The 57671-nt window shown below is 61.4% G+C and carries 40 protein-coding genes and 2 tRNA genes (2 of these 42 cut by a window edge); 7 read left to right on the forward strand and 35 right to left on the reverse strand.

The window, feature by feature from the left end; translation table 11 throughout:
• Together ABD653_RS10910 and ABD653_RS10915 are read right to left on the reverse strand one after the other, a co-directional pair.
• Positions 1-375: the 5' portion of an LON peptidase substrate-binding domain-containing protein gene (locus ABD653_RS10910; RefSeq protein ID WP_160778706.1), read on the reverse strand. It extends 231 nt beyond the left edge of the window; the window shows 375 of its 606 coding nt (coding positions 1-375); the start codon lies at positions 373-375; its stop codon lies off the left edge, out of view.
• A gap of 14 nt (positions 376-389) precedes the next feature.
• Positions 390-1298, reverse strand: coding sequence for a tetratricopeptide repeat protein (locus tag ABD653_RS10915; protein WP_160780351.1), 909 nt, complete (start codon positions 1296-1298; stop codon positions 390-392).
• 185 nt (positions 1299-1483) lie between these two features.
• Between ABD653_RS10915 and ABD653_RS10920 the strand changes: the two genes are divergently transcribed.
• The 3 genes from ABD653_RS10920 to ABD653_RS10930 all read left to right on the forward strand — a co-directional run bounded on the left by ABD653_RS10920 (position 1484) and on the right by ABD653_RS10930 (position 4613).
• Positions 1484-1558: transfer RNA gene (locus ABD653_RS10920), tRNA-Gly, on the forward strand.
• A 181-nt stretch (positions 1559-1739) separates the two neighbouring features.
• Positions 1740-3911 carry a TonB-dependent receptor gene (locus tag ABD653_RS10925; protein ID WP_160778707.1) on the forward strand — a complete coding sequence of 724 codons (2172 nt, stop codon included), beginning with the start codon at positions 1740-1742 and terminating at the stop codon, positions 3909-3911.
• Between the two features lie 138 nt (positions 3912-4049).
• Positions 4050-4613: a hypothetical protein gene (locus ABD653_RS10930; protein ID WP_160778708.1), complete on the forward strand. Its 564-nt coding sequence runs from the start codon at positions 4050-4052 to the stop codon at positions 4611-4613.
• Here the strand turns inward: ABD653_RS10930 and ABD653_RS10935 are convergent, their stop codons facing one another.
• The 6 genes from ABD653_RS10935 to putA all read right to left on the reverse strand — a co-directional run bounded on the left by ABD653_RS10935 (position 4614) and on the right by putA (position 12237).
• On the reverse strand, positions 4614-5795 hold the full coding sequence (locus ABD653_RS10935; protein ID WP_160778709.1) for a saccharopine dehydrogenase family protein: 1182 nt from the start codon (positions 5793-5795) through the stop codon (positions 4614-4616). It lies immediately after the preceding gene.
• A 77-nt stretch (positions 5796-5872) separates the two neighbouring features.
• The gene (locus tag ABD653_RS10940) at positions 5873-7057 is read right to left on the reverse strand and encodes an acyl-CoA dehydrogenase family protein (protein WP_160778710.1); all 1185 of its coding nucleotides are present in this window, start codon (positions 7055-7057) and stop codon (positions 5873-5875) included.
• Between the two features lies 1 nt (position 7058).
• Positions 7059-7847, reverse strand: a complete 789-nt coding sequence (locus tag ABD653_RS10945) for an acyl-CoA thioesterase (protein WP_160778711.1) — start codon at positions 7845-7847, stop codon at positions 7059-7061.
• A gap of 10 nt (positions 7848-7857) precedes the next feature.
• Positions 7858-8412 carry a dCTP deaminase gene (gene dcd / locus ABD653_RS10950; RefSeq protein WP_160778712.1) on the reverse strand — a complete coding sequence of 185 codons (555 nt, stop codon included), beginning with the start codon at positions 8410-8412 and terminating at the stop codon, positions 7858-7860.
• Positions 8413-8493: 81 nt separating this feature from the next.
• Positions 8494-9021, reverse strand: a complete 528-nt coding sequence (locus ABD653_RS10955; protein ID WP_160778713.1) for a hypothetical protein — start codon at positions 9019-9021, stop codon at positions 8494-8496.
• Positions 9022-9078: 57 nt separating this feature from the next.
• Positions 9079-12237, reverse strand: coding sequence for a bifunctional proline dehydrogenase/L-glutamate gamma-semialdehyde dehydrogenase PutA (gene putA / locus ABD653_RS10960; protein WP_199801094.1), 3159 nt, complete (start codon positions 12235-12237; stop codon positions 9079-9081).
• A gap of 199 nt (positions 12238-12436) precedes the next feature.
• Between putA and ABD653_RS10965 the strand changes: the two genes are divergently transcribed.
• Positions 12437-13339, forward strand: a complete 903-nt coding sequence (locus ABD653_RS10965) for an SDR family oxidoreductase (protein WP_160778715.1) — start codon at positions 12437-12439, stop codon at positions 13337-13339.
• Positions 13340-13344: 5 nt separating this feature from the next.
• Here ABD653_RS10965 and ABD653_RS10970 read toward each other — a convergent pair whose 3' ends face one another.
• The 24 genes from ABD653_RS10970 to ABD653_RS11085 form a co-directional block, all read right to left on the reverse strand.
• Positions 13345-22209 carry a hypothetical protein gene (locus tag ABD653_RS10970; RefSeq protein ID WP_160778716.1) on the reverse strand — a complete coding sequence of 2955 codons (8865 nt, stop codon included), beginning with the start codon at positions 22207-22209 and terminating at the stop codon, positions 13345-13347.
• Between the two features lie 173 nt (positions 22210-22382).
• Positions 22383-24260 (reverse strand): ATP-binding protein, encoded by a 1878-nt coding sequence (locus ABD653_RS10975; protein WP_160778717.1) that lies wholly within the window; start codon positions 24258-24260, stop codon positions 22383-22385.
• Complete coding sequence (locus ABD653_RS10980) at positions 24257-25756, reverse strand: hypothetical protein (RefSeq protein ID WP_344705415.1); 1500 nt, start codon at positions 25754-25756, stop codon at positions 24257-24259. The genes ABD653_RS10975 and ABD653_RS10980 overlap by 4 nt, the downstream gene beginning before the upstream one ends.
• 62 nt (positions 25757-25818) lie before the next feature.
• Positions 25819-30315 carry a hypothetical protein gene (locus ABD653_RS10985; RefSeq protein ID WP_160778719.1) on the reverse strand — a complete coding sequence of 1499 codons (4497 nt, stop codon included), beginning with the start codon at positions 30313-30315 and terminating at the stop codon, positions 25819-25821.
• Positions 30312-32690 carry a hypothetical protein gene (locus tag ABD653_RS10990; RefSeq protein WP_199801095.1) on the reverse strand — a complete coding sequence of 793 codons (2379 nt, stop codon included), beginning with the start codon at positions 32688-32690 and terminating at the stop codon, positions 30312-30314. Before ABD653_RS10990 ends, ABD653_RS10985 begins: the two co-directional genes overlap by 4 nt.
• Before the next feature lie 13 nt (positions 32691-32703).
• Positions 32704-33564: a hypothetical protein gene (locus ABD653_RS10995; RefSeq protein ID WP_160778720.1), complete on the reverse strand. Its 861-nt coding sequence runs from the start codon at positions 33562-33564 to the stop codon at positions 32704-32706.
• A 21-nt stretch (positions 33565-33585) separates the two neighbouring features.
• Complete coding sequence (locus tag ABD653_RS11000; RefSeq protein ID WP_160778721.1) at positions 33586-33858, reverse strand: hypothetical protein; 273 nt, start codon at positions 33856-33858, stop codon at positions 33586-33588.
• Between the two features lie 6 nt (positions 33859-33864).
• The gene (locus tag ABD653_RS11005; RefSeq protein ID WP_160778722.1) at positions 33865-34200 is read right to left on the reverse strand and encodes a hypothetical protein; all 336 of its coding nucleotides are present in this window, start codon (positions 34198-34200) and stop codon (positions 33865-33867) included.
• 11 nt (positions 34201-34211) lie between these two features.
• Positions 34212-36926 carry a phage tail protein gene (locus ABD653_RS11010; RefSeq protein ID WP_160778723.1) on the reverse strand — a complete coding sequence of 905 codons (2715 nt, stop codon included), beginning with the start codon at positions 36924-36926 and terminating at the stop codon, positions 34212-34214.
• A 40-nt stretch (positions 36927-36966) separates the two neighbouring features.
• Complete coding sequence (locus tag ABD653_RS11015) at positions 36967-39174, reverse strand: baseplate J/gp47 family protein (RefSeq protein ID WP_160778724.1); 2208 nt, start codon at positions 39172-39174, stop codon at positions 36967-36969.
• A complete protein-coding gene (locus tag ABD653_RS11020) occupies positions 39174-39593 on the reverse strand; it encodes a GPW/gp25 family protein (RefSeq protein WP_160778725.1) in 420 nt (139 codons plus the stop codon). The genes ABD653_RS11015 and ABD653_RS11020 overlap by 1 nt, the downstream gene beginning before the upstream one ends.
• The gene (locus tag ABD653_RS11025) at positions 39590-41188 is read right to left on the reverse strand and encodes a hypothetical protein (RefSeq protein ID WP_160778726.1); all 1599 of its coding nucleotides are present in this window, start codon (positions 41186-41188) and stop codon (positions 39590-39592) included. The genes ABD653_RS11020 and ABD653_RS11025 overlap by 4 nt, the downstream gene beginning before the upstream one ends.
• Entirely contained in the window at positions 41185-41889 is a 705-nt protein-coding gene (locus ABD653_RS11030; RefSeq protein ID WP_160778727.1) for a phage baseplate assembly protein V, read from the reverse strand. Before ABD653_RS11030 ends, ABD653_RS11025 begins: the two co-directional genes overlap by 4 nt.
• A complete protein-coding gene (locus tag ABD653_RS11035; protein ID WP_160778728.1) occupies positions 41886-42977 on the reverse strand; it encodes a phage late control D family protein in 1092 nt (363 codons plus the stop codon). The genes ABD653_RS11030 and ABD653_RS11035 overlap by 4 nt, the downstream gene beginning before the upstream one ends.
• Positions 42978-43005: 28 nt before the next feature.
• Positions 43006-43179: a hypothetical protein gene (locus ABD653_RS11040; protein ID WP_160778729.1), complete on the reverse strand. Its 174-nt coding sequence runs from the start codon at positions 43177-43179 to the stop codon at positions 43006-43008.
• 33 nt (positions 43180-43212) lie between these two features.
• Positions 43213-44670, reverse strand: a complete 1458-nt coding sequence (locus ABD653_RS11045) for a CIS tube protein (RefSeq protein ID WP_160778730.1) — start codon at positions 44668-44670, stop codon at positions 43213-43215.
• Positions 44667-45284, reverse strand: a complete 618-nt coding sequence (locus ABD653_RS11050) for a phage tail protein (RefSeq protein WP_160778731.1) — start codon at positions 45282-45284, stop codon at positions 44667-44669. Before ABD653_RS11050 ends, ABD653_RS11045 begins: the two co-directional genes overlap by 4 nt.
• Positions 45281-46927 (reverse strand): hypothetical protein, encoded by a 1647-nt coding sequence (locus ABD653_RS11055; RefSeq protein WP_160778732.1) that lies wholly within the window; start codon positions 46925-46927, stop codon positions 45281-45283. The genes ABD653_RS11050 and ABD653_RS11055 overlap by 4 nt, the downstream gene beginning before the upstream one ends.
• 68 nt (positions 46928-46995) lie before the next feature.
• A complete protein-coding gene (locus ABD653_RS11060; protein WP_160778733.1) occupies positions 46996-47451 on the reverse strand; it encodes a phage tail protein in 456 nt (151 codons plus the stop codon).
• A gap of 12 nt (positions 47452-47463) precedes the next feature.
• Entirely contained in the window at positions 47464-49206 is a 1743-nt protein-coding gene (locus ABD653_RS11065; protein WP_160778734.1) for a phage tail sheath subtilisin-like domain-containing protein, read from the reverse strand.
• A gap of 51 nt (positions 49207-49257) precedes the next feature.
• Positions 49258-50037, reverse strand: a complete 780-nt coding sequence (locus tag ABD653_RS11070) for a hypothetical protein (RefSeq protein ID WP_160778735.1) — start codon at positions 50035-50037, stop codon at positions 49258-49260.
• Positions 50037-50651: a Pvc16 family protein gene (locus tag ABD653_RS11075; protein ID WP_160778736.1), complete on the reverse strand. Its 615-nt coding sequence runs from the start codon at positions 50649-50651 to the stop codon at positions 50037-50039. The genes ABD653_RS11070 and ABD653_RS11075 overlap by 1 nt, the downstream gene beginning before the upstream one ends.
• A 3-nt stretch (positions 50652-50654) precedes the next feature.
• Entirely contained in the window at positions 50655-50939 is a 285-nt protein-coding gene (locus ABD653_RS11080) for a DUF3467 domain-containing protein (protein ID WP_160778737.1), read from the reverse strand.
• A gap of 215 nt (positions 50940-51154) precedes the next feature.
• Positions 51155-52510, reverse strand: a complete 1356-nt coding sequence (locus ABD653_RS11085) for a sigma-54 dependent transcriptional regulator (protein ID WP_160778738.1) — start codon at positions 52508-52510, stop codon at positions 51155-51157.
• 460 nt (positions 52511-52970) lie between these two features.
• On the opposite strand from ABD653_RS11085, the gene acs reads away from it, so the two are divergent.
• Both acs and ABD653_RS11095 read left to right on the forward strand, forming a co-directional pair.
• Positions 52971-54851, forward strand: a complete 1881-nt coding sequence (acs, locus tag ABD653_RS11090) for an acetate--CoA ligase (RefSeq protein WP_234032140.1) — start codon at positions 52971-52973, stop codon at positions 54849-54851.
• Positions 54851-55681: a hotdog family protein gene (locus tag ABD653_RS11095; RefSeq protein ID WP_160778740.1), complete on the forward strand. Its 831-nt coding sequence runs from the start codon at positions 54851-54853 to the stop codon at positions 55679-55681. Before acs ends, ABD653_RS11095 begins: the two co-directional genes overlap by 1 nt.
• 19 nt (positions 55682-55700) lie before the next feature.
• Here the strand turns inward: ABD653_RS11095 and ABD653_RS11100 are convergent, their stop codons facing one another.
• Together ABD653_RS11100 and ABD653_RS11105 are read right to left on the reverse strand one after the other, a co-directional pair.
• Entirely contained in the window at positions 55701-56576 is an 876-nt protein-coding gene (locus tag ABD653_RS11100) for a DUF1295 domain-containing protein (protein WP_160778741.1), read from the reverse strand.
• A 109-nt stretch (positions 56577-56685) separates the two neighbouring features.
• Positions 56686-56772, reverse strand: a tRNA-Leu gene (locus ABD653_RS11105).
• A 209-nt stretch (positions 56773-56981) separates the two neighbouring features.
• Here ABD653_RS11105 and ABD653_RS11110 point away from each other — a divergent pair.
• On the forward strand, positions 56982-57209 hold the full coding sequence (locus tag ABD653_RS11110; RefSeq protein ID WP_344705426.1) for a hypothetical protein: 228 nt from the start codon (positions 56982-56984) through the stop codon (positions 57207-57209).
• Here ABD653_RS11110 and ABD653_RS11115 read toward each other — a convergent pair.
• A protein-coding gene (locus ABD653_RS11115; protein ID WP_160778743.1) for an MJ0042-type zinc finger domain-containing protein crosses the window boundary here: on the reverse strand, positions 57202-57671 show its 3' portion. The gene runs 400 nt beyond the window's last position; the window shows 470 of its 870 coding nt (coding positions 401-870); the start codon falls outside the window, past its right edge; it ends in the stop codon at positions 57202-57204. The two genes, ABD653_RS11110 and ABD653_RS11115, sit on opposite strands and share 8 nt — an antisense overlap.

A 57671-nucleotide genomic window follows, 5' to 3' on the forward strand; every position in this document is an offset into this window, starting at 1 on the left:
CTCGCGTTCGAAACCGGCTCGCTCGACATTGCTCAACACCTGATCCCCGTCCTCCGGGATCAGCTCCGCGTCGACCTGCCGGAAGGCCGTCGGCACTTCCAGCTCTTCGGTTACCCTGAAGCGGCTCACGCCTTCGAGGATCAGGTTGTAACGGCCATCATCCAGAGCCTCGACTTCGCCGATCTTGCCCAGGCATCCGACTTTGTAGAGGGGGCCACCTTCGCGCGCTTCGAGCGGCTGGATCATCGCAATCTTCCGGTCGCGGGCCAGTGCATCGCCCACCAGCGCGCGATAGCGTGGCTCGAAAATATGCAGGGGCAGCTGCAATTCCGGGAACAGGATCGCTCCGGAGAGGGGAAAGATTGAAAGCCGCATCGTGCTCGCGCCGGTCAGCCGAACAGGATCTTGGACAGGCGACGACGCGTCGACACAACCCACTCGTCCTCGAGGCCGACCGCTTCAAAGATCTGGAGCAGCTTGGTGCGGGCAGCGCCCTCGTTCCATTCCTTGTCAGTCTCTACCATGGCGAGCAACTCGTTTGCCGCGTCGTCTCGCTGGCCGGCGGAGAATGCCGCCTCGGCATAGGCGAACCGGGCCTCCATATCGCCCGGATTGCTGGCAGCACTCGCTTTGAGGCCTGCAAGCTCGCTATCGTCGACTTGGTTGGATGCCAATTCCAATGCGGCCCTGGCCCGCTCGATCGCAGGGTCCTTGGCAATGTCTTCGGGCATCTGCGCCAGCATCGCCGTGGCCTCATCAGTGTGGCCGGCCTCGATCAGCGAGCGCAAATAGCCTGAAGCTGCCACTGCGCTGGTTGGGTCCATATCCAGAACCTGCTTGAATATTCCGGCCGCACGATCGGCATCGCCATCGCTCAGTACCTGCTCACCCATGGCGACAAACTGGGCGACCTCTTCGGCGGACGGCCCCGATGGCTCGCCCCCTTCCAGCGGCAGTTTTTCCAGCAGCTGGTCAAGGACCTCCTTGATCTGCGATTCGGTGCGCGCGCTGGAAAGGTCGGCAACAGGCTGGCCCTGGAACATGGCATAGATGGTCGGGATCGATTTGACCTGGAATTGCGACGCGATGAATTGTTCTTCATCGACATTGACCTTTTCCAGGATCACGCCCTTCTCGGCATATTCAGCCGCAACCTTTTCCAGAGTCGGGGTCAATGCTTTGCATGGTCCGCACCATTCAGCCCAGAAGTCCAGGATCACCAGCTTGCTCATGGACGGTTCGACCACTTTCGAGCGGAACCGGTCGACTGCCTTTTGTTCGTCGAGATTGAGACCCATGCTGGCCAATTGTATTCCCCTGAATTGCGTGGATAGTTGCGACTCGTAAGAGGCCCAATGTGGGCTTTTTCGTGCGTTTGTGAAGGGTGTGGCACAAATCGCATTTTCCGCTTGCGAGGGCTACGATGCGCTGCTAATCGCCCGCCTCCCCACCGACATGACCTTATGTCGGGGAGCGTCAGTGAGCGGGCGTAGCTCAGGGGTAGAGCACAACCTTGCCAAGGTTGGGGTCGGGCGTTCGAATCGCCTCGCCCGCTCCATTTTCCTTCATCGACATTTGTCCGGTTCAAACATCCGCTGGTCGGATTTCCGCTTGCGTTGCGAGTCTGACCGTGCTTTTGGGCGCCCAAGTTATGTTACTACGTATCATTTAGCGTCGAGGGCGATCCGCGCCCGCTTGCTGCGCCCGATGATCATGTCTCGAAATGGAGCTTCTGCCTGATGTCGCCTATTCGTTACCGGCCCTTGCTGTCCGTATCCGCGCTTGCCGTCGCCCTCGCAAGCCAGCCTGCCATTGCCCAGGATGCTCCACCGGCTGAAACCGCTAGTGAAAGGCCGGACGACGATCTTCACAATCGGCGCAATGATGAATCGAAAGAGATCGTCGTAACCGCCGCCGGCCTGACCCAGCTCGATGTGCTCGCCGGTACGTCTGTGCTGGAGGGCTTTGAACTCCAGCGCTCGCTGGAGGGCAATATCGGTGAAACGCTGGTCAAACTCCCGGGCGTGAGCGCCAGCGGGTTTGCCCCGGGCTCTTCGCGCCCCGTTTTGCGCGGGTTCCAGGGGGAGCGTGTGCGCGTCTTGATCGACGGGCTCGGCGCGATCGACGTTTCCAACACCTCCGTGGATCATGCGGTGACGATTGATCCGCTCACCGCAGAGCGGATTGATGTCCTGCGCGGCCCTGCTGTGCTGCTCTATGGCAGTTCTGCTATCGGCGGTGCGATCAATGTCATCGACAAACGCATTCCGCGCCGGATGCCTGACGAAGCGATCCATATTGACGGGATTATCCGCGGCGACACCGCAATGGATACACGCGAAGGCGGTCTCTCGATTGACCTGCCCGCCGGTCCGAATTTCGCCTTCCACGTCGATGGCTCCTACCGCAAGACCAACGATCTCGAGATCGCCGGCTTCGCGATTGGCCCTGAACTACGCGCCGACCTGCTCGGCGACGCAGCCGAAGAGGAAGCCGAGGGCGAACTGGAAGAAGCCGAAGAGCTGCGCGAGGCTGCCAACCAGACTGGCATTCTGCCCAACTCCGCCACCGAGACCTGGACGGCCAATGCCGGCGTGACGTTCTTTTCGGGTGACAGCAATCTGGGCCTCGCGGTTGGCTGGTACGACACGAATTATGGCGTTCCCGGTAATCCGGAGGGCGGCCATCACCATGGTGATGATGAAGAAGGCGAAGAGGAAGAGGGCGGCGAGGAAGGCGAAGAAATTGTCACCATCGATCTGCGCCAGTTCCGTGCCGACCTGCGCGGCGAGCTCGACCTCGGCGACGGCTTCTTTGACACACTCGTAACCCGTGCCGGGTTCAGCGATTATACCCATACGGAATTCGAAGGCGATGAAGTCGGCACCGTGTTCGAAGTGCAAGGCTTCGAAGCGCGTGCCGAGCTGGTCCAGAACCGCAAGAACGGCTGGGGCGGCGGCAGCGGCATCCAGTACTACTTCCGCGATTTCGACGCCTTCGGTGCAGAGGCCTACGTGCCCAAGAACCGGACCGAGCAAATCGCCTTGTTCACTCTACAGGAATTCGATTTCAGCGGCCTGCACCTGGAGTTCGCTGCGCGGTATGAGAACACCGATATCGATTCGACGGTTGTCGATTTCGAGCGCAGCTTTGACACGTTCTCCGGCGCGGTAAGCCTGGCGAAAGAAACCGAGAGCGGCTTCCGCTTCGGGATCAACGCCAACCGCGCAGAACGTGCGCCAAGCGCGGAAGAGCTCCTTTCCAACGGTCCGCATATCGCGACCCAGGCATTCGAAATCGGGGACCCCAACCTTTCGACCGAGAGCGCATGGGGCGTAGAGCTGTTTGCCCGGGGCAAGATCGGCGGCGCGACTGTGAGCGTGGCGGCATTCCACAACTGGTTCGACGACTACATCTATCTCCAGGAAACCGGCCTGGAAGAAGATGAATTGCCAGTGTTCGTGTATCTTCAGGATGACGCGACCTATTGGGGCTTCGAAGGCGAAATCCAGATCCCTATCATCGATAGTGGGCCATTCCGCCTGCTGACGGATCTGCGCGCCGAGTATATCAAGGCAGAGCTCGACGATAATACCCCGCTGCCACGCATCCCGCCACTCAGCCTGCTGGGCGCATTGGAAGCGGATTTCGAGCAGTTCAACGTGCGCGGCGAAGTGCAGTGGTTTGACGACCAGACCAGCGTATCGCCGTTCGAATCCCAGACGGACAGCTTCACGCTGGTCAATGCATCGGTCGCCTGGCGTCCGATCTCGGGCGACAAGTCGGTCACGGTGCTGCTGAAGGCGGAGAATATCTTCGATGTCACCGGACGCCGGCATGCCAGTTTTACCAAGGACTTCGTTCCGCTTGCCGGTCGCAATATCCAGGCCAGCGTGCGTTTCAGCTTTTAGCAGGAAGGGCCTTGGCAGAGGCTGATCGGGCCTCTGTCGGTCTTGGCTGGCCAAAGATGCGATGCCGGTCCAACCCGAGCGTGGGAGGACTGAAAGTTGAAATGTGCTCGCACTTGGGGAGCGGTCGCGGCCGCTTCTATGGCCTTATTCGCGGTTCCGGCACTGGCTGCTGAAGAAGGGGGCAAGGTGCAGGTCGCTCCGCCCGGCTGCTCCTACGGGTCGCCGCATCCCGATGCTCCGCCGGAGCTGGCCCAGTTCGATTTCCTGATTGGGGACTTCACCATTGCTGCGCATGCGCGGCGCAACGGCGTGTGGTCTCCACCGCGCCCGGGACCGACCGCGCGCTGGAACGGGCGCTACATACTCGGCGGGATGGCGATCATGGATGAATGGTACGATCCCGATCCCGGGTTTGATCCATCCTCCCCGCGCGGCGTCAATGTCCGCAGGTGGAACGATGGGTCTGCCGAGTGGGACATGATGTGGGTCCACACGGCCGGGTTTCAGGTGCAGGATCTGCGTGCCAGGATCCTCGATGGGAAGCTGACGATGTGGCAGGTCTATCCCGAGCGGCCCAATTTCCGGGCTTATTTCGAAAGGCTGGGCCCTGACAGCTGGCAGCGGATCGCGCTTGCACCTGACGAGGCGGGTAAGTGGCAACCAACTTTCAAGCTGGTCGCCACTCGTATACCTTGCAATTGATCAGTCTTCGACGGCGAAGCTGATTTCAGCATTCGCCTCGAGACGTTTGACGAGGTCTTCGCCCAGGAAGGAGCCTGGCGTACCCACGCCACCCTCGGCATCGCACTCAAGCAGAGCCATGCCGGTTTCGGCCAGCATACGGCTGGTGGAGCCATAGCCGGGATCGTATTTGCCGATCACACCGTAGCGGATTTCTTCGCCGGCGTCGGTCTTGCCGATGAACAGCACATCATAATGGCCGTTCTCGCGCTCTTCCTTGCTCGGCCCTTCACCGGGCTTCGGCGGCTTGGCACCGAACGGGTTCTTGAGCATTTCAGCGACAGCATTGGCCGCAGCCTTGCCCGCATCACCCGGGCTGGTGAGCATCATCTCGTCATACTTGAAGTCCTCACCATAGGGATGTCCGCGCAGAAAATTGGTCCGGTGGACATTCTTGGTGTTGATCGTCGCCATGATGAATGGCGCGGCCCATTTGCCCGTGTCTTCATCATATTCAGGCAGCAGGCCCGATGGTTGGTTTGGCCCCTCAAAACCGGGAGTGAGGCCGAACGGGCTTTGCAGGATCGGGATTAGACTTGGTTTCTTGGCAACGGATTTCATGGTTGCGGTGAGGCTCGCGGCAGTCCCACCCGAAAACGTCCCAGCCATCGCGCGGACGCGACCTTTGACCTGACTGGCAGGAGCGCCGAAACGCTTCTTTGCTTCCTGCTGGAGCATGAAGACGCCCAAATCGAACGGAATGGAGTCGAACCCGCTGGAAAAGCAGATGCGCGCTCCGCTGGTTTTTGCGCTTTCGTGATGGGCGTCGATCTGCTCGCGCATCCAGCCCGGCTCTCCGCACAAATCGGCATAGTCGGTGCCAGTGGCGACGCAGGTGGCGACCAGTTCATCGCCATAGAGCTGGTAGGGGCCGACCGTTGTCAGAACGACGCTGGTACGCTCGCACATTGCCTTCAGGCTGTCGGGATCGCTTGCATCGGCGACAATCAGCGGCGTGTCGGCGGGGGCGCCGATTTCGTCGCGCACGGCCTCCAGCTTGTCTTGGCTGCGACCGGCCATAGCCCATTTCGGGGCATTCGACTGACCACCATAGTGGCGCACGAAATGTTCGGCGACGAGGCGGCCTGTGTAACCGGTTGCGCCGTAGACAACGATATCGAATTCGCGATTTTCCTTGGGCATCACTTCTCTCCTTTGACGCCTGCATGGGCGCGCCATTCAAGAGAGTCAAAGCCGCTACGGCAAAGCTGTTCCCGCGATCAGAATCCGAATTGGCGACTGGCGAGATCATACATGATCTCCTCCGAGCCGCCGCCTATCGCCATCACACGTACCTCGCGATAGATTCGCTCGACCCGGGCGCCGCGCACGAAACTGGCACCGCCCATGATCTGGCATGCTTCGCGCGCGCAATATTCCATGGTTTGGGTGGCTTGGACTTTCAGCAGAGCAAAGTCGCCCGGGAAGGCACAGCCATCTTGCACGGTCCAGGCGGCATGATCGATCAAGGCCTGTGTCGCATTGATCATCTGCAGCATCCGCGCGAGTTTGTGGCGCACGGCCTGACGGGTCACCAGCGGTTTGCCAAAGGTTTCTCGCTCCCGCGCCCAGTCGAGCGCATCCTCGTAACAGAGCCGCGAATAGGCTGCGGCCTGCTGTGCCATACCCAGCCGCTCGCCGTTGAAATTGCGCATGATCCCGCCAAAGCCCTGGTTTTCGGGCCCGATCAGGTTTTCTGCCGGCACTTCAACATCGTCGAAATGGATTGTGGCGGTATCGGAGGAATGCCAACCCATTTTGTCGAGCTTGGTCCGGCTGACACCGGGGCGATCAGTTTCTACCAGCAGCAATGATACTCCGCCCATTCCATCGCCGCCAGTGCGAACGGCGAGTGTTATGTAATCGGCCCGCATCCCCGAAGTGATCAGCGTTTTGGCGCCATTGACGATATAGCTTGCGCCTTTGCGCTCCGCTCTGGTCTTGAGATTAGCAACATCCGATCCGCCGCCGGGCTCGGTAATGCCGAGGCAGATAATCTTCTCGCCGCTGAGCACTTCAGGGGCAATGCGCTGCTGCAAATCGTCACTGCCCATTGCCACGATCGGCGGCAGGCCAATCCCGTGTGTGAGCAGTGAAGCAGGGATGCCACCGGCACCCGGGCGGCACATCTCTTCAGACTGGACCAGTGAATGGAACGGGTCCCACCCTTTTTCCTCCATCGTACCGCTGCCGCCCAGATGTTCAGGATAGCCGACGCCGATAATTCCCGCCTCGGCGGCCTTGCGATGCAATGCGCGCGGCAGCTCGCCGGCTGTCTCCCACTCATCGACATGAGGCATGATCTCGCGGCTGACGAAGGTCCGCACGCTGTCAGACACGGCCTCGTGCGTTTCGTCATAATGCGGCGAGCGAGCCCGCCATTGGTCGAAGAGCGGGGCTGTCATCTCAACCCTTCAGCATCGGGATGCGCGGGAGTACCCCTGTTTGACTGGAAATCGCCAGCAGCGCGCCATCCTGCGAGAAATGCCGAGCCTGGCCGCTGACGGTGCCGCGATCAAACGCGGCAAGCTCAGTGACGCTTAGAACCCAACCTGGCTCTGCGGGTTGGATGAAGCGGTACATATCATCAAGGCTCGATCCGCCGCGAGTTTCGGGGTGTGCCCCAAGGAAGAAATCGCTGACGATGGCAAGCCAGCCTGCATCCAATGCAAAGCCGTTCAGCGACCGGGACCATACCGCCTCATATCCCTTGTTCGGCTCACGGATGGCGACCCGGCGTTCGAACTGATCCTTCAATCCCCCAGGGGCACTCCAGTCCGGCCCGTCATCAGGGGGGGATTGGTCCGGTGCAGGTACGTCGGGCATGGTGGCAAAGACGCGTTGTTCGGATGGCTCGCGGGCGCCAAGGGCGGCAGATATACGGTGCGTTGGCCGCCCGTTGACCGAGATATTGGCGCGAAACTGCGCCACTGATTGGCCACCCCCGCATTGCTCGCATGTGATCGTCAGCTCTTCTGCGTGCTGGGTCGGGCTGAGGAACTGCGCCTGGGCCCACAGTAGCGGCAATTGGCTTTCCAATTGCATGGCGTCGACGGCGGCTGCAATGGCGACGCCGCCCATCACATGCGGTGCGCCGTCAGGGCCGACAGTCGCAGGTGGCATGACCGGCAGAATATATTGACCGGAGCGTTCGCCCGGCACCACGCGCCAGAACGGATAGCTCGCAATTGTCATGGCCGCTTTCTCATAGTTTGGGCAACGTGACGCCTCGCTGCCCCATATATTTCCCGGCGCGATCCTTGTAGCTTGTCTCGCACCGTTCGTTGCCCTTGAGGAACAGGAACTGGCACGCGCCTTCATTGGCGTAAATCTTGGCAGGCAATGGCGTGGTGTTGGAAAATTCCAGTGTTACATGGCCTTCCCAACCCGGCTCCAGCGGGGTCACATTCACAATGATCCCGCACCGGGCATAGGTGCTCTTGCCGAGGCAGATAACCAGGACATCTTCGGGGATCCGGAAATATTCCACCGTGCGCGCCAGCGCGAAGGAATTGGGCGGGATGATGCAAACATCGGTTTCACGATCGACGAAATTCTTGGGATCGAATTCCTTGGGATCGACCACACTGGAATCGACATTCGTGAAAATCTTGAATTCCGGGGCTACGCGGGCGTCGTAGCCGTAAGAGCTCAGGCCGTAGGAAATGCAGCCATCACGCCGTTGCGCCTCCTCGAACGGTTCGATCATACCGTTCGATTGCGCTGCTTCCCGAATCCATTTGTCGCTGAGAATCGCCATTTGCCTGTGATTCCCGAGTCCCGGGCGCGCGGCAAGCTGGCTGGCAATATTATCCCTACCTCATCAGCCGCACCCGCAGGCTTAGCGGATCGGCGAGGCGCCGAGCGAGGGGTTAAGGCCGGTGATATGATTGAGCCATTTCTTCGGCCGCCGCAGCATCTTCTGGGGGTACTCAACCCGCAGGCCTGCGAGCTCGGCCATTCGACCGACGAAGTGAATGCAATTGCGTGTTTCGAGGCTGTAATAGTCGCCTGGTGCATCACGCCAGCGGATCATTTCGGCCTTGATCCGGCGATATTGGGCGTCGCTGATGGTCAGAGTGAAATGACGGTTGGTCTTGCGGATCATCTTGGGCGTTTCGGTGATGATTGCCTGTTTGACCGGGCCATTGAGGATCGCCGGTGTGGTCTTCTTGGCGGAGAAGCCGAAGTTCTCGTTCACGGCTCTGCCATTGGAAAGCGTGCCTTCCAGCACCACGAAGGCATGCGGGTAGCGCCCGAACAGCACCGAGCCATTGAAGGAATGGAAATGCATCCGGACTTCGGCGAAGGCGGCATGCGACCAAGCCAGCGCGAACACGGCGATGAACAATTTAACAAAACGCGTCATGGCAGGCTTTCTAACGCTCCGATCCCGCAATGATAAGCCCTTCGCGACCGGGAACCGCTATCCCGCCAGCAGCGTGGCATTTCCGCCAGCCGCAGTCGTATCGATGCAGACAACGCGTTCAGTCGCGAAACGCGCGACATAATGCGGCCCGCCGGCTTTCGGGCCGGTACCAGACAAGCCTTCGCCTCCGAAGGGCTGGCTTTCGACGACCGCCCCGATCTGGTTCCGATTGACGTAGAAATTGCCCACGGTGGCGCGTGCTTCGACAAAGCGCCGTGTTGCTTCGAGCCTGCTATGAAGCCCCAGCGTGAGACCAAAGCCGGTTGAATTGATATCGGCAATCACCTTGCCCAGCTCGTCTGCCTTGAATCGGGCGACATGCAGGATTGGACCGAAGTTCTCGCGCCTCAGGTCGAGGATGGAGTCGAGTTCGATGATCGAGGGTGCGACAAAGCAACCCTTGGCCGTGCCGCGCGGCAATTTGCGACGCCACACGATGCGTCCAGCCTTCTTGCGGCGCGCGACATGACGTTCCAGCGCGGCTTTGGCATCGGGGTCGATCACAGGGCCGACATCTGTCGCGAGGTCAGCCGGATCGCCGATCGTCAATGCCTCGAATGCACCGCGGATCATTGCCAGCATTTCGTCGTAAACATCATCCTGGATGTAGAGCATACGCTGGGCCGAGCAGCGTTGGCCGGCGCTCTGGAAGGCGCTGGCGATCACATCGCGGGTCACTTGTTCGGGCAGGGCGGAACTGTCGACGATCATGGCGTTCTGGCCACCCGTTTCTGCGATGAAGGTCGCGATCGGGCCTTCGCGCGCTGCCAGGGTGCGATTGATCGCCTGCGCGGTATCGGTCGATCCGGTAAAGGCGACACCGGCAATGCGCGGATCAGATGTGATCATCTGGCCGACATCGCCGGCCCCCGGCACGAGCTGGAACACCTCTTCGGGAATACCGGCCGCATGACACAATCGGACGGCCAGCGCCGCGATAAGCGGGGTCTGTTCGGCGGGCTTGGCAATGACGGTATTGCCCGCCGCAAGCGCAGCGGCAGCCGGGCCGATAAAGATGGCGAGCGGGAAATTCCACGGGCTGATCGTCGCGAAAACGCCGCGTCCGGCGAGGCCAAGGCGGTTCTCCTCGCCGGTTGGGCCGGGCAACAGGACTGGTGCCGTGAATTGGCGCCGAGCCTCGCCAGCGTAGAAGCGAAGGAAGTCCACCGCCTCGCGCAATTCGAGCACCGCATCGAGCAGCGATTTCCCTGCCTCACGCTGGCACAGCGAGAGAATTTCGTCGGTATGCTCTTCAAAGGTGTCGGCCGCAGCTTCCAGCAGCAGCGCGCGCTTTTCACCGCCCAACGCGTTCCAGCCGGGTTGGATGGCCAGGGCACGGGTGATGGCAGTCTCTACCTCTTCCTGGGTCGAGTCGCGCCGCGTCCCCACTTCATGGGTCAGGTCTTGCGGGGCGTTGATGGGGGCTTCCTCGCCCGCATCGTCAGCCGGGAAGGTCGGACCAGCATACCAACGCTTCGTGGCCAGCGCGCCAAGACGGTCTTCCAGCGGATCGAGCACCAGCGGGTCCGACAGATCAATGCCCGCGCTATTTACCCGGCCCGGGAAAATCGCGACAGGCAGCGGTATCGCTGGATTGCGCTTTGGCTCTAGCGCGGCAAGCTCTGCCACCGGATCATTTGCCAGTGCAGAAGCCGGCACATCGGCATCGGCCATGCGATTGACGAAGGAGCTGTTGGCGCCATTTTCAAGCAAGCGTCGTACGAGATAGGCGAGCAGATCCTTGTGGCTGCCGACAGGCGCATAGATGCGTACAGGGGTCTTGCGGTTGCCTTCCTGCGTGCCAAGTGCCTCGAACAGCTCCTCGCCCATTCCATGCAGCCGCTGGAATTCAAATGCTGCGCTATCTGTTGGGGCGTTGTTGCCCGATGCGGAGGCCGCCTCGGCCAGTGCCTTGATGGCGCCGACAGTGTAGGCGTTATGGGTCGCAAAAGCGGGGTAGATCGCTTCGGGTGCCGCCAGCAACTTTGCTGCGCAAGCGAGGTAGGAGACATCGGTCGCAACCTTGCGGGTGAAGACCGGGAAATCGCTGTATCCGCCGACCTGGCTCAGCTTAATTTCGGTATCCCAATAGGCGCCTTTGACCAGGCGCACCATCAGCCGGCGGTCGTGCCGTCGGGCCAGTTTGATCACCCAGTCGCACAGCGGGGCGGCCCGTTTCTGATAGGCCTGGATGGCCAAGCCGAAGCCTTCCCAATGGCCCGCAAACAGCGCGTCATCCGCGACCAGGCTTTCAATGATATCCATCGAAAGTTCCAGCCGCTCGGCTTCCTCGGCATCGATGGTGAAGTGGATATTGGCATCGCGCGCTTGCACGGCAAGCTCGCGTACAATCGGCACCAGGGCCGCTTTTGCAGCCTGGCCGTGAAAGTGATCGTATTTGGGGTAGAGCGCCGAAAGTTTGACCGAGATGCCCGGGCTGCTTTGCACGGACCCGTCCGCCTCATGTGCCAGTCGCTCGATAGCCCGGGCATAGGCTTCGCGATAGCGTTCCGCGTCGGAAAAGGTCATGGCGGCTTCGCCCAGCATGTCGAAACTGTGGGTCAGTCCCTTGGCCCTCTCGGGTGCGGCGCGTTTGAGAGCTTCCCCGATGGTCCGCCCGAAGACGAACTGCCCGCCCAAGATCTTCATCGCCTGCAAGGTAGCCTTGCGGATCACCGGCTCACCGACCCGGCCAATCGTCCGCTTGAGCGTTGCGCCCATCCCGCGCTGATGCTCTTCGGGCCGTTCCAGCACTTCGCCCGTCATCATCAGCGAGAATGTTGCCGCATTGACGAAGGTGGAGGAGCTTTCCCCGAGATGGTCGGACCAGTCGATATCGCCCAGCTTGTCACGGATCAGCGCATCTGCTGTCTCGCTGTCGGGAACGCGCAGCAAGGCTTCGGCGAGGCACATCAGGGCGATGCCTTCTTCTGTCGCCAGGCCGTAGGTATGGAGAAACGCATCGATCCCGCTCGCCTTGCGGGCGCGGGCCTCTTCGATCAGCTTGCAGGCCAAACCTGCCGACTGGTCGTGTAGCCGCGTAGCAGCGCTCGCCTGGGCCAGCCTTTCCGTTACGCACGGGCCCTCTTCCTGGCGATAGGCGAGACGCAAATTGGTGCGATCGAGCGGTGCGAGCGCAGACACGGATTTGGTCATTGTCTCGGACTGGTTCTTGGACATGGGCGTTCAATCAATTCGTTAGTCGATTCGGATGGCGCGTGGCCCTAATTCGCCCCTGAACCCGGTTTCACCTGTAATCAAGTGAAGTCGCATCCTGCTTTGGTCCACCCCCGTGGACATCGGCCCTTTGGTTGGGCAGTGCAGGCATAAGACTGGCATGAATGGAGAGAGTGCGATGGACGTTTCGAAGCTGATGTATCGCGATGGCTTGATGGATGGCGAACGCATTCTTGTGACCGGCGGCGGCACCGGGCTGGGCCGTGAAATGACCGAGGCTTTCCTCAAACTCGGAGCCACTGTTTACATTTGTGGTCGACGGCAGGGCAAGGCGCAGGACACTGCGGATGAGCTGATGGCGCAGCATGGCGGCAAGGTGGTCGCGCATGGCTGTGACATTCGTGATGCCGATGCGATCAAGGCGATGGTCGATGCGATCTGGGAAGAGGGCGGCGCGCTGACCGGGCTGGTCAACAACGCTGCAGGTAACTTCATCAGCCGGACCGAGGATCTTTCGATCAACGGTTTCAACGCGATTTCCGACATCGTGTTTCGCGGCACTTTCTACATCACCCATGAAGTTGGCACGCGGCTGATCAAGGAAGGCAAGAGCGCCAGTTTCCTGTCGATCCTGACCACATGGGTCTGGAATGGTGGCCCTTTCACTGTGCCCTCTGCGATGAGCAAGTCCGCCATCAACAATATGACCCAGAGCCTGGCGGCGGAGTGGGGCCGTTATGGCCTGCGCTTTAACGCAATCGCGCCCGGTCTTTTCCCGACAGACGGGATGAGCGCACGGCTTTCGCCCGATGGGCGGGGAAACAACTCAAACGATCGCGCCAATCCGATGGGGCGGCATGGCGAAATGCATGAACTGGCGAACCTTGCGGTGTTTCTTATGGGCCCCGGCGCCGAATGGGTGAACGGGCAGACCATCGCGATCGACGGAGCCGGTTATCAAGCGACAGGTGGCAATTTCTACCACACACTGGCACCGCTGGGTGACGAAGAATGGGCCAAGATGCGCGACATGATCAAAGGCACGAACGCCAAGGACAAGGCTGACCGGACGGTGGGCTAGGCCCTTTATCGGAAAGCGATGGAGCCGAACTTGTCGTGGCCCACTGCGTGCACGACAAGGGTCGGGATTCCGAATATGCGTCGGACGGATTCAAGATGTTTCCTGCACGCGCCACAAGCAATCCGGTCAACATATAGCTCCACGACGTCAGGCATGTCGCCGCCATTGGCGCGCCACATAGCCAGGATGGCATGAAATTCGGCGTGGTCCTTGAATTCGGTCGCGCCGGCATATTCGAGGTCGGCCAGTCGATTGCTTGAGATGAAACTCGCTCCGGCGCTCTCATCAAGAACCGTCAGGCTCGGCGCGAACTGATTGTTCACACCCAGATACATCTGATCCTGGTCCAGCGCTGGCTTGGTCCCGTCGGTTGCCAATGCGATCGTTCCATAGCTATCCGCTTCGCCATAGTCGGAATAGCCGAACAGATTACGCAGTTCGTTGATGTCGTCTTGGCGTGCCTGCTTTATGGCTGCGGCGACGAAGGGAAGCAGCGGGTTCGAATCTTGACCAAGCAGACTCCACGCGGCGGATACCGGGACCCTGATGGTTTGCAAATCACCATCGACAGTCACCTCGACGTCGACGGCGCCTCTTACAACTTTCTTGACCAGGCCTTGCAGGTTCTCGGACGCATCAGTCGCGTCGAGGAAATCCCGTCCGATCGTGACATGCGTGTCGGTGTCATCCGAAATACCAAGCAGGTGCCGAATAAGCTCCGGTGCCAAGTCCTGTGCCACCAGTTTGGTATGATCGATGTCCTCGGAACTGATCAATTGCCGGATCAGACTTGGCGTCTGCTCGCTGCCCACACCTCCATCGGCAGTGTCGGCAGTTGGAGTATCTGTAGATTGTGAATCGGGGCCGATAATCAGCTTGAGGGCTGCTGCCTGACTCTGCGGAAGGCCGGAGAGCGGATCGATGTCGCTATTCTGTCCGATGGATGGGAAATCTGATCCTGCCTCGAATGCCTGGGCAACAATGGCCGCTTCCAGGCTCTTCTTATAACGGGCAGGCCACATATGCTCGCCGGTGCTTTTGACGCCAAATATCTCGTCGCTCTGTCCTTCGGCGAACTTGAATTTCCGGGCGCTCGCGGAACGACGCAAGAACTCTCGCAACTCGGGCAGTATATTGGCCAACGTATCGGCGTCTGCGTCAATCTCTCCAGCTTTGACCTTTTTGGCGAAATTTCGAAGCGCATCGCGGAAACTAGCATCAGCGTCGATATCGGTGGATGTTGCGCTTCCGCCCTCCTGTTCGGCGGTTGCTTCTGCGTCCTTGCCTGCAAAAGCTGTCCGGATGGCTTCGAGTTCATCAGCCTCGACAACCCGTGTTACGAAGCTGTCGACAAACCCCTCATCTGTCGTGTTGGGCAGTCGCGTTGAGTCTGTCTCAATGTCGGGCGTACCGCTGCTTACCTCGATGTCGGCTTGCATAACGCGGCGGTACCGCTTCTCGAAGACCGCAAGGGCCAGGGCAAGCCTTGCATCGGTCAATTCGAAGCCGAACCGGGAAGAAAGCCGCTCTTTCAGAGCAGTCCAATGCGGTGTCGTCTTGCCCGAAAGACCCTGCAAGAAGTCTGTCATTGCCGTATCCGAGCCACTTTGCGACGTCAGTAGCAGAGTGCGAAAATCATCAGCAGATTCGCCGAGCCAGCGCCCGATGCGACGGTCGAAGGCTTCGAAAAGCGCGCGCTCCTTGGGCGTCAGTTTGGCCGTGACTGCCGCTTTCTGATCATCCCACGAACGCTTCGGCGCGCTTGCATCACTCCCTTCCTCGCTGGCGAAACCTCGCGACCGGACATGCTGCTGGTTCAGCACCTCGGCGAGCCTGGTCGATTTTACCGCTGCCTGGTCGGTTGCCCCTCCGGCGAACTGGCGCCCGCTGGTGAGGGTGCCTCCAAGGTCTCCGAACACGATGTCTGGCCGCGCTTGCGGCCCCCCAAGACTGTCGAGAAAGGCCTGAAACAGAATTCCGCGAGCTTCGCCATCGAATGTGCCAAAGGGCAGATCCGCGCCCGGCGGCTGGGCCATGATCCGCTCGAGTTCACTTGGCTTGATCCGCATTTTTCCAAGAAGCTGGCTGTTCTCCTGTACGAACCGCTCGAACGCCGCGCGATGTGCACCGCCAGGTGAAACATCGACGACCTCCCCTAGATCGCGTCCCCGGACAATGTACGGAACCACTGCGCCCGTTGCTTCGCGATCGCTGGGGCCCTTGGGCTTGGTGTAGACAAATGCGCTCTCGAGATGCTGCGTCACATACAGGCCATCGGCGAAGTCATCAGTCGCGCCGCCAGGGCGCCTGCTCATGTCGATTCCGCCTTCGATAATGCTCCTGGCACGGGTGTCCGTCGCGCCGTGGAAAAGCATGAGCAGTGGTTCGCCGGGGCTCAGTTCACCCCGCTCAACCAAGTCCCGACGGGTCGCTCCGAGCACCTGATCTGACAAGAGACGGCGGGTATCGATATCGATGGTCTCATCATTGATCACTGCGTGGAGGCGGATCATGCTGTCGGCATCGCCGACCAGGCCTAACGCTTTGAGCGTGTCATCAAAATCACGCATGCTGGCGCCGGAGTCGGCGGCGCGGCGCATGGCGGTGGCGAGCGCGAGGACTTCGTCCCTGTCGGCCGACCCTAATTGACGCTGGTGGACGGGATCTTCGCCTCCGATCAGGCTGCGAGAGATGTGGCGACCGTCCGGATGGCCTTCGCCCAAGAAGCTCGTCGTCTGAATCCGCTCCCGATGCCGGCCCAAGAAGCGTTGGTTGCCAGTTTCTTGAGCTGCAAATTGCGCGTATTCGCGGGCACTCGAGAATTCCTTCTTGACGACCTGCCGCGCCCGGGGATCGTAGAAGGTAAGTTCCATGTGATGGCGACCATCCTCGCGCGGAGTAACGCGAAAGACTGTTTCCAGGTCCTGGTTTCCGATGCGGACATCAATAGTAGTGGCGAATTCGCCTGCCGCTCCCATGCGACTGGCGGAAAGACTCAAAATCGCATCGGACACGAAGTTGGTAACATCAGCCCCAATCCCGCTGGGCAGGATATTGGTCAATTGACCGATCGGATCGCCGGATTCGATTGTTGGGTGGGCATGACGTTTCATGACCCAATTCGCGGCAGGCTGCGGGTGGTGTACCGAGAATGCTGCCCCTTGGACTACGGCGTATTGTCCGGTTTTGACATTGAACGCGAGCCCGACCTCAAGCTTGGGATTGTGTGCGCGTAACGCGTGATAGTTCCTCAACGCCACTGAGTGGTCTGTTGGTGGTGCGCCGATAATTTCAGTCCGCGCGGGGAACGTGGTTCCCGCTAATACAGCCGGGTCGGTTAGGTCGGCGACGATTCTGGCGGCAATGTCCTTGCCATTCCGTGTGTGAGCAGGACGGAGGGTCTGCACCAATTGCGGCTCGGTGGCACCATCGCCCAGATCGAGTTGGGTAGTCGACCCTTCCAGAATCCCTCTGTCGTGACCCAATGGCTGGCCAGCCAGATCAAGGCTGCCGGTGCTATCATCCGGCCCGGCAAATCGGGGAATGGCTGGCAGGCCATCTGTGCCAATATATTCGACATTGTCATCGCCCATCGCTGGTGGCTGGAGGTCACGCAGCGCTTTGGGCAGGGATGAGTCCCCGTCCTCACTGGCAAACCCTGCGTCCCGAAACGCATGCGGGTCGTCCGGTGCAGCATTATCGTTCGCCGCCTCAGCCTCCATGGCGCGTCTTTGTTCGGCCCAGCCTTGGTCTTCGTTCCAGCGATGCTCGGCTGCGTCGCCTTTGACGAACCGGCGTCTCGCTCCTTCGGCAACGCCTTCGGCGCTGCTCTGGAATGCATTTTGCAAGCCAGCCCAGAACATTTCTTCGGCAAATGTCGCAGCCGTGATGCGCTTGTTGAGCAGGAAGCGGTCGTAGCCCAGTTCGAGGCCTTTGCTGAGCGAGCCGCTCAAGCCGCCGGACAGACTACGGTTGAGGATGTCCATGTAGCCGCGGCTGGAAAACGCTTCGGCGTTGCGAAAGATGAACTCTGCCATCTCGTCATCCGAGATGTTCATTTGCCGGGCCAGGCGCTGGGCCCGGTCGCGTCCCAGTCGATTGAGGATCTGCCCTCCGCCACGCATCGCAGCTTCGGTGATGCCGGCTCCCGCTGCCCCGCTCAGGAATCCGCGACCGAAACCATGTGCGACATTTGACCAGTAATCCTCGCTGTTCTTGAAACGCGGGTCCATTGCAGCTGCGGTTGCACCGGAGGCGCCGCCAGAAAGGCCGCCAACGACCATATTTTGCCACATCTTGGGTTGCGCCAGTTGGCCACCGGCTCTTGCGATATCGTCCGCAGCGCCGGCCGCTCCGCCAACGAGGCGCGCTGCATCATCCACTTTGTCGGCACCGCGCACAGCCAGCGAGAGCGCTTCCTCCGACATCCGCCAGCTCTTGGACAGTGCGCCCAGGGCTGCCCTGCCGCCAGCTTGCCCGGCGGTAGCCGCGCCGCGCAAATAGACAGTCGCTGCGCCGCCCAGGCCGGCAGTCGCTGCCGAGACGATATTGGTGGCGAGATCGGTCAGCATCTGGTCCTTGCTGTACCGGTTGCCCTTGATCATCATGGTCGTACCCATGGCCAGCACGCCGGCGCCCATGGTGACCAGCATCGGAATCCAGATCGAGGCTGCCGCTCCGCCGGTAAGGAAGGTGGTCACGATCGCAGCGGTCATGACGATCGCAGTAGCGATGTAATTGGCCACCCGATCGACGGCCTGGGTGTAGTTGTCCGAATAGAACCGGGCGAGACCCATCGCCGCGTTGAAGTCTCCTGCTGTCGTGCCCTCCGGTGGATCGAAGCTGCCATCCGGATTGAAATTGCCGGCAATGACGGGCTGACCGGTGGTCGGGTCGGTCGCTGTGATGCGGCCCATCGAGTCGAGCTCGATATCGTCCGTCCCCATCATAATCCGCAAGCGGTTGGCGTTTTCGACCAGGTCAGAATACTCGCGATAGGCGAGGGCCTGACCTGCAAATGTCGACTGCTCGATTTGCATGTCCATCGTGCGCTGCGCGATGTGACCAGCCTCGTACTCGTTCTGAGGTACGCCGTTCATCAGCAGCTCGAGCTCGTTAGCCTCGTCGCCGCTAAAGGCTGCACTCCAGTTGTAATTGGCACCGCGTGCCGCGTTCAGCGCGATACCGGTCGGGCCCAGAAGAACGGGCAAGAGATAATCTGTGGCACTGAAGCGGTGCTCGCCCAGACCCATCGCTTCTTCAAAACTGGGGCCGCCCGGATGGGCAGTGTTCCAATCGCGCATGAGAGCGTCGATCTCGGTCCGGTCCATCCGCGAGAGTTGGGTCCGCGCAACATCAAAGTTCTCGTTGGCGATGGCGTATTCCATCGTCGCGACGGGGTCGCCCCGCGCGTTGTTGACCCACCCGTTCATCATGTCGCGGGCATTGGCGTCGTCTTCGAAAGCACTGTTGATATGGCCCGAAATCTCGGCCTGGACGTCCTCGGTCGAGGGCGCATCCTGCAAGCTCATGCCCTGACTGTCGGCGCTATATTCGGCGTAGAGCGCAAAGATGCGTCGCCGCTTTTCTTCTGCAGTTTCCAGGCCGCTCTCGCGGGCCTGCGCGTTGTACCCGCCCATGCGCACCGCGTCGGCACCGGAGGGCTGGAGGACGCGTTGCATCACCTCGGGCCGGGGATCTCCGCGGCTGCGATGGGTTTCCGCGTAAAGCTCGGCAGCCAGCGCTTCTTCGCTGTCAAAGCCATGCGTCATACCCATTTCGATTACGCGGGCATATTCGGGGTCGAATTCCTGGGTATACTGCTCCCAAGTGTAGTGCCCCAGGCGTTCGTCATAGACGCGGCGGAATCTGTCGCGGCTCGCCGTGGCATAGTTCATCAGGGTGGAGCCGGGATCCTCGCTCGTTGTGGCGGCCCCCCGGCGCGCTTGCTGCGACACACCCCGCAGTCCGGCAAATGCGGTTTCGGTTTCGCGGAAACTGCGCTGGCTACGCTGTTGCTGGACCTCGCCATGCTCGAGTTCGAAAAGATCGCGCCTTTGCCTCCCAGCGTCAGCTTCTGCCGCCCAGCTGCCAGCGCTCTGTTCGGCAGTGCGGATCGCCTCCATTACTTTCTGGCCGCCTTTTTCGCCGATCCCTTCTTCCCAGCGCAGACGGTCGACTTCGCGGCGTAACTCGGTGGCCCGCACCGCTTCCGCCCCACCGCTCATCATCAAGTTGAAACGTTCCAGCTCCTCGCGGTTCATGCCCGAACGCAGTTCCTTGAGCTGACTTGGTGGGGCGGCGCGCAAGGCCTCCAATTGGCTCGGCGTGAGATTGTTCATCACCGATTCCATGGTGGCGCTGTCGTTCCAGCCGACCATCGCTGCAGTAAGCCGATTGATTGCAGCGCCGGTAACATCGCCGTCGAGTGAGTCGTTGAATGTCTTGATCTTGGCATCCATGGTGGACGGCCAGGAAAGCTCGTTCATCACCCAGTGTCGGAATGTCCTGCGCAGACCCCAACCGCGGCTATTGGTGCCAAAAAAGCGTTCGAAGAACTGACCATGGGTCGCTGTTATTCCTTCGACCTTGCCCAGTATGGCGTCGATATCTGCATTCAGATAGACGTCGAGCAACGTGTTGATTTGCGAGCCGCGTGTCGTCAGCCCTCCTGGCACTTTTTCCTTGGCGTCAGTCACCAGTTTTTCCATCACGTCATGCGTCATGGGGCTCTGCGAGATATCGCGCATTCGATCGGCGTAGCCGGTGGGCGATAGGGGATCAGCAGGCATGCTCATGCCGGGATCGACCGACATTGAGCCGTCGGACGTACCGGTGTTTGGTTCACTGGACGAGGTGGCATCGCTCGACTGGCTGCTCGTGGCGCCCTCATCCTCGGGTATGGATTGGTTGGTTTCCTCTCCGCCACATCCGTCGCAGGTTTCCGGGGGAGGAGGCTGTGGTGCGGGTGTACGCTCCGCTTGCGAATCGCCTCCTTCTGCTCCTGGCCCCGCAGTGGAACGCTCCGTGCTTTGATATTGCGCGGTGGAGGAGTCACCTCCTTCCTCGCCACCTCCGCCCGGGGAGCGGTTGGAGGTCCCTGTCATCGCAACATCGACGGCATATCCCGCCTGGTCGATCGCGGCATGCATGCGCTGCACGGCCTGAGTGTATCCCTCATCGACATCAGGCAGGAAATTCTCGGCGGTTTCGGCGAAGCTCTTCGTGATCGGCCGCAGATCGGACATGGCCTTGCGGACCTGTTTCGAGACACCTTCCCCGGCCTGGGCAATGGCTTCGCGGCGTTTGGATCGGGCTTCGTCAAGCTGGTCTGACCGGAGGCGGCCCGCTTCCACTGCCCGTTCGATCAGGGCTTCCTGGACTGTTAGGATCGAAGCTTGCGCAAGATCCGGCTCGCTCTCCAGAATGCCGGCTACCTGGGATAGTAAGCTATCGGCGGATTCCATCGCTTGTTGTGCGAACTGGATTGGCGTCAGACCTTGCGCTTCGGCGGTCTCGATCAGCCTTTGCCGGATGCCGTCGGCCGATGCCGGCAATGCGTCACGGTTTGCCTCCAGACGGTCAATTATGGCCTGAACCTGAGCCGAAGCTTGAGCGGCCTCAGCGTCTTCTTCCGCCTCAGCTGTTTGCTGCAGAATATCGCGCATACCATCATGGCCAGCGACCAGATTTTCGTCAGCGCTCTCCCCAGCTTCGAGCGCGCTCTCGCGCAGGCTCGCGACCGTTTCGTTCAGGCTTGAAAGACTGCTGGCCAGCAGCTCGTCGACTTGGCGAGGGCCTAACTCGGCCACTTGATAGACGAAGCCGGCGATACCCGCGATCCCGGAATCGATCTTGCACGGGATGCAGCGGAAGCTGGCGATCAGCGTATTGGCGATCTGCTCGTAATTATCGGCGATTTTCTGCTTCACGAGATCGGCCCTGCCTGGCACGAATTCTATGATCGCTTCTTTCGTGGCAGTCGTCAGCAGGGCCCCGTAACCAGACGGCCCCTCGTTGAGGTGATCAAGCGCGCTCCAACCGGTATCGATGCCGCGAACGACAACATCTTCTAGGTTGGCCGATTGCGGATTCTGCCTCAGATTCTCCATCGCATCGCTGGCGGCGCGACTGTTGTCATACAGCAGTTGCTCACCTTCGATAATGCGCGAAATCAGGCTGGCCCGCTCCTGTATTACCGGATCAAGATCTCGGTCATATGCATCCTTGCGCTCACGCAGCGAACGCTTGGCAGCGGAGGCCGCGCTTTCGAAGTCGCTCGCCATGCGGGCACCCGACATGTCGAGATGGAACAACCAGCCGTCCACCGAGCTCGACAGGTCCCGCCGGGCCAACACCAGATCGGTCGACAGAGTCCTCAGGTTCAGGTCCAGCGATTGCTGGCGCTCCTGGTGCTGTGACCTCAGGAAACTGGCCGTCTCGCGCTCGACGCTGCGCGTCTCTCGATCCAGCGATGTCATTGCCGCACGGACCGAGGCAACTGCATTCGAGAAGGCACCGCGAAAGTCGGGCAGGTTGCCGACTTCGTCATCGCTGTTCTGCGTCAACTTGGCAGGGTCCACACCCAGGCTGGATGCAGGCGGTGCCAGAGCGGAGGAAAGTTTGAGCGACGCCACCTTGCTCAGGACAAGAAGGGGCCCCTGTTCAGGACGGCTATCTTGCTGAAACGCATTGAAGATGATCTGGTTCGGACCGTCGCCTTGCGCGATGACCCCTCCGCGGCGGCCGGAACGCCGTTGTCTCTGCCGAGGGGGCTGCTCCTCTTGCGCCGGAGGTTCAAACGCGGCCTGGATCGCCGGGTCATGCAGCGGATCGTATCCATAGGCGGCATAGAGAGACTCGGTTGACACGCCTTGTTGCAGGTAGCCGGCAGTCCCGCCACCTGACCCCGTCGTACTACCATGGCGCTCCGTCCGGGCGGGGGCAGATGATTGTGGTGCGCCTCCGCTCCTAGTTGCATTGCTGGTGCCGGAAGAGGTCGGAGCCCTGCCCGGGCGGGAGCGCGATGCAGAGCGGGGCCGATTCATGATTCCAGTGTCGGGAAAATTTCAGGCGTGGCGCGCCCCAGCTTCTCCAATTCATCCGCTATCGCGCTGAAGAGGTCAGCCCGGTTGATCGCCCGCTCTTCTATTCGGGCCCGGATCGCCGCGCCCAGTACGACATTGCGGATATGGCCTCCTGCAAGATCCAGTTCTCGCGCCAGAATGTCGATATCGGCACCGGTGAGGGAATGATGATCCCCCAGGTGCGAAAGCCATAGCTGGCGTCTCGCCGCTGCGTCCGGCAACGGGAATTCAAGGATGGCGTCAAGGCGCCGGACAAATGCGCTGTCAAAGCGGTCGCGGCTGTTTGTGGTCAGTAATGCGATACCTTCAAAATCCTCGATCCGCTGGAGCAGGAAATTGGTTTGTGCATTGGCGTGCCGGTCATTGCTGTCGCTGACATCCGTGCGGGACCCGAACAGGGCGTCGGCTTCGTCGAAGAACAGGATCGCATCGCTCGTTTCTGCGGCCGAAAGCAATTGCGACAGGTTCTTCTCGGTCTCGCCAATCCACTTGCTGCTCAGGGCTGCCATATCGACCCGGTAGAGCGGAAGGCCGAGCCGGGCGCTGAGCCAAGACGCGGCCAGGGTTTTGCCGGTACCGGATTCGCCTGTGAACAGGGCGCGGACACCAGGGCGATAGCGTGCCGTCAATGCCGGCCCAAGATTGTCGCTCAGTCTTTCGCGCAGCAGGATCCGCTGCTCGACTTGGCGCAGGGAGTCGCGCAAATCGGGCGTTGCGATAAGCGCGTCTTCGGGAATATCGGCAGATTTGCACCGCTGGGCGAGCAAGTCGAGCGCCGGGGTTGTATGCGCAATTGCACACCCTGGATCGGCTTGGCTCTCCATCGATCGTGCCGCGCGGGCGATTGCTCCGGCACCCTGCCGGTACCGATTGGCAAGCGACACGGCCTCTGCGGCAGGGTATCCCCAATCCTGCCAGACCTGCTCGCGCTCATGGCAATCGAGCGCGCCGCCCTGCCATGTGCGGATCGGCCGCGCACAATCGATCTTCCCGTCGAGCCCGGATACGATGATGCAAGGTGTGTGGGCACACACTTGCTGGGGGAAAGACCAGTGTTCGCCGACCCCCAGATCGACGCTGATGATGGGCAATGCCCGGCGCAAATGCAGCCATGCGGGCGGCGCGGGGGCCGCGGAGTCGATGACCACCGGCTCCTCTTGACGCCGGGCCGCCAATTGGTGGGCAAAGGCTAGGGCCTCTTCCCGATCGGCATTGGCAACGTGGAGGACACGGCCTGTCCCGCCTGATAGCCAAGTGCTCAAGTCTGCCATCTGATCGCGCTGAGCGGGCGCAAACTTGACCGAGAGCGGATCAAGCGGGTTAGCGAAGCTTTCCTTGCGGGGATGCCCACCAACCGCCGCCAGCATAGCCTGTGGCATGACAAGGCCGCGCTCGCACAGGACTGCGTCCTCTGTCCCGACATCCAGCAAGCCGGATGCGACCGCACCCCCACCGGCCAGTTCGAGGATGCCTGCGTCATCCAGCCCGAAGGCCGATGCGAGGAACCCGATCAGGATATGCCCCTTGCCAAGCGGTTCCTGGAAACGGGCAATCTGATGCGCGAAATAGGGATCGGTCTCGACCCTGTAGGCGAGAGCGGCGGCGAGCAATTCCGGATCACCGAAGCCGAAAGCACTTTGCAACGCCAACAATCGGCTGTCGCGCTGCGAGGGGTTGCGGGCGATGGCGGCGATTTGCCCGCCCAAGCCCGTCGGATCGAGCGGTCCGCTCGTATCGTTCGCTATTCCTGCCGGTACAGGGCTTGGCGCCAATGCCAGAAGATATCTCTCGGCCAGTCCGGCAAGGCTTGGTCGCGTCTCGGCACGCGCGTTCATGCCAAATGCTCCTGCTGGTCGGCACGCGCGCGATAGTCATAGCGCAGTGACATGCCGAGCCATGGCGTCCAGCCCGGATCGACATCAAGGGCATGGCGGCGCAAGCCCAGTTGTATGGCGGAGAGCGGGAAACGGCAGCGCCAGGTTTCATCCTCCAGCACCAATTCGCCCGGCATATGCGCGAGATCATGCAAGCGCAGCAATGCTGTGTGCCGCAACCAGCGATCCAGCCCTTTGCGCCATACCGCCTCGGCATCGTGCCATGGCCGCGTTGGCGGGCGGGTATTCAACTGGAATTCGCTGCCGAACACGGCGGCTAGAGCCTCCACGCTGTCCGGCTGATAACGGGCGACAAGCCCGACAAGGAACTGCCGTGCGAAGTCGCCTAGTCGGAGGTCTTCGTTGCGATCGAGCCACGCCGGAAAATCGAGTCTGACGAGCGAAGGAATGACGAGGAGCAAACCCGCACCGGTAACGGTCTGTAGGTGATCGAACGAAGATTGCTCCTGGCTCGTCTCCGGGTGGGATTGGATTGTGTGGAATTCCTGCCGAGTATCATGCGCGTTCGATGCTTCGCTTTGGTCAACACCTTCTTCAACTGGAAGCTCACGCGCCTCGGCAATGGGCGAAGGCTTTGTGCTGGCTACTCCTTCCGGGGGTCGTGGCCTTGGGCCCGATCGCGTTTCAACGTGCTCTTCGTTGCGGCGCCTTTCGTCGCGGACCTGTTTGAGAATTACTTGCACCACAGGCCCCGCAGGCTGGGAGTATTCCAACAGATCCGGCCTCAGTTTCAGGACTTGCAGCTTTATCGCGGCGATCAGCACAGGTTCGCTCTGCTCCGGAGAAATGGTGGCCTTCCTTGCGAGTGCCTGAATCTCAGGGCTCTTGGCGACTTGCCCGAAGATGGGGGCGGATGGCCCGTGGTCCGGATCAGCAATATCAGCGGTGGAGGCCGCGACCCTTTCCGGCTGACGCGCGAGGCTCACGACGTGTTGCTGCGGGGCCAAGGGCGACGGCGCGGCTGCATTTTCCGCGACAAGCCGCGCGATCGGCTCCAACCCAGCCGTCACAATGGCACGCGTGAAGGCGGCGGCGAGCAACCCAGCATCCTGGCCCGGTACGGAAATGGAAGCGAATATGGTTTTCGCAGCGGCGCGCGGCGTGGGTTCAAGCCATTGCGGACCAAGGATGCTGCGCCAGAACCATCCGGTGACGGGCTTGCCCAATGCCATCATGGCCAGGAAAGTGGCCCGTGCTTCGGTGATGTCGTTGAAATAGACGGCATTCGCACTGTGGCTGGCGGGCGTCGCGCCATGGACTGCCCCCGCTAAAACCGGCGACAAAGCATCCGAGAATTGCCGTGCTAGCCGCATTTCCAATGCCGGGACGGCCTGCCCATGTGGTGCCTTGCGATATTTCAGGCCATCCAGCTTGCGGACAGCGAAGACCTTGTGATCGGGAATGCTGGCCTGGGCCAGAGCACGCTCCAGACGCATTTGTGCCCCGAAATGCGAGTCTCTGCGCGCGCGCAAGGATAACCGGGCGATGTTGAGCCCGGTCATTTGCGGAACAGCCCGCCTCCGAAGGCGAAGGTCATTTGCGGTTCGATCATCTTGGCGATGCCGAAATCTTCAACGATCCGCGCTTCGACGCGGTCAGGACCGATCGCCTCGGTCTCGAACCGAGCGACCGGCCTCCCCAGGCGGTCCCGGACCAGGCCCGATTGTTTGAGGAAAATCCTGTCGGGCGAAACCTTGAGCGGGATCAGGCCACCGGTGCGCACCGGGACCGGATCGATCAACGTCGCCGGGATCAGCTGATCGACCGGTGCATGTGCCGCCAGCAGCAAGGCGATGCGCACCAGTTCGCTGATCGCTTCGATCGCGTCATTGTCGGATCTGTCGACTTGTAGAAACAGCCAGTCGGTCAGGTCTTGCAATGACCGGCGCTGGCCGATTGGCAAGGCTTCCCAGCTGGGCAGAACGGCGAGCGAAACCAGGCTTACGGTATCGTCATGCGCCGACAGGATTTCGGCCCATTGCATGCGGATCGCCGGGTCGGTTTCCGCGAATGCCGCGTTGAGACATCCCGCGACATTGGCGAGTTCCTCCATTTTGCTGGAAGCAAGCCGAGCAAGAACGGGTCGCTCGCGGCCATTGTCGATCAGGTCGGCAATCGATGTTACCCTGCGCACGGTCTGGTGGAGGCTCGACAGGTCCATGCGGTCCAGCGCGACCAGATCGAGCGCAGCTGCAGCTGCACGCCACCCTTGGAACCGGTTCGCCTGTGTAACCAGGGTCGCGCCGATCCGTGCGAGGCCCGGATTGATATAGGCTGGCTGGGCCGGGACCATCATCGGCAAGGCCTGAGCCCGCCAACGTGAGCGCTGTAAGGCCCGGATCGCGGGCTTCCGCCGGTTGAGACGCTCAACAGCCTTGCTGATCTTGGGGAACCAGCCGACCGGCACCTCGTGCAGCAAGGCGACGTAATCTGCCAGTTCGGGGGGCAGTTCATGCTCTTCGAACCTGCACTCGACAATCGGCGACGGGATAGTTGAATCTGTTGCGCTCGCAATCGGAGCTGGCGTGATGACGGACGCCACGCGCGGACGGCGGAACAGGATACGATCACCATACTGGACAATCAGCGCGCTGCGCCTGGCGTTGGTCTCCTCAACGAATTTGCGGTCTTCGGCCTCCAGCGCTTCGGTGACGAGGATGTCGTGCCGCAGCTCGTCGATTTCGAGCTGGAGTTTGTCGAGATTGCTTTCGAGGCGCCCAGCATCACTGCGCACCTGTTTGAGCACGGACTCACAATCGCCGAGGAATTTCTGGTAGAGGTCGACCCGTCCTTCAACCAGCCGCATCAGCGCAATAGCATCATCCAGCGCGGCCACAGCGGCATTGAAATAGTCGGATTCATGGGAATCGTCCTTCTCGGACTTGGACAGGCCCCGAACGTCGATGATGTCGTCGCCGCCAGAGCCGGCATTGAGGACCTGCTCGAGGGTGACCGGGTCAAGCACGGGCTTGTCGGCCTTGGGATCGGTTGGCCAGGTCACTCCGTCAGGAAGGATCCCGTATCCAGGAACCGGCAAGTCACCGATCGCAATTCCGATATCGCCGTCTTCCATCAGTTGGGTGAGCGTGTTGCGGATCGCGATTTTGCCCGCCAGAGCATATTCATGGGCCTTGGCCGCTTCGCTCACTTTAAGGCGTTCGGCCACGGTAACTGTGCGTTCTACCAGGCCGGGCAGGGCCTTTTGGCCAACAATATCGGCGGCCTTGATGCGGCTGTCGAAATAGCCCAGCTTTTCAATCGCTACACCATAGTTCTGGGCCGTGTCGTAGTCTGAGGCCCGCTTAAACGTCATCGTCGTCTCGGCTGGCGGCGGAGTGTAGGGCAGGGCTGTGTATGTCGCACCAGTGTACATGACCACGGGCGGATTGCTGGACACAGCCGGCGCGGGACCAGGCTGACTAGCCGCGATGCCGGAGCCGGCCCACATCATGGGTGAAATGTTGGCCGCCATTGCGATGACCATCGAATTGGCGGCAGCCTCTTCGGCTGGCTGTGATAGGAAGGTCGAACTTCCTCCGATCTTCTTTTCCGAACTGGAAACCTTGAAGGCCCTCTCGTCGCGATCCCGGCCAGATGGTTTCGGCGCTGGTGTTGGGCTGGATCCGCCACCACCGCCACCGCTACCGTCTGTCACCGCAGACGTGATGAACTGAGTCTCGACCTCCTTTATGCTCGACATGAACTTGGCCAGATCATCTGCATTGGCGCGTGCACTCTGGTCGCGCATGGCCACGTCGGCGAGCGCGGGCGAGGTAATCAGGCGAGACGCTTCGGACCGGCCAAGGATGTATTGGCGCAACCGGTAGATGTCGGATCGTGCCCTGACAAAACCGACATCAATCGCATCATTGGTGATCGCGAGGCGTTTCTCCAGATCGGCTGCGAGGCCGGAGAGACCGCTTTGGTCTACCAACTGCAAGTGGGGTACGAGATAGGGCTGCTTCCATCGGTCCTTGAAGGAATGTAATGCGGTCGATCCAAGCAATTGGCCAAAAGCCTTGGTCCCGAACGGTCCTGTCGGGTCTTTGGCGCTATCGAAATCATCGACATGTTGGTCGGATGTAATATCGCCACTACCGATCAGGAGGCCGTTGGAAAGATAGGTCACGGTATCCGACGATGACATCGTGCCGAGCGCCCCCAAGAAGAGGATTCCATCCACGGATTCGACGAATAGCCGGTCTATCGCGATGTCCTTGCCAAAGGGTTCTTCCTTGGTGCCAAACTTCGCTGCAGGCAGGACGACCCTTTGCCACCCGATCATATCGCGATTGAAGGTCGGCTTTTCTTTCTCCTTCTCTTCATCCTCCTGCTTGGTGAAAATCGTCGCTGCAAATTCTGCAGAGTCCGTCCTCAACTTGATCCTGAGTTCGGAAGGCATTTCGCCTTCTGGAACCCGGACCCAGAAAAACAGATTGTCCCCGGCGCCAAATGGAACGCCCTTGCCGAATTCGCCGAACTCCAGGTGCGCGGGGCTACCATCGGGTTTGAGTACGAAACCGCGCTGCGTGTCGAGGGTGAGTTCCATTTCCGGATCAGGTGCGATCTCGGACGCCTGGAGATCACTTGCGGGCCATGCGCCGCGCTTGGCCTGGGATGCGACACCAAGGCTATCAAGCTTGCGCCGAAGGCTTTCGCGATCCCGGATTGCGGCAGCCCGTTCCTGGTGGAGCTTGCGCAACTGGGCTGCGAAAGCAGGATCGACTTTCTCCGTTACGAATAGGGCCGGATCATAAAGCTTGCCGGGCAGGGGCAATAGCAGTTCCACCTTGTCCGGCTCGTTGACCGACAGCGTTTCGAGCGAAGCGCTTTCGTCAACCAGGCGGCCGACTTCCTCCAGAATGGCGGGCCTCATAGTGAGATCGAAACTGTCCGGGAAAAAACTCTGCATGCGTGCTTCGGGATCGAACAGCTCCCCCGGCATGGCCCCGACAGGGGGAAGAAACTCGATCGACTGACGTATCTTGAACGGCGGCTCGTCTGCCATTTCCGCCATATGCTCGGAGAATTGACGCAGGCGCGCTTCGGCCATCAATGTATTCGCCCGCGTAGCGCCGATGGAATTGCGTGGCCGGGGCTGGCCGCCCATGCGCTGGACCGCTGCTGCGTCGATGAAATCGATGTGCCAGTCTGGCGTGAAGCCGACCAGGGCCAAGGGCAGGCCATAGGGCTCCCACGGATGCATGCCGCTCCGGCCATGGCGAGCCTCGAGATCAAAAATCCGCTCGGCAATGTGGTTGCGGCGCAAAGCCTGCGATGGTGCCAGCACGTAGCCGGTGCCGCGGCCCCCGGTATCAACATCATCGGGCCAGGCGAACAGCGCGAGCCGGACGCCGTCCATCGCAAGCGGCTGCAGATGCGCGACATCGCGGCGGTCCGGTGGACAATCGGGATCATCGCCCTGATCGGGTATCTCCACTGTTATGGGTTGCGCCAACAGGATCGCCAACCGCGGGAGGCTGCTATCTCCACCATCGACCAATTCTAAAAGCTTGCCACCATTGCGCCGGGGCAACGCGCCTTCGACCGGTGAAGGGCCATCGGTGTTGCCTTCCGGGATTGGGCCATCCTCTTCAGGATCTGGCGTCCCCTCCAATTGCCCTGCGGTCGCCAGTACCGGCAAATCGTGCAAATTGAGCGTCCGGCCCCGCACCCGGACGTCTTCTCCGGAGCGGGCAAGCCCGTTTCCTTCGAACAGCTGGATCGAGCGGTGGTAGTCGGGGGAACCGGTATTGAGCCTGGCAACGCTGAGGCCTTTGATGACCCCGGCAGAGACCGCCTGGCCCCGCAGACGCTGGATTCCGCCCGATCCGACCTGCTCCGCCTCGAGTGCGGTGTGGGAAAGTGACCTACCATCGAACGGCCGGACGCGACGCCGCCAGAAACCGCCCGTACTGCGCGCCATCGGCGGATCTGTTGCCAGCGCGTGTTCGCCGGCCAGATAGGGTCGCGGAAACTTGCTCACCTTGCTCATGACTTGAGCCTCTCAGTGACCTTGGGCATCACCTCGTCGAGGATCTCGCGCTCTTGCGATTTGATTGCCTCCAGAATTGGGTCGGCCATTTCTTTCATGAAGCCACGATCCAGCTCGATGAAGCCGCGGTCGATCTCGATGCCATAGCCAGTATCACCCAGCCAGGCGCCGCGTTTGCCCTCGAACATTTCGCGATCGCCCATTTGTGCCAGGATCTGCAGGCCTTCGCCCATTTCACGCCTGCGATAATCGGTCGCAATGCTTGATACTTGTGCTTTCGAGAGCAGTTTCAGAGATGTGTCGGCGCGCGAAAGGCGTCGTTCCGCCATCGGATTGCGCTCCAGCATGTTGATCATCTCGCGATTGCGGGTGGCATCGGCTCCTCGCAGCATTTCGACCGCGGTTCGGGAACGAACATCCTCGCGGATGCGCCGACGGGGATCGCGCGTCGCGGTCTCGCGAAGTCTGCGCTCGATCTCTTCGGTCGGCTTCAGCATCGCGTCCCGCGCCAACTCAAGATCGTGAACAAAGTTGGCGAAGAAAACCGGGTTTATGCGCGGACTGGCCAGGACATCGATCATAATCGATGCCGCAGCAGGTGCGGCGGCCTTTTGCACCGCGTCGAGCCGCATCTTGAGGCCAAGTTCGAGCGCCTGTTTCTCGATCAGCTTGATCCGTTCTTCTTCGGATGTCGGCGTTGGTGTCGGTGTAGGAGTTGGCGTCGGGGTAGGTGAGGGCGTTGGGCCCGGGGTTGGTGTTGGGCCCGGTGTCGGCGTTGGAGAAGGTGTCGGCGACGGAGTCGGGCTTGGCGCAGGCGTCGGTGCCGGAACTGGCTCGGGCGTATCGTCATCAAGGTCCAGATCGATCGAGTGGCCGACCAGCGATGTCGCCTGCGGCGCGGTGCGCTGGCGAGCGTAGAAGATGATCGGGATTCCATTGGCATCCTGCGGGACGGATCCGGCAGCATCATCGAGCGATGCCTGCCACATTTCGTATTGCGCCTGTTCCTCCGCGCTCAGGACAGAAGAGCCGGAGCCGCTTGGGCGCAGCATCGGCTTGGCAAGGTTCGCGCTGGGCAAGCGGCGGGCCATCATCCGGTCGAGCCCGCGACCACCAAGACGCAGATCGCCGGTCTTGCGGACCTCGAGGGTCTTTCGCGTCAGACTGCGCAAATTGCTGGCATAGCCGTGCAGCTTGTGACGCGGCACCGGCACCAGGGCGGTAATGGCCATACCCTCCTGCTCGTTCTTGGACAGATCGATCGGGGGCAGGGTCAGTGTTTCTTCGATGATCGATGCGATCTCATCTTGCGGAACCAGGCTCACTTGCATGGTGGATGCGCCCGGCAACCATCCTTGCTCGAGCCCGTCACGCCCGAAAGTGATGCATTCCATCGGCATCGGACCTGCCGGGGGCAGGAGCGAGAAATGCTCATTCGCAGCAAACTGTGGGCGCATCCCGCGCGATTTGCGCTGCTGGAGCACGTCAGAAAGATGGCGCTGGTATTGCAGCAGGAAAGCCTCGGCCATGCTGCGTGGGCGCCCGCCCAAAGATATTTCGAGCGGGCTATCAGCGCCGGTTTCGCGGCGCACCAAGGCCGTATCGATCCAGCGCACCGTTCCGCGATCAAGCCCGAGCATGGCGAGTGGCAATGCATCATGGGGCAGGGGACCGGGATCATTGCCAAAAATGCTGCGCGCGGCACGGGCCCTGGAGCTGTCCAGATCGGTCGCATCGTCGGCATCAGGCCATGCAATCAGCGTAATCGCGGTTGCTTCGATAATGTCTCCGTCCTGGAATGTTCGCTCGCCGTTGATCTCGGTCGGATAGGAGGCGACCGGATTGGCCGAGAATTCGACAGGCCTCAGGGCGAGGATGAACAGGCCGGACCGGCTGGCCAGAGGCAAGGACGGCTGGCTGGCAATACCCAATGCCGCATCGATACGGCGGCTTTCGGCAATGTCGCCCAGCGGGATGGTCCGGTCTGCACTGATCATCACGATAGCGCCGGTCGGGGTGACCCCGTGGCCAGCAGTGATGGCAAGCGAATCCGCCCCGACCGTGCCGGTGGATTGGACATTAAGGCCGGATACAATGCCTGTTCCGACTGCTGCTGCGAGGTCGTTCTGGCGTTGCCTAATATAGTCCTGGTCACGCGTAAGATCGGCTGCGGTCAGGAATTTCCCGTCGAAATAGCGCGGACGCTTGCGCATTCCGTCGAGGATCAAGGCCCCTTCTTCATCGGTCGGGACTGCGCCCCAGCCGCCGCTGCTGTTGGCGGGAACCTTGAGATCGAGCTGCTCGACCAGGTCGCCCAGGCCGATCTGGAGCCTGCCAGAGGCGCGGATGAAGCTGTCGGATGCGGATGAAGCCATGACGGTATCCTTCTCAGGGCTGGTTCAGCGTGACGGGGGAAAGCGGCATGCCTTGCCACTTGCCCGGCAGGTAAATGACGGGACGCAAATCGTTGCGCACGGCAACGGGCGCATCGAGTTTGAGGATCGGGCGGGTCTCTCCCGCACCAGGTGCTTTGACCGGAATGGCGATGCGCGCGAGCAGGACGGCACTCATGTCCTCGCCTGCAACATGCTCTGCAAACGGGGCCAATTCGCCATCGGCCAGCGCGGCCAGATCGGTCGGCCATGCACCCAAAACAGCCTCTCGCTGCGCTTTCGCGCTAGCGGAGCCACCAGGCCAGTGATTGGTCGGTGAGGGCACGGGATCTCCGCCTCCTTCCTTGCGCAAGACAAGGGACAGGGCGCCACGCTCTTCAAGGCGGGACGGGACGGTCGGATCAATGGTGTCGAATGGGCCCGAGGCCACGGCCGGGCTCCGCCCGCGTGCGCAATTATGAGCTGACAAGAACAGGTCGGCGATGACAACGCGCTTGCCCGAAAGCACATGCATGGCGGCGAGCAATCCGGCCCCATCCTGTTGGGAAAACCAGCGTGAGAGGCGGATGCAATGCGGCTCTGCCAATTCGATAATCCGGCCATACCGGTCGACTGCGATGCCGGGCAGGACACGCAATTCCCGTTCTGCATCATCGGCATCCGGCGCCTTCGCCAGGAGCCCTGCCAGGGTTCCGTGCCCGACCAGAGCCTGGAGCAATCGGGCAAGCCGCCCGCGATGATAGGTCTGCTCTGCGCGAAAATCCTCCGCATCCAGCATTAGCCCGGCAGCGTAGTTCACCCGCTCCGCATCGGGGCCCGATTCGAGCGGGTCGATCATGTCGGTCAGCTGGTTCATGGTCGGCAATCCTTCTCAGGGTCAGCGGCGGATGATGCCGTCGCGGATGGGGGGAACATTGATGCGGCGGCGGCGCGGATCACGGATGCGCAGCCGTTCGGCGATGCGCTCGTTGACGCGGATCGGGGCGGTCGGCTTGATCACTGTCACCACGATCTCTGTCGGCGCGCTTTCATTCTGCGCATCGTCGATCACGCTCAGGCGGAACCGGTAGGTTCCCGGCTTGAACTTGTTGGTCACCGCCAGCGTGGGCGATTTCTGGGTGACCGTCTTGTTCAGTTTGAGCGCGGGCATCGGCAATCAGTCCCGATCAACCAGCGTGAAGCGATACTTCACCACCTTGCCGTCGCCCTTGTCGCTCGATCGGGCGCCGGACAGGTTGAAGCCCTGGCCTTGCCGGATCCGCGGCTCGACACGTTTCCCGTTGCCATCGACCACATCCAGCACGGCGGTCGGCTTGGCGGCATCGAGCACAACCACCTCGATCGAGGCTGGCTCGCTTTCATTGCCGGCATCGTCGGTCACCACCAGTTCGAAACGGCTGGCGCCCAAAGGCAGCTGGTCATTAGGCCCCAACTCGACCTTCACGATCGGCTGTACCTGGGTCACGGGCTTGTTCTTGATAAAGCGTGGCATGGGTTACTCCTTCATTGCCAAGTCCAGATGTATCGATTGATCCTGCGCCCTCGCGCCGCCGCGGAATTGCTGGCATCGAGCCAAAATCCGTCGGATGATGAAACGGTGTCGGGCCCGGCGGCATGGGCGACCGGGGCCGGATCGACGGGGCCGTCGCTGCGCCGGTCGAGAGCGCCGGTACCCATCAGGACATCTCCTGATGACAAATCGCTGCTCTCCACGCGGAACGGGTCCGGCTGGGCCGGGTCGGTCAGGAAGCTGTCGATCCCGACCAGCGACGCAGCGCCCACCATGAAGGGTGCGGTCATCCGCAATAGCGTTGTTTCAACATGGGCGGGCGCCATGCCTCGTGCCTCACGCATGAGACGTTCTGCATCGACGGGATCGGCCAGTGTTTCCTTGTGGACCAGCACCATGACAGAGTGGGCGAGCTTGCGGTAGAATTCGGCGAGATCGTCCTCTTCGGAGGCGGTCATCGGTAAGTCGCTGCGAAAATGTGCAAGCAAATCGGCACGCTCTTCAGCGCCGAGGATCAAGCTGTCGCCGACAACCGAATTTCCCGACCGGACCATGCCGAGCAGCATCGGGTCGCTTTCATCGGCGAGATCGGCACCCAGGATGGTGGCGAAGGTGCGCCGCAGGCGGAAACCTTCCAGCGTCACGATACTTCCACGGGTCACCCCGCCGCCGATCAAGACTTCTGCTTGGCCGCCGCCGCGAGGGTCCGCAATCGAAAGCACCAGCGCGCGATAGCTTTGGCCAGCGATCTCGATTTGCGCCAATTGCCCCGGGCGCGGTGCGGGTAGATCGGGATCGAACTGCCCGCCCCGAATAAGGTGCCCACCTGTTTCGAGCTCGAGAATTGCATTCAACCCCGCCAGCGTGCCGTTCAGGCGGCGCAGATGCGGGGCGCACAGCAGCTTCTGCCTCTTGCGCGCGAGGTCGGTGTCGTCCCCGAAGTCGAAGCCCGTCCAACTGGCCAGCCAGTCAAGCCCGTCCGCGGGAACGGTCAGCGGGTCGGAGACGGTCCAACCTTGCGCCACGCGGCCCTCGATTTCGGTCATCGGGCCTTCCATCAGGTGGACCAGGCGCTCGAGGAAATCGGCCCCTGTGGCATTGCCAGCCTCTGCTGCGTCGGGGCCTGAAACCGTTTCGCCATAAAGCTCGGGCAGATAGCGGTCACGATAGGAGAAACGGTTTCCGTAGACCCGCAATCCATAGAGTTCGGGGCTGCGCTGACCGTCTCCGGTCAGTTCGAGATGGAGATAGAGATAGCGCCCGCTCACCCGCCTCACTTGCGTCCGTCCATCCTGGATCAGGCAGGAAAACAGCCCAGCCTTGCCCTGTTCGCGGGGGCAGGGAAGGAAGCCGGTATGGCCTGCAATCTCGCTGGCCGAATGGGACCAGGCCGCGCGCGGCCATTGCGGTTGGTAAAGATCTTCCGGCGCATTCTCCCACGCCGTAGCGCTGCCTGCCAGATGCAGGGCCCAGCCTTCGCGGTTGGCAGAATTGGCGGGCGTGTCTGGTCGGCTGGGGCGATTGCTGGCGTGAAGGGCGATACGGGCACCGCAGCCTTCGGGGAAACGGGCTTCGCAATAGAACCGGTGCCAGTCGCAATCATATCGGCCGCTGTCGATTGGCCCGATCATCACGCTCCCGGCGCGCGCATGGCCGAGCCGTGAAATGGAGCGTAGCCTTTGCAAGCCGAGATGGGGTTGCGGCCGCTCACGCTGGACGATGTGAAACGCCTGTTCCCACGGGCCGTCGCACAAGCCGTGCCCTGCATGGTCAATCAGGGGAATGAAGCGTCCGTTAGGCGTCAGCGGCGCGTCGGTTTGGCCAATCTGCGCGACATCGAAGGCAAAGACCCGGTTGGCCAGGCCTGCGCCGTCGGTTGCAAGCAGGCACAGCTGGTCGTCGCCATCCCAGGCCAATGAAATCGGGAATCGTATCCCGGCCAGGGGTTGGCGCCGAAGTTCCTCGCCGTGCCGGTAGATCAGCAGCTCTGCATTCTCGCCCGGGTTCCAGCACAGGATCGCGAGCTGGTCATCCGGACCGGCCCTTAGAGCAACTGGCTCGAGAGGGTCGGGAATGCGCACATCTGCCTCGATCCTGATCCGCAGGTCTTCGGGGTCTGGATCATCAGGCACGAAGGCATCGTCCGGGGCAACGCGCCGGGCGATCTCAGGCATCGGGCTGCCCAGCACTCTCGCGATTTTGCCAGTATCGATCGCCAGGGCCCAAGGGGCCGATGCCGGTGCAGCGCTGATCAGGCTGGCGTTGAAGCCATTGGCGCGGGCGATTTCGACTGGCCAGCGCTGGCGCATATCAATGGCCGCGACCTTTCCGTCACGTGCAAGCCAGGCGACATCGTCGGCAAACCCCATATCGCTGGGCCGGCGGATCACGGGATTGTCGTCCAGACCATCGGCAAGCCGGATCGGATCGAGAGCGAAGCCGCTGGCGAGCAAATGCCCGCTGGCATCATCCCACCAAGCGAAGCTGCCCACACTATCGCAAATTGCAGACGGGCGATTGATCAGGTCCCGCGCACGCGCCTCGTCCTCGACCAATTCAGGCTCGGGCTCTCCGCGGGCGATAGTCAGCGCATTGTCAGCGGCATCCCACGCGACCGTGTCGGGCGTGGCGGGGAAAGGCGCGTCTGGCCCAAGCCCGAATGCGCTGGCCCCGCGCCATTGCCAGAAGGGGACGTTGTTTACGTCCATCGCGTGCGGCCTCCGTTGGTCCAGGTGGTGCGGATTGCCATCAGCAATGCTCCGGCACGACAGGTACGGGGACTGCATCGCTGCTTGATCCGGACGACGCATGCGCAGCCGGGACAGAGTCGGCAGCGACTGTGCCGGTCGAGACACCAGCCGAAATCAGCTCCGGCAATTGCCATTTCTTGAGCTCGATCACGACGTTGCCATCGGCATTGGCTTTGACTTCGCGCCAGTCGCTATCCTGCCCGGTGAAGAGGCGGATCGGTGCGACCGAACGTATGCCCGGCAATTGACCGATAGCGAGCTCGAGCGCCCTTGCTTCGATCGTCTTGCCAAGCTCCCAACCGCCACCCTGCAATCCGCCTGGCTGCAGTGGCCAGATGAGCTGGTGGAGACGATTGGTCACCATCTGGAGCAGTTCTTCACGCCTGTCCTGATCGACAAGTTCGACTGCGACCGTCACGCCGATGGCACGATACTCGGGTGCAACGACATACAGCTCTGTTGCCAGAGGGCGGCGCTCATCGAGCCAGCGATGCAGTGTTTCCAGCATCGGGCGGTCGGGTCGCGGCGCAGGCGCCCGGCTGCGTGTCGAGGCTGGCAGCATCATGACAGAAACTGCGCCAGGCATGGTCGTTTCGCGATTGTGAGGCCTGAAATGCTCTAGCACTTCGACCCGGGCGACCGGCACGCCGGGCGTGGCTGCTGCCAGCGTGTGGATGTCGCTGGCGGTGACTGCGCGATCGCGATGGCGGATTGTGGCGGGAATCCGTTGCTCAGCGGCTTCCATCGTCTCGGCGTCCAGGCCTCCGGCCAGTGCCAGCGGCTGGTTCAGTTTGATCTTGGGTTTGCCCGATTGGGCCGGGAACTGGGCGAGTGATCCAGCCGGCAGATTGCCCTCGCGTCCGCCACCGGCGCGCATGCTGATAACCTGAACCGCGCGGCCAGCCTCGGGAGCCTTGCCATGAATTCCATCACCGAAGCGGACTGTCCCGGCTTCGCTATCGAGAGTGTAGACGCGTTCTCCCGCCCCTGCTGCGCCGATTTCCGGCACTTGGCGATAGGGCACAAGGCCGCTTTGTTCTTCGACCGCGAGCTGGAGTGATGCGGGTTCAATGGCGCCGACGCCTAGTTCGAATTCTTGCCCGCTGGAGCCCGTTCCGCGTCCGATGGTCTGGCGGCCATAGCTGCGGCGCTGTTCGATTTCGGCGCAGTTGGGGCCGGCCCAGCCGAGCGACAATTTGCCCGCCGCTGTAGCGCTATCAGGGCGCATGCGCAGCCAGGTCACCAGTCGTGCCGCCATGACTGGATCGTCAATCCGAGGCGGCCGGTCACCCACGCCCGCCTGGTATGCATCCGCCACATCGTTGCTGGGTGCGCCCATGTCATCCTTGCCGGGTAAGAGCAGGCGCACAACGCCATTGCGGGTCAGGCCCGCGGTGCTGTCGGCCAACATGTCGAGAGGGAGGTACTGGTTGCCTTCGCCGCGACCGGTGCAAACCTCCCAGACCTGCGGAATCGGCTCGCGAATGCCGATAGTCTCGCCAAATTCCGGCGTTGCCATGCTTGGCGCAACGCCCATGCTGAGAGTTGCGGCGCGGTTGTCCTCCCCGCCGCCCAGTGTGGCCAATGCAGCTGCGACCGTGGCAGGTTCCGGATCAGGGGCGAGCAAGGCGACCCACAGGGCCCCGTCGACAGAATCGCCCAGAATATCGACGCCAGTCCGATCTGCCTTGTTGTCGGCAAATATCGGCGTGGTGACGTAGCCAGCCACGCTGGCATCGATGGCAAACAGCTCCTGCAAATCAGGCAGCAATCCCGCGAGTTGCTGCTGCTCGCTGATCGAAGGAGCCCGCTTGATGAAGCACTGCCCCTCGACCGGCATCACTTCGATCTCGTTTTGCACTTCAAACGGCATCGGCTGGTCGATCCGCACGCCCTTGCGGAAGTCGGCACTGGCCAGTTGCGCGGGATTGTCGAACTGCATTTGCACCAGGCCGCGCGCAGGCAGCGCTGGCCGCATCTGCAAGCCGAGTAGCCGGAGAAACGCCAGACGCTGGCGTTCCGGGATCAAGTTGGCCCGATACAAAATATTGTCGCCCAGCCAGGAGAACAGCTGGAGGATGGTGAGGCCGGGATCGCCGGTTTGCGGAGCAGTCCATTCCGGTGTGTGCGCCGGAATCCTGGCTAGCAGATCGGCCTGCAGGCGTTCGAAATCCAGATCATCCAGGGCTGGTGGTTTGATCGGCATCAGGCGCCTCCCACATCAACGGCAGCGCGCAGGGTATCGACAGTTCCACTCGGGCGGATCCGGTAAGAAATGGTCACGTCGACCCGGCGCGGATCATCGGTTTCTGCAACCGCAACCCGCTCCAGTTGCACGCGAGATTCGTATCGGGTGATGGCCGTGGAGACGGCTTGGCGGATGGCATTGCGGGTCGCGACATCGTTGGGCCGGTCGAGCATCTGCTCGAGGCCGGCCCCGAATTGCTCGCGCATCAGCAATTCACCCGGCGCAGTGCGCAGGATCACCTCGATGGACTGGCGAATGCTCGCAGGCCCGTCAGGCCATTGCATGCGGCCGTTCTCGTCTGGGACAGGCAGGAGCGGCCAGCCGACAGCGACCGGTGTGCCAGCGAGTTTGCTGCTGGTGAAAATCGGGCCGGTCATGCGCCCTCCTTCTTCACGGGAATGGGAATGCAAATCTTGATCCAGAGCATCCAACTGAAAAAGATGTTGAACAGGCTCAGGAAGATGTTGAGCACGATGAAGGCGCAGATGGTGATGATCGGGATCGAGAAACTGCACAGCCAGCCAAGGCCGACACCTGAGGGTTTCGAACCCTCGCCATCGGCCAGCTTCTTGGGATCTTTGTTGAGCAGGTTGGCCAGGATCGGTGGCATCTCGAACGCGACATTGGGTTTGACGTCTTTGAGGTCACTCACATCGGGCAGGCCGATTTTGACCGGCGGTGCGTCGCTGTCCCACCAGGGGCGAATTCGGAAAGTGCGGGAGTGTTGGCCCCAAACGAGCCTGATCGGGCACTCCGGACCATGCGAGAGGCGCACGAACGGTTTGACGTGATAGAGCCAGTTATCGTTGTCGAACTTTGGCGTATCAGGCTGGAATTCGCCGGCTCTTTCCGAAAGCGCTGCTTTGGCCTTGGCCAACAAGGTCGCGCCTTTCGCTGAACTTCGGAAAGGCCATCGCAGGGGCATTCTCAGATTGCCTGAATTGGTCTGTTCGCCGAGCAGGATCGGGGCAGCAGCAATCAGCCAATCTCCTGCCGCATAGGTTGATGTCACCACGCCGCTATTCGTCTGGGTCATAGGCAGACGGATGGAGTTCAGCTCGGCTAGGAGACTGCGAGAAGCTTGTGTGCCCGCTTCGAGGCCGAGCTCGTTTTGCGATTGCCGCAGCAGTTCGGCAAGATCTGTCAGGCCAGAGTCTTCGGTTTGTTCTTGCGCCTTCCAAGAACGGCTCAAGACCTGCCCTGCCTTATCGAAGTCTTCGGCCTGGCCTTGTTGGATCAGACGCGAAAGATGGGCATTCAGAGCCTCGGCATCGGTCCCGGTCAGTGCGGCATAATCGACAGCATCTTCCGCTGCTGGACTGGTATCAAGACTTGCCAGCGGCAGCGTTCCAAACAGAACGGTCTTGCCCAATTTTGCGCAGACATCGGGCGGCGCACGATAGAGATCGAATACTTCTTCCGCCGGAAGCGCAGTCTGGTTGCGCAGCGCCGCAACCGCCGCAAGGGCATCGTCGCTCTTGCCGGGTGCCAGTTCCATTTGCCGTCCGGGATCGGGATCGGCTTCGAATTGGGCGGGCTGGGCAATTTTGTACCAGCCCAGGGGCTTCTTGTTCTGCTTGCGCCAGATCAGATTCTGGCCGCTCGACGTCAGCCTTCGCAGCACAAATCCCATGGAATCAATCTTGTTCGGTGCCACAGGCGGCGTGCCCGGCATCGCGCAAGCCAGTTCGAACAGGATCACATTGGTTTTTGCATGCACCGGCGGGGAAAGGCGCGGGATGTCATGCTGGTCAGTATCGTAGGTCCGGCGGTCGAGCAGCCTTTGCTGCCAATTGTCGGCCAACAGGTCGGCAAACAGGGCGTCTGTATAGGATGGCTCGGTAAAAGGAACGATCAGCGCGCCGCCTTCGCCCAATTGGCCCAAAGGGCGCAGATGGGCGTCATGATGCGGGCGCGGGGGCAGTTTTACCCGCATGCGCCGTGCCCGTGCCGGATGGAGAATGGCGGTCACCAGACATTCCCCGCGCCGGGCGTGTATGAAGAACTGACGACGCTTGCCGTTGTGATCTTGCTACAGGTGATGTCACCGGTGAAGGTGGTCGAACCACATTGGACGAGCGTGCTGCTCGCCTTCATTGTCAGCGAAGATGCATTGACCGTAACCGAGCCGGTCGAATTGATATCGATCCCGCTATTGCTGATCGTGATGCTTTCTTGCCCCATCTCCAACTTGATGGATTCATTGTGTGTGAGCGTGATTTTCATGGTGTCGGGCGTCTCGAGCGAAACTACCTCGCTACCCTGACTGCTCTCGTCGATGGCAATGCGGCTGCCATTGCGGCCATTGAGGCTCCACACATTCACATCGTCGGACGGAGTATCTTCGGGCGGAGCGTCATCGCCCTTCCACATGGCCCCCACCACCACGGGAGAGGCCGGGTCGCCATCAATGAAGACGACCAGCACTTCCTCGCCGATGGCGGGGAGCGCAAACAGGCCGTAGTCTGGCCCGGCAAATCCGGTTGCAACCCGGGCCCAAACGAGGGCTTCACCCTGCGGGTCAATTGCCGATAGCTGGACCTGCACCCGGCCACGATTGGCCGGATCGGTGACGTTGATGACAAATGCCGAGTGCGGCAGGGCCATCCAGTTCGCCGGTGTGGCCACAGGGGCGAAACCGGTGGTGCGGGCAGGATTGCCGAGCGTTGTCATGGCTGCTCTCCGAAAAAGGCGCCAAGCGCGGTAAAATCGACGAAATACCCGGCATTGGCGTCGAACCAGTGGTTGGCCTCGACCACCAGATACTGGTTGATGAAGGCGGGGTTCATGCCGGAGATGATGGCGAAGCTACCCACGCGCATCTGCGTGTTTCCTGATGCGGTTCCCTCGATCCGCACGAACTCGCGGGCCTGTTGGCGGAATGCGGCGGCAGCGTAAGCGTCGACCCCACCCTGCTCCATCGGACCCTGGCTGCGATGCTGGGTGCGGTAGGCGGCGAAATGGGCGTCCAGATAGGCCTTGCCGTCGGCCCCTTCCCCGGGGCCGGGGCTGTCTGCCGAGGTCACGCTCGCCTCGACCTTGTCGCCGCCAACAATGTCCATCGCGCTGACGGCGATCTCGCCGCTCTGGGTGGCGATATCGGCCCGGGCGCGTGCGCGGATCAGATTGCCGGGCGAAGCAAGCTCGACCTCGGTCCGCTCCTGATCGGCTATCGGCCCGATCTGGAGAGTGTTCTCGACCATTTGCAGGTCGGCATCGAGCTTGCCGAGGATTGCGCGCAGGAAGGCCAGATCGGACTGCCCCATTTGCAGCCAGTCTCGCGCGGGCTCGTCCAGGCCGTCGCGAACTTCTACCGAGAGATTGTGGAACCCGGCGATTTCCTCGCACACCTGCTTGGGCGTCTTGGCTTCGTAGAGGAAAGACCGGCGGGTCTGCCGCAGCGGAAACAGCAAGTCTTCGGCAAACAGCGTGATGACAGGCGGGCGTCCGTCCTCGATCTCGCTTTCGACTGCAGTGATGATCCCGCGGAATATCTCGATCGGATCTTCTTCCGGGCCCATGCCGACCAGGACCGGGCGGCCAATCCGCATCGGGTGATCATCGCCCATCGCGCCAAAGCCGCGCGTGCCGTCCGGGGCGTCGATCCAGTCGGTATAGGTGATCTCGATGGAAGAGAGTCCGCCCAGGGCTTCGGTCATCCGTAGGCTGCGCAGGTTGCGCAGCAGCATGGGGTAGCTCTGCTCGTCGATTTCGATCGTCGGGCGGGTACCGATATAGGTCTGGTTGTCATCGCGAGCCATCAGGTCAGCTCCCGCGAATTTGAGACCGTCAGTCTGCCATTCTGCGCCATTGCCGCTCCGCCGCCCGCTGCGATTGACGCTGCATCATCCGCCGTGCGGCTTCCGATTGCGGAGAGGGCGGTGCGTTGCCGGATGGTCGCGGCGTATCCTGCCCCGGTCCGGGTAGCTCTTCCGCGTCCATCTGTTCGATTGTGACAGCCATCGAATGCTCTCCTGAAGGTTGTTGTTCTCCGCATCACAGGATCCTCACAGAGCTGGCGGTGCTCTTGCGGGTGGTGGTCCCGCCGGACGAGTGCACGGTCTGGGTGGTCATGGTGGCGCGGCCGAGCAGATCGAAATCGCTCCCTGGCCCGGGGCGTGGCATGTCCCAGGCGGGCAAGACAGATTCGACCGAAAGCGATGGGCCGCCGGATTCAGGGGGCGACAGCAATCCGGAAAACGCGCCTTCGCTCGCCGACAATCCGGCCAGTGGGCGCATGCCGGTGGATGAACTCGACCAACCCGAACTGCTGGATGACGATGACGTTGCGAAACCGCCTCCGCCGAAAGCTCCGCCAGAGAAACCGGCGGCCCCTCCAACTGCGCCGGCAGAGAACGACGTTGCGCCGGATGATCCCGCGATAGCGCCCGCCGAGAAGCCTGCGCTGGCGCCTGCACTGGCACCAAACCCGGTCGCACCGCCAAATGCGCCAGCCGAGGCACCAGCGCTAGCGCCGAATGTTGCACCTGCGCCGAAGCTTGAACTTGTGCCGATGCCGCCTCCGGCAGAGAAGCCAGCGCCGATCGACGCAGAGGAACCGAACGAAGCGCCGCCGTCAAAAGACGTACCGGCGCCAAAGGAAGAGCCAATGCCTGCGCCACCGGAAATCCCGGCAGAGAGGTTGGCCGATGCGCCAATATCGACATTGGCAGAGAGGCCGATGTCGACATCGAGACCAACATCCAGGCCGAAACCCGCACCGCCGCTGATGCCCAGGCCGAAACCGCCGCCGGCTGAAGCGCCAAAGCCAAATCCCAGCGATGCACCTGCGCTGATGCCCAGTTTGAAGCCGGCCGCGCCGCCTATGCCTGCACTTGCGCCGAGGCCGATCTTTCCACCGCCACCACTGCCACCGGGGAAGCGGGGGTTTTCGACGCCATTCTTCTTGGCGACATCACGCCCCTTTTTGCTGTTACCAGCCTTGGTCGCCAGTGCGGTCGTTCCGAGTCCGCCAATCGGGGCGTCGACTTCGGCAGTTTGCATCGCCTGCGAAGGCAATTCTTCCAGCGCGCTGCCGCTCATCGACAATTGTATCGACGAACGGAGCGGGATGCCTTCGGCCGACCAGAAATCGAGGGTTTCGCTGATGCTTTCGATGAAACCTACAAATGCGAAACCACCCCATGTAAATTTCACTTGGGGTATGACCGCCTCGCCCGGAGGCTGGGCCAGATGCTTGAGCGCCTCGGTCCCGTTGTTGCCGGCTCGGACGTCGGTGCCTTCCTCACTGGTGTCGAAATACAAGGTGATACTGAGGCGCGGCCGCGTATTCTTGACGGTGACGACTGTATCGTCGCCTTCCTCTTCCTCGTTTACCTGATTGCCGAGCGTGAGGCTGAGCGTTTCGGGATTGAACGAGAATTCGACCTTGTCGCTATCGTCATCGGCCTTGGCGATGCTGGCCTTGGCAATTGTGGGGGAGGTTGCGGTCATGCCGTGGCCTCCGCAGGTGTCGCGTCGCCGTCGGGCGCAGGGGCGGAAAGATCATCGCCGGCAAGGACGTGGAAGCCTTCATGCGCGAGATGGAGCTCTTCGACCGCCAATTCCCCACCGGAAGCGTTGAGATCACCGACGCGAAACTTGACCGGCATAGCGCGCTCGACCTTCCAACCGACCACGGGTTTGCGGTTCTGGAGCAATACGATCGACACGTCGGCTCGTGAGCTGGCATTCCAATTACCGTTGGCAGCATTGTCGCCATTGGCTGGATGGTTCGCGCCTGCAAACAGCGAAAACCAACCCCACAGATGGCGAGAGAGGACCAGTCCGCGCTTGAGAACAATGGGCGAGAAGCTGACCTGTCCGACCCGCTGGTGGACGCGATAATTGTCTCCGCCAGAGCGGAAAGTCTTGGGCTCCATCGAGGCTTCAAGACCGGATACATCCGAGAAACCACCAACGATGGCTTCCTTGTCATGGCCAAGTTTCTTGTCTTCGCCTGATACGGCCGCAATATTCTCGAAGAGACCAAGTTCAAAGGAAACATGGAAGTTATAGGCCCCGAGTGGGGTCATCATGTCCTGGCCGGCTGGCACGGTGATGGTCATGCGCCGCCTCCCACCACATCAAGCGAGACAGCGATGTGTTGCAATGTGCGGGTCGGGCGGAAGCGAACATTGGCAATCACACGGCCCTGGTCGATGTCGCTCTGCAACATGGTGGACCGGTCACACTGGACCTCGAAGGCTTCGGCAGCGCTGCCTCCGGCCAAGGCGCCACCTTGCCAGAATTGGCCGAGTAGCTGTTCGATGCTTTCTTTGGCGCGCGACCAGCTGGCCGGGCCATTGTCACCAAATGCGACCTCCTGACCGATCAGCCGGGCATGGCGGAGCAGAGCCCCCACGATGCGGCTGGCCTGGCCATCGCGCCACGCGTCCTGGCGCGAAGTCGTGACATCACACAGCAGGTGCAGATCGCTGCGCCGCCAGCCAAACAGGCACAGGCAATCGCCTAACCATTGGTAGGGGCTGTCGACCGGTTCGCGGCGCAGGATATCGGCAGGGAACGCGGGTTCGAGATCGCGAACACCCGAAACGAGCGGGCCTGTGGCTACCTTGTGCAGTCCGCTTCCCAAAGTGCGGCGGGCTATCAGGCCGAGCAAAGCGCCTTCACCGCCGCAGATCGCTTCGGGCTGAGAGGTCGATTGCTTGGTGGCCAGCCATGGATAGGCCAGCACCTGGCGGCCGGAGCCAACCAACTGGTCCGAAAACAGGCCAAGGCCATCCAGTTCCGCCAGATTGGTGTCGTCGAGGCTGAGGGGCCAGGTCGAGGCCTCTGCCGGCATATTCGGGTCGCCGAGATCTGGCAGCGGCAGGGCGGCGACATGGATGACATCGCGCCGGTGCGCGGCGCTGGTGCGCCCTGCCATCATGGTCAGCAAATGGCGGGTCGCGATGGCCCATGTGCGGTATTCCTCCAGCCCCATGCGAGGGGCTGCAAGAGCCGGGCGCCCGATGCCCTCTGGTTGTGGAACGGGATCGTCCTCTGGCGCACAGGGGATGAACTGTTCTTCACCGATAACCGGAAAGTCGGGATCGGGCAGGCGGATCGCCGGTCCGGAAACAAGGTCGGGCAAGTCGGGAAGGCAGATATAGGCCGCTTCGTCGAGGCCCAGAATATGGCCACTGGCGCGCCAGGTGGCAGGGTCCTGCGGATCACAGGAGGCATCATTCCCGACCAGCCCCGGCAGCAGGGGGACCCGCTCGGCCGCATCAGCTGGCGCATTGGCAGGAGCCCAGCTCAGGTGTGCCTGATACGCCGCAATATCGTCAGGGTTTGCCTCGGTAGAGGCATCTTGCTCCATGACTGGCAACGGATCACCCGTCCTGACCACCCAGCACCGCGCGCCGCCTTCGTTGAAGAACTGCTCAACCGCGAGTCCAAGCCGCGACGGTACCCTATCGGGAGATCCGGATTGAAGCGGACGGCTGCGCCAGTCGAACAGTTGTTCAAACTCGGCAAAGCTGTCGATAGGCATCGGCACATCCAGCAGGCTTTCCTGCTGCACTGCAGAGCGTGCCAATTGCCCAGACCCGGCATAGTCACTTTGCTCCAGCCAAGCGGTGTGGGCCGGTGGTAGCGGACGCTCGGATCGCGCGACCATGCCGACAAACAGCGGTACGTCGGCGCGGGCCGGATGCATCGCTACCTTGGCCGGGGCCTGGTCTATGGTGAGCTGGGGCAGGGGCATGGGCTGATTGCGTCAACCGCCAGCGGGAAGTGCGCCCGGCCGTGGCCAGGGCCCTCCCGCAGGCAGGACTAGTCCTCCACCATGTCCAGCTTCTTGACCGACAGAACCAGCTCTTCAAACGCAACATCGCTGGCGCCCTTTGCTGCCAAGGTCGGTCCGGTCCATTTCATCGGTTTCGCATCGAGAAGCTTCCACTTCATGATCGCTGCGCCGACTTCGTCATTGAGGGTAATGGTCACGGCCCGGCCAGTGTCGGGATTGGAACGCGTGGCCTCGACCCAGGTCCAGAAGTTTTTCAGGCCCATCAGGCCCCGCTTGAGCGTAACATCGCCGCTCTTGTGCATGCCGGGGATCTTGCGGACGCAGTTCTCCTTGTCGTTCCCTTGGCGGTATTCCATCATCGTAATCTCGGCCGACAAGCCAGAGACATCGGAGAAGCCGCCCAGGGCCGTGTTCGACGGCGGATCATCGCCCATCTCGACCAGGAAGTTGTAGGCACTGTAAGGTGTTTCACGCGTAGGCATTTTCTATCTCCTTCAGCTGCGCGCGTCGGCAGTGGCCTGGCCAATGCGGAAGATGACGAATTCTGCAGGGGTGAGCGGGGCGACGCCGACCAGGCAGACAAGCCGCCCGTTATCGAGATCGTTCTGGGTCATGGTGGAACGGTCGCAGCGCACGAAGAAGGCCTCTTTCGGCGTGCTTCCAAGCAGGGCGCCATTGGCCCATTCATTGTAGAGGAAGTCCGAAATCGTGCTGCGGACATTGGCCCAAAGCTGTTCGCCATTGGGCTCGAAAACGGCCCATTGGGTGCCGCGATCAATCGAAGCTTCCAGATACAGGAAATAGCGCCGGATATTGACGTATTTCCATTCCGGATCGGAGCTGATCGTTCGTGCGCCCCACACCCGGATGCCGCGCCCGGGCAAGGACCGGATGCAGTTCACGCCCAACGGATTGAGGATTTCCTGTTGTCCGAACCGGACATGGGTTTCCAGATCGAGAGCGCCGGTGACGGTCTCGTTCGCCGGGGCTTTATGAACGCCCCGCTGGACATCGTTGCGGGCATAGATGCCGGCAACGAAACCCGACGGTGGCAGACTGATCTCCTCCGGCTGGGTCGGATCGACCGACGCGTTCGGATTGCTGACCGAGATCCACGGATAGTAGAGCGAAGCATATTTGCTATCGATCTTGGACTTGAGCGCCTTCATATCATCAGGCGATTTGCCCGGCGGTGGGTCGAGAACGGCGATCCGGTAGGAACGCCGGGTTTCCGCGTGACCGATCAGGAGCTGGTTGACGGCTTCCGGTGTCGAACCGGAGAAGGAGGATGCGCCAGGTGCAGCCACGATCGCGACTTCCTCGATCGCCAGCAGAGTATCGAGGGCATCCGAATAGTCGCCGGAACTCGGGGCGCCGGTTCCATCGCTGCCACCTGTCAGCGCGACCTCGCGGCTCGCCTTTGCATTCAGAATAGCTGCGAGCAGTTCATGCGATTTGGCAGTGCTGCCAATGGTGATCTTGACCGGATTGGACAGGCGATCGCTCGAGCGTGGAGGATTATCGCCCAGAACCAGACCAATATAGCGCGGGTGGCTCGCATGGAGCCCGAGGCCGCCGGCTTCGTAGACCAGGCCTGTGCCATCATGCACGGCCACACGCAGCGTGACGATCTTGACCGCAGTGGTACCAGCCGCACCGGTATAGTCGGCGGCAGTGCCATTCGTTTCCAGCGGGCTGGTGCCGAGAATGAATGTTTTCCCGCCCAGTTCGACTGCGGTGCCGTTGGCCTGTTTGTCCGCCAGTTCCTTGGTCGTCTCGAGCTCTTCCTTGAAAATCTCGACCTTGAAATTGTCGGTCGAAGAGCCGGGCAACTTGGCGCCGCCAACTTCGCGTGCGACGAATTTTACCTGCTTGTTGGCCGGAACGCTGTTGCCGGTGTTCAGGACGGCACTGGCGGATTTCGATGCAGCCGCTCCAGGAACGCGTGCGACGTATAACCGGCCCCCGCCATTGGCGAAGAAGGCATTGACCGAATGGGCGAGATAGTTGCGGATCGGCCCGGTCGACAGGCTGAGATCGTCGGCGCTGCCATACAGGCGTTCGAAATCCCCATATGAGGTCAGCATTGTCGGCTGTTCGGGCGATGATCCGGCGGCGACCGGGCCGCGCGCCGTCATGCCGACGAAACCGGCCGTACTGGTGCCGACGCCGGCGATGGATTTCGACCGGAAACTCGTTTCTTCGACATATACTCCGGGTGCAAGATATTCGGGCATCCTAAGCCTCCTTCAACGGCAGATTCGGTTGGGGTGTCAGTGGGCGGTTGGTCATGGTGCGCTCCAGGCAAGCTTGGCCGACGCGGTGCGGCCGGTTTGCAAGTCGACTGATGTCTGGACGATGCCGGCAGGAGCGGTCGCGGCAATTACGGCATCGGGATCGATGGGCGGAGCAGTGTTCGCAGGTGGCTCTGCATTGAAACGCGCGTTGGCGGGATCGACCAGAGCCTCCACTACCATGGCGTGGGTCGGCGAGGCCGAGGCGTTATTGCCCGCAGCTGCCAAGGGCAGGCCTGCAAGCACCAGCATTGCTTCGCCATGACGGTTGGTGATGCCGGTTGTCCGGATCGGACCGTTGGCGGCATCACGCAGCCGGATCACGGCATGTTCTATTGCGTGCCCATCGGATTGGCGGGAAAGCGTCACGGTGACGGCACAGGCATTGCCTTCGGCTCTAAAGCCGCTGGCGGCGCTCAGCATGACGCGGGCTGGTTGGAACAGGGAGTCCGGATTGTCGCGCTGGGCGGGATCGGGTTGACGCGGAAGGGCGATGCTTGCCTTGCGCGGCATCAGGCGATTGCCGACAGGTGTCAAAATCAAGTTGAGGGATTGGGAGCCGGTCGCGAAGGTCGAAACCTGGTTTTCCCAATTGCGGGACAGCGCTCTGTCACGGTCCCATTCCAGCAGCACGAACAGTCCGCTGCCCTTGTCGATCCAGCGGGCACCCTGGGCTTCGAAGCCGATTGGCACATCGACGGGGCGATCAAGTGGATCGACGACCTGGATTGCCGCGACCATCCGGCGATCGAGCAAGGTTACACTACGAGCCATCAGACCGGCTCTCCGGCCAGCACGGCGGCCTCGTCAGCCAAGTTGAAGCGCGAGGCGACAACGGAGGGGTGATCAGGCTCGCGCGGGCCGCGGATGCGCAGGACCCGGGCGCGGAAGGCTGTCGACATGCGATATTTCTGACCCAAAGCATCCCACAGTTTGAATTGCTCTTCGGGTGGCTGCGGCTCGGGTGCGATTTGCACCTTCTCGCCATTTTCCCACACAGTACCGCCCTTCAGGGTCGAGGCGTCGAGGACGGACAGGCTGGACAGTTCGAGCATCGCCCAAACCAGGTTGGCCTGCTCCTCCTCCGATTTCGCCGACCAGCTCACCAGCATGTACATCAGCTCCAGCGCGATCTCTGCGCGTGGTGGTGCAGCAGGCGTACGCGAAGCGCCCGCTCGATGGTCGCTGAACGTCATATTGTAGCAGACCAGACCGAGGCCGGTGGTCGGGATGGCGGCTGTGCTCAGCTTGGCGATGGTATGCTGGGTAATATCGAGGTTCGAGGGGACCGGCCCCAACGTGCCGGCGGCCGCGCCCAGATCGCGGCGGGTCCGCAGCAACTGGACGATCGACTCGCCTAGCCAGTGGACGGCTGCAACCTGTGCCATGTCTCAGGCGTCCCCCTTCTTGCCGGAGGTGCCATAGGCATTGTCATAGCGGCGGCACTCAGCCCGGATGATATCGCCAAGCTGACGGAAATAGGCGGGCGAGGTCACCAGCCTACTCTTGATCCGGACCGACTGATCCTCTTCCGAGGCTTGGCCGAATTGCAGCTCTGCAGTGGAAAGCGACAGATCGACGGCGCAATGGTTGACGTAGACCGGACCGGTGGCGGTCTCGCCGACACCTGTGGGAGCATGATCGTCATGCCCGTCCTTGGCTTCCTCGTCCGACACCCTGCGTGCGTCTCCCCTTGCGCAGAAATGCGCGAGATAATCATCGCAAGCGGCGTGCCAAACTTTAAGAACTTGAAATTGCTTATGTAATTCCGCGCCGACCGTAACAGGCACTGTCACATGTTACACCCGAACCTGTCACAGCTGTGCGACAGTGTGACAATGGGTTACGCTACCCAATCTTGGCCGATCGGGCACTGCGCTCCGATATGTGTTCAGGAAAGGAGGGCGGAAACATCGTCCCGCTTGAGATGACGATAGACCGTCATGCGCGAGCAGCCTAGCAGCCGCGCGGCTGCACTCTTATTGCCGCAAGCTTTGTGCAAGGCATTGCGAACCGAATGGGAGTCCAGCTCATCGACATTGCGCTTGCCCTCAGGTGGCGGCGAGTGATGAGCATCCCGACCTGCAAGAGCCGGAGAGTTTTGCAATTGGGGGAAGTCGGCAGCGGAGAGTGTTTCCGTTTCGGAGTTGATCAAGGCGACCTCGATCGCGTTTCGCAGCTCACGCGCATTGCCTGGCCAGGTATGATTCTCGAGCGATTGCTTCGCAGCAGGCGCTAGCTCGCGAGGCTTGCTGCCGGTCTCTTGCGAGATGTCTGCAATGAAGTGGCGAGCCAGTGGCGCGATATCATCTGGGCGGTCAACCAGTGCCGGGACCCGGATTTGCGCGACTGCGATCCGGTAATAGAGATCGCTCCGGAACGTGCCGTTCGCGACTTCAGCCTGCAGGTTCCTGTTGGTCGCAGCGACGATCCGGACGTCGAAGTCGTGAGGTTCACGCCCGCCCAAGCGATAGCATTGCCGGGCTTCGAGCGCGCGGAGCAGCTTGACTTGACCGGCAGGGCTCAACTCGCCGATTTCGTCAAGGAAGAGAGTTCCCCCGTCCGCCAGTGCCAGCTTGCCGGGATATGTATTAACCGCGCCACTGAAGGCACCTTTTTCATACCCGAACAGCTCCCCCTCGAGCAGGTCGTCTGGAATGGCGCCGCAATTGACGGCGACCAGCGGGCCTTTGGAGCGGGCGCCGTGCCGGTGCAGGGCAAGTGCGACCAGTTCCTTGCCCGATCCGGTTGGACCTTCGATCAGGGCGGTGGCATCGGCCGGAGCGAGCCGGGAGATGAACTGGCGGACGTCATCCATAGCCGAACTGTGACCGGCGAGCCCAAAGCTGCATGTGGTGGGCGTGCTCTCAGGAGAATCGGCAGCAGCGCGGCACTGTCCGAAATGGCCAGCCAGCCGGGTTACCAATTCGGGATCAGAGAGGTTGTCAGGCAGGAAATCACTCGCACCCGCCCGCATGCACTCCAGAATATGCGCCGGGCCGTTATCTTCGCCCAGAACAATGGTGACCAAGTCGGGCTGACGCGACGACAGGTGGCGGACGAGTTCCGCATCGTTGCGCCCCTTCACCAGCGCAAGACGCGCTGATGGGACATAGGCGAGGTCGTCCTTGACCGGGTGCCAGCGGGAGGAATTGAGATTATGCTGGCGGGCCAGCCGGACCAGGTGGCGGGCATGCGCGTGGTCATCGTCGATGATGACTATGTCGATCGCGCTTCCGCCGTGCATTTCTTCCCCACCCAGACAAGAACTTCATCAAGAATGCACGCAGAATGGCTCTGCATCCGGCAAGGATACAGCAGTACTATCTCTACGTGCGTGCGAACGACCCAGTCTTGGTGCGGTCCCTGCGATCGAAAACTTGCGAAGCCAATGCAACGGTGTGTTTTCGGGGCTACCCATTTGGCTGCCTGCGAAGACAGCGACTCGTAAATACCCCTATTTTGCTCAAAGCCCAAACAGATTCCGGCCCAGCAACTTTGGTATACTCCGGATTAAGCAGCTAAGGCCGTGGGAGTTCTCCAAAACGTCGCGACAAATTTTTTAGTGTCGTAGGCGGAATCGCGTCCCTGAGAATGCCGATTCTCCGCCCTTTCAGGTCGAGCTAGAGGCATCCCAGCAAATTTGCGCTCGTTCCCCAAGCTGTCTTGGGATAGCGTTGACGAACAGAACCGGGACGAGGATGAGAATGGCCAACGATCTTGCGCAGATGCATCACCAGGTGGATCAGGACCCCCATGCCTATTGGCTGGACCAGGCGAAGCGGCTGGACTGGGAGCAGTTCCCGACCAAGAGCAACGAGAGTTCCTACGAGCAGGAGGATTTCGGGATCAAATGGTTTGCCGACGGGGCGCTGAACCTGTCGGTCAATTGCCTCGATCGCCATCTCGAGGCGCGTGGCGACCAGACGGCGATCGTGTTTGAAGGCGACGAGCCGGGCGAAGGGCGAACACTGACCTATCGCGAGCTGCATGAAGAGGTCTGCCGTTTCGCCAATGTGATGAAGGCTCAGGGCGTTACCAAGGGTGACCGCGTCACGATCTACATGCCGATGATCCCCGAGGCAGCTGTGGCCATGCTGGCCTGTACCCGCATCGGCGCAGTGCATTCGGTAGTATTCGGCGGCTTCTCCCCCGATAGCCTCGCGGGCCGGATCCTCGATTGCGAAAGTACTGTGCTGATCACTGCGGATGGCGGCCGACGCGGGGGCAAGCCGGTTCCGCTAAAGGCCAATGCCGACAAGGCGCTGGAAAGTTGCCCCGATGTCAAAACCGTGATCCTTGTGCGCCGGACAGGCGATGATGTTCCGGTGGTGGAAGGCCGCGATCTGTGGTGGCACGAAGCGCGCGAAAGCGTCTCCGCCGAGTGCGCGCCTCAAATCATGAATGCGGAAGATCCGTTGTTCATTCTTTATACCAGCGGGTCGACCGGCAAGCCCAAAGGCGTGCTGCACACGACCGGTGGCTACCTGCTCTGGTGCACGCTGACCTTCGACCTGCTGTTCGGCGCGAAGGTGGATGATCTGTTCTGGTGCACCGCCGATGTCGGCTGGGTCACCGGGCACAGTTATGTTGTCTATGGTCCGCTTGCCAACGGGGCGAAGACCGTGATGTTTGACGGGGTGCCAAACTATCCGGACCCAGGCCGTTTTTGGGAAACCAGCACGCGGTTGGGCGTGACCATTTTCTATACCGCGCCAACCGCCATCCGCGCCTTGATGCGCGAGGGGGAGGAATGGGTCAGTAAGCACGACCGTTCCCAGTTCCGGTTGCTGGGCACCGTGGGTGAGCCGATCAATCCTGAAGCATGGAACTGGTATCACCGCGTGGTCGGCGATGGCCGCTGCGAGATTGTCGATACATGGTGGCAGACCGAGACAGGCGCGGCGCTGATTGCCCCGGTCCCGGGCGTGGTCGAAACCAAGCCGGGCAGCGCGACCAAGCCGCTGCCGGGCGTTTACCCGCAACTGGTCGATGCCGAGGGCGCGGTTTTGGACGGCGCGACCGAGGGCAATTTGTGCCTCACGCAAAGCTGGCCCGGCCAGATGCGCACGGTGTATGGTGACCACGACCGTTTCTTCCAGACCTATTTCACGACCTATCCGGGCAAATATTTCACCGGCGATGGCTGCCGACGGGATGAAGATGGCTATTACTGGATCACCGGCCGGGTCGACGATGTGATCAATGTCTCTGGCCACCGGATGGGCACCGCCGAAGTCGAAAGCGCGCTCGTTTCCCATCCCAAGGTCGCGGAAGCCGCGGTCGTCGGCATGCCGCATGATATCAAGGGGCAGGGCATCTATGCCTTCGTCACGCTCAATGCAGGCGAGCCAGATAGCGAGGAACTGCGCCAGGAATTGCGCCTGCATTTGCGCAAGGAAATCGGCCCGATTGCCTCGCCCGATGCATTGCAGTTTGCCCCGGCTTTGCCCAAGACCCGGAGCGGCAAGATCATGCGACGGATCCTGCGCAAGATTGCCGAAGGCACGCCCGAGCAAGTCGGCGACACGTCCACCCTTGCTGATCCAGCGGTGGTAGATGATCTGGTCGCCAATAGACTGTCCTGATGGCGCAGGTTTCGGTCGATCCGTGGGCCACGACGCATGAAGTCTTACCGGACGGTACGGTGGCCTTCAGCTGCTCGCAGGATGTCGCGCTATGGCCGTGGCTGGAACTTGATCCTCATGATCCGATTGTGATCCAGACGATCAATTTCTGGGCCTCATACCAGTCCGGCCAGGCGCGCGGCGGCTGGGAACCGGGGCAATGGACCGCGCTGACCTGGATGGAGTGGGAATGCGGAGATCGTGGCTGCGGCCATGCCACCCACGGGATAGAGGACACATTCGAGATAGACGGAGAAATGCGATTCCGCCTGACCTTCTTCGATGTCGCCGGACGTCTTGTGGCGCGCATGAGCGGGACCGGAGTCGTCTTCCGCAACCGCGATTTCGAGGGCTGGCGAGCGAAGTCCAAACAACAGGCTGCTATCGAAACCGCGCCCGAGAATTTCGAATTCGCTTCGTCAGCAGAGGTGGGCGCCTCGGTGCCATGCGGCAGTGTGCTCGCGCCGTTGGAGCAGTCAGGCATCCAATCGACGCGTGGTCTCATTACGCCAGAGAACGGGCTCGCTCCCGCCAATCCGCATCTCAGCGGGTCGGGCGATCATGTCAACGCCACGCATCTCGCCGAGGCAGTGCGGCAGTTCGATACTTTGCTGCAAGCCGGTGATCGGCGCATTCCGACTGGCGGAGAGATGCGCTTTTCCCGCTATGTCGAATTGGGCGTGCCGTTCGACATCAGCCTGTCTGCTACCGGCGCGGAACAGCAAGTCACGCATGCTGAAGTCCATCAGGGCGGAAGGCTGTGCACCACGGCCAGTTTCCGCTTCGCCTGACACCCGGCGAGAGTGCGTGTTACTTGCTTGGCGGCAGAAGGATCAGCTTCGGTGTGTTCGCGCGATAGCGGCGGAAATCTTCCCGTTCTCCCCATCGTTTTTCCGCCTTTTCGTCGAGCATCGGGATGCCGCTGATCGCCGTGAGGAGGATGTAGACGAAAACCGGTGAGATCAGCACCAGCCATGACCATCCTGACAGCAAGGGCAGGGCCATGATCGTGATGCCTGTCCAAAGAAGAATCTCGCCGAAATAGTTCGGATGTTGTGACCATGCCCACAGACCGGTCCTGATAAACTCACCGTCGTTCTTCGAATCCTGCTTGAAGACCGATTTTTGATGGTCAGCAACGATCTCGATCGCGAAACCGAATGACCATAGAACGGCGCCGATCCAGAAAAACGCACCAATCGGTTCGGGGTCGCGGGTGGTGATAATCGCTATGGCGGCTGCAGCAGTGAAGATGCCCCACAGCGCTTGCATCGTCCAAGCGACGAGGAAGCGTGCCGGATATATCTTGATCTTGTCGAAACGTGAATCGTGCCCGTCTCGGTTGATCCGCTTGAAGAGGAAGTAGCCCAGGCGGCTGGTCCAGATCAGCACCATGGCGGCCACCACGATGGCGCGCAAATCGAGCGCGCCCGCCATGTAGAGCGCGGCTGCAATCATGGAGACGTAGGTGATTGATCCGGTCAGATCGTAATATTTCTCGGTTTTCGCAATTGCGGCAGGGATGAAAGCGACCCAGTTCACGGCGAAGGCGACCAGCGTACAAATGAAAAATGCAGTCACTGTGCCGACTGTGACGCTATCTGCACCGGCGAACCAGCCGAAGGCCAGACCGGCGGCAGCGGAAACCGCCACAACTCCGAGGCTCTTGATCGATTTGGCAGCCATCGCGGCGCTCTCCCCTGTTATCATCTATGCCGGGACAAGCCTCGCACGCGGATTTTGTTCCGCATGGGCCTGGCCCTGATGATCCCGAGACCAGTGATTTGGGGGGGATTGGTGCGGTCGAGAAGACTCGAACTTCCACGGCCTTTCGGCCACAACGACCTCAACGTTGCGCGTCTACCAGTTCCGCCACGACCGCACACAGTCAGCTGGGAAGGATGCACCTGCCCGCTTGGTAGGAGCGCGCCACTAGCAGCGTGTTTGCAAGGCCGCAAGCGGCTTTGCGCAATCGGCGCCAGGCCTTCGCAAGGCTCGCCAGATTCACACCATGCCGGTACGGCGTCCCGGATCGGGACCGGCCTAACGGATCGTTTGCGAGAATGGTGAACGCGGCGGAAAGGTTTGGGCATGAGCATGGCCCTGACTCTTCTGCTTCTTGTGGCACCCGCAGCGAACGAGCCAGTCGAGCGTGCCGCTGCACGCAGCAGCTGGCCAGCGCCGGTGGCCATCGGTCAGGCGCGGGTCGAAATCGTCAAGGGTGAAGCGGTGGTCTTCGAACGGATCGAAGAGAAACGGTCATTGCGCACCACTATCCGCAAAGATGCGCGCGGCACAACTTGGGTCGAATTCAGCTAGGGCTCCAGCCGATATCCGCGAATTTTGCGCGCTTGGGCACATCCGTGATCGCTTCGTTGATAGTGACATTCTCGCCCGGTGCGAGCGATGTAACCGGTGGTACCACTTCCCAACTGAAGACCTTGTTGTCGCGATCATCATACAACACGATCAAGACATTGGGGACGGTGCGGCTTTCGCGGCCGACATTGGTGATCGATCCGCTGACGGCGAACAACACGCTGTCATTGGGCAGTGTGCGCCGGTCCTGCTGGTCGGGCGGGAACTCCAGCACCAGGTCGGGTTGCTCCAGCGCGAAGGTCGGCTGGCTGACCGGCACCCATGAAGGCAGGCCGAAATAGGAGACAGCCGCGATCGTTGCGACAGCAACAAGTGCGAAGACGGCGGCTGCTGCAGTCCAGATCTTCAGCGGGTTGCGGCGCGACTTGAACGGCGGCTGGTAATCAAATTGCGAAACATCGG

Origin of the sequence: Parerythrobacter jejuensis (assembly GCF_039536765.1) — a bacterium.
GTDB lineage: Bacteria > Pseudomonadota > Alphaproteobacteria > Sphingomonadales > Sphingomonadaceae > Parerythrobacter > Parerythrobacter jejuensis.

What these genes read in the sequence shown, in the direction of transcription:
- ABD653_RS10915 (WP_160780351.1), bottom strand. Translation starts at nt 1,298, where the DNA reads ATGGGTCTCAATCTCGACGAACAAAAGGCAGTCGACCGGTTCCGCTCG.
- ABD653_RS10925 (WP_160778707.1), top strand. Translation starts at nt 1,740, where the DNA reads ATGTCGCCTATTCGTTACCGGCCCTTGCTGTCCGTATCCGCGCTTGCC.
- ABD653_RS10930 (WP_160778708.1), top strand. Translation starts at nt 4,050, where the DNA reads ATGGCCTTATTCGCGGTTCCGGCACTGGCTGCTGAAGAAGGGGGCAAG.
- ABD653_RS10935 (WP_160778709.1), bottom strand. Translation starts at nt 5,795, where the DNA reads ATGCCCAAGGAAAATCGCGAATTCGATATCGTTGTCTACGGCGCAACC.
- ABD653_RS10940 (WP_160778710.1), bottom strand. Translation starts at nt 7,057, where the DNA reads ATGACAGCCCCGCTCTTCGACCAATGGCGGGCTCGCTCGCCGCATTAT.
- ABD653_RS10945 (WP_160778711.1), bottom strand. Translation starts at nt 7,847, where the DNA reads ATGACAATTGCGAGCTATCCGTTCTGGCGCGTGGTGCCGGGCGAACGC.
- dcd (WP_160778712.1), bottom strand. Translation starts at nt 8,412, where the DNA reads ATGGCGATTCTCAGCGACAAATGGATTCGGGAAGCAGCGCAATCGAAC.
- ABD653_RS10955 (WP_160778713.1), bottom strand. Translation starts at nt 9,021, where the DNA reads ATGACGCGTTTTGTTAAATTGTTCATCGCCGTGTTCGCGCTGGCTTGG.
- putA (WP_199801094.1), bottom strand. Translation starts at nt 12,237, where the DNA reads ATGACCAAATCCGTGTCTGCGCTCGCACCGCTCGATCGCACCAATTTG.
- ABD653_RS10965 (WP_160778715.1), top strand. Translation starts at nt 12,437, where the DNA reads ATGGACGTTTCGAAGCTGATGTATCGCGATGGCTTGATGGATGGCGAA.
- ABD653_RS10975 (WP_160778717.1), bottom strand. Translation starts at nt 24,260, where the DNA reads ATGAACGCGCGTGCCGAGACGCGACCAAGCCTTGCCGGACTGGCCGAG.
- ABD653_RS10980 (WP_344705415.1), bottom strand. Translation starts at nt 25,756, where the DNA reads ATGCGTCTGGAGCGTGCTCTGGCCCAGGCCAGCATTCCCGATCACAAG.
- ABD653_RS10985 (WP_160778719.1), bottom strand. Translation starts at nt 30,315, where the DNA reads ATGAGCAAGGTGAGCAAGTTTCCGCGACCCTATCTGGCCGGCGAACAC.
- ABD653_RS10990 (WP_199801095.1), bottom strand. Translation starts at nt 32,690, where the DNA reads ATGGCTTCATCCGCATCCGACAGCTTCATCCGCGCCTCTGGCAGGCTC.
- ABD653_RS10995 (WP_160778720.1), bottom strand. Translation starts at nt 33,564, where the DNA reads ATGAACCAGCTGACCGACATGATCGACCCGCTCGAATCGGGCCCCGAT.
- ABD653_RS11000 (WP_160778721.1), bottom strand. Translation starts at nt 33,858, where the DNA reads ATGCCCGCGCTCAAACTGAACAAGACGGTCACCCAGAAATCGCCCACG.
- ABD653_RS11005 (WP_160778722.1), bottom strand. Translation starts at nt 34,200, where the DNA reads ATGCCACGCTTTATCAAGAACAAGCCCGTGACCCAGGTACAGCCGATC.
- ABD653_RS11010 (WP_160778723.1), bottom strand. Translation starts at nt 36,926, where the DNA reads ATGGACGTAAACAACGTCCCCTTCTGGCAATGGCGCGGGGCCAGCGCA.
- ABD653_RS11015 (WP_160778724.1), bottom strand. Translation starts at nt 39,174, where the DNA reads ATGCCGATCAAACCACCAGCCCTGGATGATCTGGATTTCGAACGCCTG.
- ABD653_RS11020 (WP_160778725.1), bottom strand. Translation starts at nt 39,593, where the DNA reads ATGACCGGCCCGATTTTCACCAGCAGCAAACTCGCTGGCACACCGGTC.
- ABD653_RS11030 (WP_160778727.1), bottom strand. Translation starts at nt 41,889, where the DNA reads ATGACAACGCTCGGCAATCCTGCCCGCACCACCGGTTTCGCCCCTGTG.
- ABD653_RS11035 (WP_160778728.1), bottom strand. Translation starts at nt 42,977, where the DNA reads ATGGCTCGCGATGACAACCAGACCTATATCGGTACCCGCCCGACGATC.
- ABD653_RS11040 (WP_160778729.1), bottom strand. Translation starts at nt 43,179, where the DNA reads ATGGCTGTCACAATCGAACAGATGGACGCGGAAGAGCTACCCGGACCG.
- ABD653_RS11045 (WP_160778730.1), bottom strand. Translation starts at nt 44,670, where the DNA reads ATGACCGCAACCTCCCCCACAATTGCCAAGGCCAGCATCGCCAAGGCC.
- ABD653_RS11050 (WP_160778731.1), bottom strand. Translation starts at nt 45,284, where the DNA reads ATGACCATCACCGTGCCAGCCGGCCAGGACATGATGACCCCACTCGGG.
- ABD653_RS11055 (WP_160778732.1), bottom strand. Translation starts at nt 46,927, where the DNA reads ATGCCCCTGCCCCAGCTCACCATAGACCAGGCCCCGGCCAAGGTAGCG.
- ABD653_RS11060 (WP_160778733.1), bottom strand. Translation starts at nt 47,451, where the DNA reads ATGCCTACGCGTGAAACACCTTACAGTGCCTACAACTTCCTGGTCGAG.
- ABD653_RS11065 (WP_160778734.1), bottom strand. Translation starts at nt 49,206, where the DNA reads ATGCCCGAATATCTTGCACCCGGAGTATATGTCGAAGAAACGAGTTTC.
- ABD653_RS11070 (WP_160778735.1), bottom strand. Translation starts at nt 50,037, where the DNA reads ATGGCTCGTAGTGTAACCTTGCTCGATCGCCGGATGGTCGCGGCAATC.
- ABD653_RS11075 (WP_160778736.1), bottom strand. Translation starts at nt 50,651, where the DNA reads ATGGCACAGGTTGCAGCCGTCCACTGGCTAGGCGAGTCGATCGTCCAG.
- ABD653_RS11085 (WP_160778738.1), bottom strand. Translation starts at nt 52,510, where the DNA reads ATGCACGGCGGAAGCGCGATCGACATAGTCATCATCGACGATGACCAC.
- acs (WP_234032140.1), top strand. Translation starts at nt 52,971, where the DNA reads ATGGCCAACGATCTTGCGCAGATGCATCACCAGGTGGATCAGGACCCC.
- ABD653_RS11095 (WP_160778740.1), top strand. Translation starts at nt 54,851, where the DNA reads ATGGCGCAGGTTTCGGTCGATCCGTGGGCCACGACGCATGAAGTCTTA.
- ABD653_RS11100 (WP_160778741.1), bottom strand. Translation starts at nt 56,576, where the DNA reads ATGGCTGCCAAATCGATCAAGAGCCTCGGAGTTGTGGCGGTTTCCGCT.
- ABD653_RS11110 (WP_344705426.1), top strand. Translation starts at nt 56,982, where the DNA reads ATGAGCATGGCCCTGACTCTTCTGCTTCTTGTGGCACCCGCAGCGAAC.